At 66.8% G+C, this 56,935-nt stretch carries 53 protein-coding genes and 1 tRNA gene; 40 read left to right on the top strand and 14 right to left on the bottom strand.

Annotated features, from left to right (window positions below):
- The first annotated feature begins 51 nt into the window (after positions 1 to 51).
- On the top strand, positions 52 to 276 hold the full coding sequence (locus VDQ18_RS01630; protein WP_323019275.1) for a hypothetical protein: 225 nt from the start codon (positions 52 to 54) through the stop codon (positions 274 to 276).
- A gap of 54 nt (positions 277 to 330) precedes the next feature.
- Here VDQ18_RS01630 and VDQ18_RS01625 read toward each other — a convergent pair whose 3' ends face one another.
- Both VDQ18_RS01625 and VDQ18_RS01620 read right to left on the bottom strand, forming a co-directional pair.
- Positions 331 to 903 (bottom strand): DUF3489 domain-containing protein, encoded by a 573-nt coding sequence (locus VDQ18_RS01625; RefSeq protein WP_323019274.1) that lies wholly within the window; start codon positions 901 to 903, stop codon positions 331 to 333.
- A gap of 95 nt (positions 904 to 998) precedes the next feature.
- Entirely contained in the window at positions 999 to 1,307 is a 309-nt protein-coding gene (locus tag VDQ18_RS01620; protein WP_323019273.1) for a hypothetical protein, read from the bottom strand.
- Positions 1,308 to 1,420: 113 nt separating this feature from the next.
- Here VDQ18_RS01620 and VDQ18_RS01615 point away from each other — a divergent pair, with 113 nt between their 5' ends.
- From VDQ18_RS01615 to VDQ18_RS01510, 22 genes are all read left to right on the top strand, one after another.
- Positions 1,421 to 2,017: a hypothetical protein gene (locus VDQ18_RS01615; protein WP_323019272.1), complete on the top strand. Its 597-nt coding sequence runs from the start codon at positions 1,421 to 1,423 to the stop codon at positions 2,015 to 2,017.
- Entirely contained in the window at positions 1,965 to 3,968 is a 2,004-nt protein-coding gene (locus VDQ18_RS01610; protein WP_323019271.1) for a phage terminase large subunit family protein, read from the top strand. Before VDQ18_RS01615 ends, VDQ18_RS01610 begins: the two co-directional genes overlap by 53 nt.
- 86 nt (positions 3,969 to 4,054) lie before the next feature.
- A complete protein-coding gene (locus VDQ18_RS01605; protein WP_036751162.1) occupies positions 4,055 to 4,261 on the top strand; it encodes a phage head-tail joining protein in 207 nt (68 codons plus the stop codon).
- Positions 4,261 to 5,781, top strand: a complete 1,521-nt coding sequence (locus tag VDQ18_RS01600) for a phage portal protein (protein ID WP_323019270.1) — start codon at positions 4,261 to 4,263, stop codon at positions 5,779 to 5,781. The genes VDQ18_RS01605 and VDQ18_RS01600 overlap by 1 nt, the downstream gene beginning before the upstream one ends.
- Positions 5,782 to 5,784: 3 nt before the next feature.
- Entirely contained in the window at positions 5,785 to 7,839 is a 2,055-nt protein-coding gene (locus VDQ18_RS01595) for a prohead protease/major capsid protein fusion protein (protein WP_323019269.1), read from the top strand.
- 74 nt (positions 7,840 to 7,913) lie between these two features.
- A complete protein-coding gene (locus VDQ18_RS01590; protein WP_323019268.1) occupies positions 7,914 to 8,249 on the top strand; it encodes a DUF2190 family protein in 336 nt (111 codons plus the stop codon).
- Positions 8,249 to 8,560 carry a head-tail joining protein gene (locus tag VDQ18_RS01585; protein ID WP_323019267.1) on the top strand — a complete coding sequence of 104 codons (312 nt, stop codon included), beginning with the start codon at positions 8,249 to 8,251 and terminating at the stop codon, positions 8,558 to 8,560. Before VDQ18_RS01590 ends, VDQ18_RS01585 begins: the two co-directional genes overlap by 1 nt.
- Positions 8,557 to 9,189, top strand: coding sequence for a DUF6441 family protein (locus VDQ18_RS01580; protein WP_323019266.1), 633 nt, complete (start codon positions 8,557 to 8,559; stop codon positions 9,187 to 9,189). Before VDQ18_RS01585 ends, VDQ18_RS01580 begins: the two co-directional genes overlap by 4 nt.
- 87 nt (positions 9,190 to 9,276) lie before the next feature.
- Positions 9,277 to 10,227: a hypothetical protein gene (locus tag VDQ18_RS01575; RefSeq protein WP_323019265.1), complete on the top strand. Its 951-nt coding sequence runs from the start codon at positions 9,277 to 9,279 to the stop codon at positions 10,225 to 10,227.
- 16 nt (positions 10,228 to 10,243) lie between these two features.
- Positions 10,244 to 10,663: an acyl-CoA transferase gene (locus VDQ18_RS01570; RefSeq protein WP_323019264.1), complete on the top strand. Its 420-nt coding sequence runs from the start codon at positions 10,244 to 10,246 to the stop codon at positions 10,661 to 10,663.
- Between the two features lie 25 nt (positions 10,664 to 10,688).
- Positions 10,689 to 11,630: a phage tail tube protein gene (locus tag VDQ18_RS01565; protein WP_323019263.1), complete on the top strand. Its 942-nt coding sequence runs from the start codon at positions 10,689 to 10,691 to the stop codon at positions 11,628 to 11,630.
- Complete coding sequence (locus tag VDQ18_RS01560; RefSeq protein WP_083548835.1) at positions 11,630 to 12,067, top strand: hypothetical protein; 438 nt, start codon at positions 11,630 to 11,632, stop codon at positions 12,065 to 12,067. The genes VDQ18_RS01565 and VDQ18_RS01560 overlap by 1 nt, the downstream gene beginning before the upstream one ends.
- Before the next feature lie 62 nt (positions 12,068 to 12,129).
- Positions 12,130 to 12,294, top strand: a complete 165-nt coding sequence (locus VDQ18_RS01555; protein ID WP_163464830.1) for a hypothetical protein — start codon at positions 12,130 to 12,132, stop codon at positions 12,292 to 12,294.
- Positions 12,287 to 14,704, top strand: a complete 2,418-nt coding sequence (locus VDQ18_RS01550; RefSeq protein ID WP_093359546.1) for a phage tail tape measure C-terminal domain-containing protein — start codon at positions 12,287 to 12,289, stop codon at positions 14,702 to 14,704. The genes VDQ18_RS01555 and VDQ18_RS01550 overlap by 8 nt, the downstream gene beginning before the upstream one ends.
- On the top strand, positions 14,704 to 15,330 hold the full coding sequence (locus VDQ18_RS01545) for a DUF2460 domain-containing protein (RefSeq protein WP_323019262.1): 627 nt from the start codon (positions 14,704 to 14,706) through the stop codon (positions 15,328 to 15,330). The genes VDQ18_RS01550 and VDQ18_RS01545 overlap by 1 nt, the downstream gene beginning before the upstream one ends.
- A complete protein-coding gene (locus VDQ18_RS01540; RefSeq protein WP_093359545.1) occupies positions 15,327 to 16,211 on the top strand; it encodes a DUF2163 domain-containing protein in 885 nt (294 codons plus the stop codon). The genes VDQ18_RS01545 and VDQ18_RS01540 overlap by 4 nt, the downstream gene beginning before the upstream one ends.
- On the top strand, positions 16,208 to 16,654 hold the full coding sequence (locus VDQ18_RS01535; RefSeq protein ID WP_093359544.1) for an NlpC/P60 family protein: 447 nt from the start codon (positions 16,208 to 16,210) through the stop codon (positions 16,652 to 16,654). Before VDQ18_RS01540 ends, VDQ18_RS01535 begins: the two co-directional genes overlap by 4 nt.
- Positions 16,655 to 16,663: 9 nt before the next feature.
- Positions 16,664 to 20,629, top strand: a complete 3,966-nt coding sequence (locus tag VDQ18_RS01530) for a baseplate multidomain protein megatron (protein ID WP_323019261.1) — start codon at positions 16,664 to 16,666, stop codon at positions 20,627 to 20,629.
- Positions 20,630 to 20,639: 10 nt separating this feature from the next.
- Entirely contained in the window at positions 20,640 to 21,716 is a 1,077-nt protein-coding gene (locus VDQ18_RS01525) for a DUF2793 domain-containing protein (protein WP_093359542.1), read from the top strand.
- A 19-nt stretch (positions 21,717 to 21,735) separates the two neighbouring features.
- Entirely contained in the window at positions 21,736 to 22,023 is a 288-nt protein-coding gene (locus VDQ18_RS01520; protein ID WP_075784372.1) for a DUF6127 family protein, read from the top strand.
- A gap of 75 nt (positions 22,024 to 22,098) precedes the next feature.
- Positions 22,099 to 22,773: a YcbK family protein gene (locus VDQ18_RS01515; protein ID WP_062563563.1), complete on the top strand. Its 675-nt coding sequence runs from the start codon at positions 22,099 to 22,101 to the stop codon at positions 22,771 to 22,773.
- Positions 22,773 to 23,027: a hypothetical protein gene (locus VDQ18_RS01510; protein ID WP_203561091.1), complete on the top strand. Its 255-nt coding sequence runs from the start codon at positions 22,773 to 22,775 to the stop codon at positions 23,025 to 23,027. The genes VDQ18_RS01515 and VDQ18_RS01510 overlap by 1 nt, the downstream gene beginning before the upstream one ends.
- A 192-nt stretch (positions 23,028 to 23,219) precedes the next feature.
- Here the strand turns inward: VDQ18_RS01510 and VDQ18_RS01505 are convergent, their stop codons facing one another.
- The 8 genes from VDQ18_RS01505 to VDQ18_RS01470 all read right to left on the bottom strand — a co-directional run bounded on the left by VDQ18_RS01505 (position 23,220) and on the right by VDQ18_RS01470 (position 30,799).
- Entirely contained in the window at positions 23,220 to 23,699 is a 480-nt protein-coding gene (locus tag VDQ18_RS01505) for a DUF411 domain-containing protein (protein ID WP_323019260.1), read from the bottom strand.
- Between the two features lie 39 nt (positions 23,700 to 23,738).
- Positions 23,739 to 26,072, bottom strand: coding sequence for a heavy metal translocating P-type ATPase (locus VDQ18_RS01500; RefSeq protein ID WP_323019259.1), 2,334 nt, complete (start codon positions 26,070 to 26,072; stop codon positions 23,739 to 23,741).
- Between the two features lie 67 nt (positions 26,073 to 26,139).
- Complete coding sequence (locus VDQ18_RS01495) at positions 26,140 to 27,450, bottom strand: APC family permease (protein WP_209056289.1); 1,311 nt, start codon at positions 27,448 to 27,450, stop codon at positions 26,140 to 26,142.
- Positions 27,447 to 28,121 carry a TVP38/TMEM64 family protein gene (locus VDQ18_RS01490; RefSeq protein ID WP_323019258.1) on the bottom strand — a complete coding sequence of 225 codons (675 nt, stop codon included), beginning with the start codon at positions 28,119 to 28,121 and terminating at the stop codon, positions 27,447 to 27,449. The genes VDQ18_RS01495 and VDQ18_RS01490 overlap by 4 nt, the downstream gene beginning before the upstream one ends.
- Position 28,122: 1 nt before the next feature.
- A complete protein-coding gene (locus tag VDQ18_RS01485) occupies positions 28,123 to 28,509 on the bottom strand; it encodes a DUF302 domain-containing protein (protein ID WP_045681285.1) in 387 nt (128 codons plus the stop codon).
- 16 nt (positions 28,510 to 28,525) lie between these two features.
- Positions 28,526 to 28,654: a hypothetical protein gene (locus VDQ18_RS01480; protein ID WP_264224588.1), complete on the bottom strand. Its 129-nt coding sequence runs from the start codon at positions 28,652 to 28,654 to the stop codon at positions 28,526 to 28,528.
- Between the two features lie 120 nt (positions 28,655 to 28,774).
- A complete protein-coding gene (locus VDQ18_RS01475; protein WP_323019257.1) occupies positions 28,775 to 30,328 on the bottom strand; it encodes a multicopper oxidase family protein in 1,554 nt (517 codons plus the stop codon).
- Positions 30,329 to 30,400: 72 nt separating this feature from the next.
- Positions 30,401 to 30,799, bottom strand: a complete 399-nt coding sequence (locus VDQ18_RS01470; RefSeq protein ID WP_045681279.1) for a hypothetical protein — start codon at positions 30,797 to 30,799, stop codon at positions 30,401 to 30,403.
- A 108-nt stretch (positions 30,800 to 30,907) separates the two neighbouring features.
- Between VDQ18_RS01470 and VDQ18_RS01465 the strand changes: the two genes are divergently transcribed.
- Positions 30,908 to 31,342, top strand: a complete 435-nt coding sequence (locus VDQ18_RS01465) for a c-type cytochrome (protein WP_123193412.1) — start codon at positions 30,908 to 30,910, stop codon at positions 31,340 to 31,342.
- A 53-nt stretch (positions 31,343 to 31,395) separates the two neighbouring features.
- On the opposite strand, the gene VDQ18_RS01460 is transcribed toward VDQ18_RS01465, so the two are convergent.
- Positions 31,396 to 31,752, bottom strand: coding sequence for an ion channel (locus tag VDQ18_RS01460; RefSeq protein ID WP_208990406.1), 357 nt, complete (start codon positions 31,750 to 31,752; stop codon positions 31,396 to 31,398).
- A 140-nt stretch (positions 31,753 to 31,892) separates the two neighbouring features.
- A complete protein-coding gene (locus VDQ18_RS01455) occupies positions 31,893 to 34,124 on the bottom strand; it encodes a heavy metal translocating P-type ATPase (protein ID WP_323019256.1) in 2,232 nt (743 codons plus the stop codon).
- 92 nt (positions 34,125 to 34,216) lie between these two features.
- On the opposite strand from VDQ18_RS01455, the gene VDQ18_RS01450 reads away from it, so the two are divergent.
- On the top strand, positions 34,217 to 34,657 hold the full coding sequence (locus VDQ18_RS01450) for a MerR family transcriptional regulator (protein WP_045681275.1): 441 nt from the start codon (positions 34,217 to 34,219) through the stop codon (positions 34,655 to 34,657).
- Complete coding sequence (locus VDQ18_RS01445; protein ID WP_140197623.1) at positions 34,654 to 34,995, top strand: YnfA family protein; 342 nt, start codon at positions 34,654 to 34,656, stop codon at positions 34,993 to 34,995. Before VDQ18_RS01450 ends, VDQ18_RS01445 begins: the two co-directional genes overlap by 4 nt.
- A gap of 297 nt (positions 34,996 to 35,292) precedes the next feature.
- On the opposite strand, the gene VDQ18_RS01440 is transcribed toward VDQ18_RS01445, so the two are convergent.
- On the bottom strand, positions 35,293 to 37,260 hold the full coding sequence (locus tag VDQ18_RS01440; RefSeq protein WP_323019255.1) for a lytic transglycosylase domain-containing protein: 1,968 nt from the start codon (positions 37,258 to 37,260) through the stop codon (positions 35,293 to 35,295).
- Positions 37,261 to 37,371: 111 nt separating this feature from the next.
- On the opposite strand from VDQ18_RS01440, the gene dapA reads away from it, so the two are divergent.
- From dapA to VDQ18_RS01385, 11 genes are all read left to right on the top strand, one after another.
- Positions 37,372 to 38,247: a 4-hydroxy-tetrahydrodipicolinate synthase gene (gene dapA, locus VDQ18_RS01435; RefSeq protein WP_323019254.1), complete on the top strand. Its 876-nt coding sequence runs from the start codon at positions 37,372 to 37,374 to the stop codon at positions 38,245 to 38,247.
- A gap of 835 nt (positions 38,248 to 39,082) precedes the next feature.
- A tRNA-Trp gene (locus tag VDQ18_RS01430) sits at positions 39,083 to 39,158 on the top strand.
- A 172-nt stretch (positions 39,159 to 39,330) separates the two neighbouring features.
- The gene (secE, locus tag VDQ18_RS01425) at positions 39,331 to 39,528 is read left to right on the top strand and encodes a preprotein translocase subunit SecE (RefSeq protein WP_157958050.1); all 198 of its coding nucleotides are present in this window, start codon (positions 39,331 to 39,333) and stop codon (positions 39,526 to 39,528) included.
- Positions 39,529 to 39,737: 209 nt separating this feature from the next.
- Entirely contained in the window at positions 39,738 to 40,271 is a 534-nt protein-coding gene (nusG, locus tag VDQ18_RS01420) for a transcription termination/antitermination protein NusG (RefSeq protein ID WP_107753035.1), read from the top strand.
- A gap of 87 nt (positions 40,272 to 40,358) precedes the next feature.
- Positions 40,359 to 40,811 (top strand): 50S ribosomal protein L11, encoded by a 453-nt coding sequence (gene rplK, locus VDQ18_RS01415; protein WP_323019253.1) that lies wholly within the window; start codon positions 40,359 to 40,361, stop codon positions 40,809 to 40,811.
- A 3-nt stretch (positions 40,812 to 40,814) separates the two neighbouring features.
- Complete coding sequence (gene rplA / locus VDQ18_RS01410) at positions 40,815 to 41,513, top strand: 50S ribosomal protein L1 (protein WP_323019252.1); 699 nt, start codon at positions 40,815 to 40,817, stop codon at positions 41,511 to 41,513.
- A 316-nt stretch (positions 41,514 to 41,829) separates the two neighbouring features.
- A complete protein-coding gene (gene rplJ, locus VDQ18_RS01405) occupies positions 41,830 to 42,345 on the top strand; it encodes a 50S ribosomal protein L10 (RefSeq protein WP_107753029.1) in 516 nt (171 codons plus the stop codon).
- Positions 42,346 to 42,414: 69 nt separating this feature from the next.
- A complete protein-coding gene (gene rplL, locus VDQ18_RS01400; RefSeq protein WP_107753027.1) occupies positions 42,415 to 42,792 on the top strand; it encodes a 50S ribosomal protein L7/L12 in 378 nt (125 codons plus the stop codon).
- A gap of 257 nt (positions 42,793 to 43,049) precedes the next feature.
- Positions 43,050 to 47,186: a DNA-directed RNA polymerase subunit beta gene (gene rpoB, locus VDQ18_RS01395; RefSeq protein ID WP_323019251.1), complete on the top strand. Its 4,137-nt coding sequence runs from the start codon at positions 43,050 to 43,052 to the stop codon at positions 47,184 to 47,186.
- A gap of 71 nt (positions 47,187 to 47,257) precedes the next feature.
- A complete protein-coding gene (gene rpoC / locus VDQ18_RS01390; protein WP_323019250.1) occupies positions 47,258 to 51,478 on the top strand; it encodes a DNA-directed RNA polymerase subunit beta' in 4,221 nt (1,406 codons plus the stop codon).
- Positions 51,479 to 51,768: 290 nt separating this feature from the next.
- Positions 51,769 to 52,659 (top strand): DMT family transporter, encoded by an 891-nt coding sequence (locus VDQ18_RS01385; protein ID WP_323019249.1) that lies wholly within the window; start codon positions 51,769 to 51,771, stop codon positions 52,657 to 52,659.
- On the opposite strand, the gene VDQ18_RS01380 is transcribed toward VDQ18_RS01385, so the two are convergent.
- The gene (locus VDQ18_RS01380) at positions 52,622 to 53,461 is read right to left on the bottom strand and encodes a glycosyltransferase (RefSeq protein ID WP_323019248.1); all 840 of its coding nucleotides are present in this window, start codon (positions 53,459 to 53,461) and stop codon (positions 52,622 to 52,624) included. The genes VDQ18_RS01385 and VDQ18_RS01380 overlap by 38 nt on opposite strands.
- Positions 53,462 to 53,815: 354 nt before the next feature.
- On the opposite strand from VDQ18_RS01380, the gene rpsL reads away from it, so the two are divergent.
- From rpsL to fusA, 3 genes are read left to right on the top strand one after another with little or no spacing between them, the layout of a single operon-like run.
- Entirely contained in the window at positions 53,816 to 54,187 is a 372-nt protein-coding gene (rpsL, locus tag VDQ18_RS01375; RefSeq protein WP_107753017.1) for a 30S ribosomal protein S12, read from the top strand.
- 12 nt (positions 54,188 to 54,199) lie between these two features.
- Entirely contained in the window at positions 54,200 to 54,670 is a 471-nt protein-coding gene (rpsG, locus tag VDQ18_RS01370) for a 30S ribosomal protein S7 (protein WP_107753015.1), read from the top strand.
- Between the two features lie 12 nt (positions 54,671 to 54,682).
- A complete protein-coding gene (gene fusA / locus VDQ18_RS01365) occupies positions 54,683 to 56,806 on the top strand; it encodes an elongation factor G (RefSeq protein ID WP_323019247.1) in 2,124 nt (707 codons plus the stop codon).
- The last annotated feature ends 129 nt before the right edge of the window (positions 56,807 to 56,935 follow it).

Below are 56,935 nucleotides of genomic sequence, written 5' to 3'. Positions count from 1 at the left end.
GCGCTCCGAACTCTCGCAGCGCAACTGCTGACCGATGTATGAGGGGGTGCGATGAAGCAGAGCCGGGCCATGTCGCTGGTGGAGTCAGTCGCCAACGTGGCGGTGGGCTACGGCGTCGCGGTCGTTACGCAGATCCTGGTCTTCCCGGTCTTCGGGATACATACGACGCTGGCGCAGAACCTGAAAATGGGCGCGGTGTTCACGGTGGTGAGCATTGCGAGGTCCTTCGCCCTGCGGCGGCTGTTCGAGGCGATCCGGGTGCGCGGAGCACGATGAGATACCGCCGCCCCATGGGGGACGGCGGTAGTGTTACCGACTTGGCATGGGGTGTCAGTCGCTCGGCAGGCTGTATACCCGACCGCGGCCCTCGACCTTCTCAGAGGTGACTTCGAGCCCGAGCGTCTTCTTGAGCGCGCCAGAGAAAGCGCCCCGGACCGTATGTGGCTGCCAGCCTGTGGCTTCGACGATCTCGTCGATGGTCGCGCCGCCCTCATCGCGGAGCATCTCGATCAGCTTCGCCTGCTTGGTCCCTGTGCGCGGTGTGCGCGCCTTTGGCGCCGCCTCGAGTCCACTGGGGGTGTCCGGCGCTGCCTCCTCGGTCGGCGCGTCCGTCGCGCCCGCAGGCGCGGTGTTCGCGTCCTCGAGCTCTATGCCGATGGCGGCGAGGCCTGCGTCGGTGGCGACCAGCGTCACGCCGTGGCCATCGCCGGTCTCACGCCACATGGGCTCGCCCTTGCGCGTGTCCGCGTCGACCTCCTGCAGGAGGCCCTTGGCGAGCATCGCGCCGACCACCTTGGCGGCGGCGCCACCCCGCAGGCTCTCAGGCAGCGGCAGCGCGATGCGGTCATCGCGCTGTGCAGCGGCGCTGAGGATGATGGCTTGGGTATCGGAAATCTTGGTCATCTGGCGTCTCCTTGTTCGAGGCCCGCGTCATGCGGCGCGTTCTACGACCCCGAGCCGCGCAGGGCGCGCGGCGGGAGTTCCTGCGTTGCAGGAGATCAGCGGGCGTGTTCGCCCTCGCCGAAGGCGCTGTCGGTGATGCGCTTCAGGAGGCTGGCGTAGTGTTCGAGGGTGCCGACCATCGCCCAGCCCGCCTCGTCGGGGGCGCAGTTGAAATGGTCGTCGCTGAGCGCCTGCAGACGGGCGAGCATCTCGTCGATCTCGGCCTTCTTGCCGATAAAGGCGGCGAGTGCGTTCGCCCGGTTCCTCGAACCGGTGGCGGAACCGGTCTCACCCTTGTTTCGGCGCGCCTTCTCGGCGCGGAGTTCGTGGCGCGGGGTGGTGATCGGGTTCAGGCGGCTGGTCATCGTGGTGGCTCCTTGGGTCGAGTTGCATCGTCTTTCTGGAGACACGTTCCCTCTCTCCGCCGCGCTTATCAACTCGATAAGCGCATGACTCTGAATGATAATCGGAGCCGTCAATGCAGGGCATGAGCGAGCGCCAGTACGCCGCCCATGTCGGTCTGTCGCGGGGCGCGATCCAGAAGGCGAAGACGGCCGACCGGCTGGTTCTCTATCCCGACGGCAGCATCAACGCGGCCGCCAGCGACGCGCGGCGCGCCGAGACGACGGACCCGTCGAAGACGAGGAAGACGCCCGCGCCGAAGCTGAAGCATGTCCCCGAGGCGGCCGTGGCCGCTGTCGGCGACACCTTGCGCGAACAGGGGCTGGCGGTCCCGGCGGTCGGCGGCGGCACGACCTTCCTGCAGGCCAAGACGGCGAACGAGGTGCTGAAGGCGCAGGAGCGGCGCATCCGGCTCCAGAAGCTGAAGGGGGAGTTGATCGAGCGGGCGCGCGCGCTGGCGCTGGTGTTCCGGCTGGCGCGGGAGGAACGGGACGCGTGGGTGAACTGGCCCGCGCGCGCGGCGGCGCTGATGGCGGCCGAGCTCTCGGCCTCGTGCCGCGACGCGACGGGCCAGCAGATCACCGTGGAGCCCGCCGCGATGCAGAAGGTCCTGGAGAAACATGTACGCGCCCACCTCGACGAACTCGCCGAGGTCCGGCCCGACTTCCGGTGACGATGATGGCCTGACGGACTTTGACGGCGCGGGCGAGATCCTGCGCGCCTGGGGCAACGGGCTGCGGCCTGACCCGGACCTGACCGTCTCGGAATGGGCGGACCGGCACCGGATGCTGTCGGGCCGCGCCTCGGCCGAGCCCGGGCGGTATCGCACGGTGCGCACGCCCTACATGCGCGAGATCATGGACCGCCTGAGCCCCGGCGATCCCACGCAGCGGATCGTGTTCATGAAGGCCGCACAGGTCGGCGCGACCGAGGCGGGCAACAACTGGATCGGGTTCGCCATCCACCAGGCGCCGGGCCCGATGCTGGCCGTCCAGCCCACGGTCGAGCTGGCCAAGCGCAACTCGCGCCAGCGGATCGACCCGCTGATCGACGAAAGCCCGGAACTGCGGGAGCGGGTCAAACCGGCGCGATCCCGCGATGCGGGCAACACCATGCTGTCCAAGGAATTCGCGGGCGGCATCCTGATCATGACGGGCGCGAACTCGGCGGTCGGGCTTCGGTCCACCCCGGCGCGCTACATCTTCCTCGACGAGGTCGACGCCTATCCCGCCTCGGCCGACGAGGAAGGCGATCCGGTCACGCTCGCCGAGGCGCGCTCCCTGACCTTCGCCCACCGGCGCAAGGTGCTGCTGGTCTCGACGCCCACGATCCGGGGGCTGTCGCGCATCGAGCGCGAGTACGAGGCCAGCGACCAGCGTCGGTTCTTCGTGCCGTGCCCACAATGCGGCCACGCACAATGGCTGAAGTTCGACCGGCTGCGCTGGCAAAAGGGCCGCCCGGAGACGGCCGAGTATCACTGCGAGGGCTGCGACGCGGCAATCGCGGAACACCACAAGACGGCGATGCTGGAGGGTGGCGAATGGCGGGCGACCGCCACGGCCGCCGATCCGACCACAGTCGGGTATCACCTCTCGGCGCTCTACTCGCCGATCGGCTGGCTGAGCTGGGAGCGGATCGTGCGGGCCTGGGACGCGGCCCAAGGGTCGGACGAGGCGATCAAGGCGTTCCGCAACACGATCCTCGGCGAGACCTGGGTCGAGACCGGGGAAGCGCCCGACTGGCAGCGGCTCTACGACCGGCGCGAGCGCTGGACATCCGGCACGGTGCCTGCGGGCGGGTTGTTCCTGACCGCCGGGGCCGACGTGCAGAAGGACCGCATCGAGGTCGATGTCTGGGCCTGGGGTCGTGGTCTGGAAAGCTGGCTCGTCGATCACGTCGTGATCGAGGGTGGGCCCGACCGGCACGATGCCTGGTCGGAACTGACGAAGCTGCTCGACCGGTCCTGGCCCCATGAACGCGGCGCGCATCTCAGGATCGCGCGACTCGCCATCGACACGGGCTACGAGGCTCCGGCGGTCTATTCCTGGTCGCGGGCGCAAGGCGCTGCGCAGGTGTCGCCCGTGAAGGGCGTCGAGGGGTTCAACCGCTCGAGCCCGGTGTCGGGGCCGACCTTCGTCGACGCGACCGAAGGCGGTAAGCGGCTGCGGCGTGGCGCGCGGCTCTGGACCGTGGCGGTCTCGACCTTCAAGGCCGAGACCTACCGCTTCCTGCGGCTGGCGCGGCCGACCGAGGAGGAGATGGCCGATGGTGCGGCGTTCCCGCCCGGCTCGGTGCATCTGCCGCACTGGGTCGAGAACGAATGGCTGAAGCAGTTCGTCGCCGAGCAGCTGGTGACGGTGCGCACGAAGCGCGGCTTCGCCCGGCTGGAATGGCAGAAGCTGCGCGAGCGGAACGAGGCGCTGGATTGCCGGGTCTATGCCCGCGCTGCCGCCTGGATTGCGGGTGCGGATCGCTGGCCGGACGAGAAATGGCGCGACCTCGAGGATCAGCTCGGGGCGGCGCCGACCGACAGCGATCCCGCCGGGCAGATCAACCGACAGGGACAGGCCCCGCAGGGCAAGCGCCGCTCCGACTGGCTCGGGCGGCGCGGAGGATGGTTCTGACATGGTGAGGACCGGTCCGCGAAGCGGATGCGAGGCTCCAGTGGAGCGTCGCGAGGGAACGAACGCACTGAGCGGGAGCGAAGGGCATGGACTGGACGGAAACCGAGCTCTCGGCGCTGCGCCGCGCCTATGCCAGCGGCACGACCCGGGTCAGCTATGACGGCAAGTCGGTGGATTACGGCTCGGCCGAGGATCTGCTCGCCCGCATCCGCACCATCGAACGCGCCATCGCGGGCACGACCCGGCCGTTGCCGGTGGCCGGGCTCGCCGGCTTCAGCCGCGGGGATCGCTGATGCCTGCAAACTGGTTCGATCACGCCATCGCGTCGGTGGCGCCGCGCATGGCGGCCCGCCGCGTCATGGCGCGTCAGGCATTCGAGACCCTGACGCGGGGCTATGACGGCGCCGCGCGCGGGCGGCGGACGGACGGCTGGCGGGTGCCCGGATCCTCGGCCGATACCGAGATCGGCGTCGCCGGGGCGCTTTTGCGCGACCGGATGCGCGATCTCGTGCGCAACAACCCGCACGCGGCCAAGGCCGTCGCGGTGCTGGTCAACAACATCATCGGCGCGGGGATCATGCCGCGCGCCGCGAGTGGTAACGAGGCGTTGGACCGCAAGGTCGACACGCTCTTCGAACGCTGGACGGCGGACTGCGACGCCGACGGCCAACTCGACTTCTATGGGCTCCAGACCCTGATCTGCCGTGAGATGGTCGAGGCGGGCGAGGTCCTGGTGCGCCGCAGGCTGCGGCGATCCTCGGACGGCCTGCCCGTGCCGCTGCAATTGCAGGTGCTGGAGGCCGACTTCCTCGACGCCTCGAAATCCGGCGCCATCGGCGCGGGCCGCCTCGTCCAGGGGATCGAGTTCGATCCGGTCGGCAAGCGCCGAGCTTACTGGCTCCATGCCGAGCACCCCGGCGATGCCTATGGGGCTTTGCAGAACGGCCTGCAAAGCCGCCCGGTCCCGGCGACCGAGATCGCCCATGTCTACGAGAAGCAGCGCACGCAGGCGCGCGGCGTTCCCTGGGGCGCGCCGGTGATCCGCAGCTTGCGCGATCTCGACGACTACGAAGTGGCAGAACTGGTGCGCAAGAAGACCGAGGCCTGTGTCACCGCCATCGTGTTCGGCGACGACGAGGCGCAGCAGGGCATCGCGCCCGCGGTGGTCGATGCCGATGGCAACCGGGTCGAGCAGTTCGAGCCGGGGCTGATCGCCTATGCGCGGGGCGGCAAGGACATCCGGTTCAACCAGCCCGCTGCCACCGGCGGCTATGGCGAATACAAGCGGGCCAGCCTGCACACGATCTCGGCCGGGTTCCGGGTGCCCTACGAGTTGCTCACCGGGGACCTCTCCCAGGTCAACTATTCCTCGATCCGGGCGGGGCTGGTCGAATTCCGCCGCCAGATCGACGCGGTGCAGTGGCAACTGTTCATCCCGATGTTCTGCGCCCCGGTCTGGCGCTGGTTCACCGAAGCGGCGTGGGCCGCGGGTCAGATCCCGTCGCCGACCGTGCCGGTCGAATGGCAGCCGCCGAAGTTCGAAGCGGTCGATCCGCAGAAGGATGCAATGGCGGACCTTCTGGCCATCCGCTCGGGCACCATGACGCTGGCGCAGGCCATCGCCCGGCAGGGCCGCAACCCCGACGCCGTGCTGGCCGAGATCGCCGCGACCAACGCGAAGCTCGACGAACTCGGCCTCGTGCTCGACAGCGACCCGCGCCGCGTCACCAAGACCGGCAGCGCCCAGGCGGGCGACCCGACAGCCCCCGCCGATCCGGAAACCACCCCGGCGCAGGCCGACCAACAGGATTGACCCATGGACACGATGATCGAACTACCGGCCCTGCGCCGGTCGGCGGAACTTGCGCCGAACAGCGTCGACAATGACGCGCGCACCGTCGAGGTGATCTGGTCGGCGGGCGCCCGCGTCCGTCGCGCCAGCTTCTTCGGCGAGCCCTATGACGAGGAGCTGAGCCTCGATCCCGCCCATGTCCGGCTCGACCGGCTGAACGCGGGCGCGCCGTTCCTGAAGGTCCATGAGATCGACACGCTCGACGCCGTCATCGGCTCGGTCGTGCCGGGTTCGGCGCGGATCGAGAACGGCCGCGGCATCGCCTTGGTCCGGATCAGCGAGCGTGCCGATGTCGAGCCGATCTGGCGCGACATCCAGGCGGGGCACATCCGCGCCGTCTCCATCGGCTACCAGGTCCACCGGTTTGATATCTCGAAGCCTGATGGCGCCCGCGAGCTCTGGCGCGCGGTGGACTGGACGCCCTTCGAGGTCTCCGCCGTCGCGGTCGGAGCCGACCCAGCAGCGGGCTTCCGCGCCCAGCACCCCCTTCACGACTGCGTCCTCCACCGCCGGGACGCCCCTTCCACCACGAAAGGACCGATCCCGATGACGGACACGACCCAGACCCCGGCGAGCGACGCCGCAACCCCCGCCAACACCCAGCCGACCGCGCCGGTCGAAACCGAGGACACCCCCATGACCGAGCCGAAACCGGCTGCGCCCGACCCGAAGGTCGCGGCCAGCGAGACGCGCAGCCAGAAGACGCAGGTAACTCCCGCGCCCGATACCGAAGTGGTCGCCACCCGCGCCCGCGAGGCCGAGCGCGACCGCGTCTCCACCATTTACGATCTGGCCGGGCGGCTGAACCTCGAGCGCGGCTTCGCCGAGGATCTGGTCAAGCGCGGCGTCAGCATCGACGAGTCCCGCCGACTGATCCTCGACCAGGTCGCCGCGAAATCCGACGAGACCCGGAACTTCCCCCATGTCTCCGTCCCGCTCGGCGGCCGAGACGAGTGCATCACCCGCCGTGACGCGGTGGCGAACGCACTGCTGCACCGCTACAGCCCAACGCTGTTCCAGCTCGAGGACGCCGCGCGCCAGTATCGCGGCATGACGCTGCTGGAGCTCGCCCGCGAAAGCCTCGGCAATGCCGGGGTCAACACGCGCGGCCTGTCGCGTGACGAGGTGGCGACGCGCGCGCTGCACTCGACCTCGGACTTCCCCGAGATCCTGTCGGCCGTCACCAACAAGACGCTGCGGCAGGCCTACGAGGCCTATCCCCGCACCTTCATGCTGTTCTGTCGCCAGGTGCTGGCGACCGACTTCAAGGCGATGCATCGCGTCCAGCTCGGCGAAGCCCCGCAGCTGCTCGAGGTCGGCGAAAGCGGCGAGTTCAAGCGCGGCACGCTGGGCGAGAGCAAGGAGAGCTACAAGGTCAAGACCTATGGCCGGGTGGTCGCCATCACCCGTCAGACGCTGATCAACGACGATCTCGACGCCTTCACCCGCATCCCGGCGATGTACGGCAACTCCATCGCCCAGCTGGAGTCGGACGTGGTCTGGGGCATCATCACCGCCAACCCGGCGATGGCCGACGGCAATGCGCTCTTCCACACCACCCACAAGAACCTGGCAGGCACCGGCGCGGCGCTCGATGTCAGCAGCGTCGGAGCGGCGCGCGCGGCGATGGCCAAGCAGACCGGCCTCGACAAGAAGACGGTGCTGAACGTCCGGCCTGCCTTCCTGATCGTGCCGGCCTCACTGGAACTGAAAGCCGAACAGCTGGTGGCCCAGAACCTCGTGCCCGCCGCGACGTCCAGCGTGGTGCCGCAGTCGATCAGGACGCTGGCGCCGATCAGCGAGCCCCGGCTCGACGCCGCCAGCGAGACCGCCTGGTATCTGGCGGCCAGCCCGAACCAGATCGACACCATCGAGTACGCCTATCTCGAGGGCCAGCAGGGCGCCTATATCGAGACGCGCAACGGCTTCGACGTCGACGGGGTCGAGATCAAGTGCCGCCTCGACTTCGGAGCCAAGGCCATCGACTGGCGCGGCCTCTACAAGAACCCGGGCGCGTAAGGCGCGCTTCCTGAACCCTGACACACGGGCGGTCCTGACGGGCCGCCCTTCGTCTTTCCACGAGGATCCCCATCATGAAAACCTACGTCCAGCCCGGCAACACCATCACCCTGACCGCGCCCTATGCCGTCGCCTCCGGCGATGGCCTGCTCGTCGGCTCGATCTTCGGCATCGCCAGTGGCACCGCCGCCCTCGGCGAGAGCGTCGAGACCGCGCTCGTCGGCGTCTTCGACATCACCAAGGTCGGCTCGCAGGCCTGGACCGCAGGTGCCAGGATCTACTGGGATGACACCAATAAACGCACCACCAACGTGGCCACCTCGAATACGCTGATCGGTGTCGCCACCGAGGCGGTCGCGGGCGGGGCCGGAGACACAATCGGTCGGGTGCGGTTGAACGGCTCGTTCTGATGAGCGCTTTCGCCGCCGCCGTGGGTGCGCTCTTCGCCGATCCGAATATCGGCAGGGACGCGGTCTACACGCCCGAGGGCGGCGCGCCCGTTCTGGTGCGCATCGTCGCCCGGCGTGCGGATGCGGTCACGGATTTCGGCGATGCCCGGCTCTGGTCCGAGACCACCCGGATCGACCTCCGCGTGGCCGAGGTTCCATCCCCGCGCCCAGGCGATCGCATCGAGATCGACGGGGACGCTTTCCTGATCCAGGGCGAACCCGTCCGCGACCACGAGCGGCTGGTCTGGACCGTCGATCTGAGGCCCGCGTGAAACTGAAGCTCGACATCGATCCCGACATCGTCGCGATGGTGCAGGCCGAGGTGGCAGCGGGGGAGCGCGCCGTGACGGCCGCCATGCGCGAGGCCGGGACCGGGCTGAAGGCCGCGTGGCGCTTGCAGGTCACCGGCGCAGGGCTCGGCACACGCCTCGCCAACACGATCCGCAGCCAGACGTTTCCGAAGGCAGGCGAGAGCCTGGACGCCGCCGCGCTCGTCTGGTCCCAGGCGCCGGTCATCATCGGCGCGCATGACTCGGGCCCGCTGATCCGTTCCAAGGATGGGTTCTGGCTCGCGATCCCGCTGCCTGCCGCAGGCAAGTCGCTGCGCGGCGGCCGGATCACGCCCGGCGAATGGGAGCGCCGCCGTGGCCTCCGCCTGCGGTTCGTCTATCGCCGGACAGGTCCAAGCTTGCTGGTGGCGGAGGGCCGGCTGAACACGAGGGGTCAGGCGGTGGTGTCGCGCTCGAAGACCGGGCGCGGAAAGGTCACCGCGCCGATCTTCCTGCTGGTCCCACAGGTCAAGCTGCCGAAGCGGTTAAACTTGGGAAGGGATGCCGAGCGTGCGCACGAAGCCCTGCCAGGGCTAATCGTGGCAAACTGGTTGGACGGACAGCTCCGATGAGAAATGCGTACCTCTGCATTCAGGACGGAGGTTGAGTTTCGGCAGCACTTCTGGTCATCCTCTGGGCGTCTAAAGAAAGTACTCGACATGGCAGTGGATAGCATTCGGAAGCGTACATCATTCGCGCCGCAAAAGAAGATTGAATGGCGCGATCATCAGGGCGAGGGAATTCAAAATTGGATTCATCAAACTGAAAAGGCCGAGGAGAAGTGGATCGAAGAAACCACGAAAACAATCGGCGTCTGGCGTGACATTTCTCGAAGCGTTTACCTCCGGTGGGCGATAACGATAAACGCAATGCACGTTTCGGCAAGACATTACGCTAGTCTGCCTGCAGATCGACGCCTCAAGACTGAAACCATTCGCTCGCTGGACGGCAATGCGGTAAAGGTGCCGCTCGCGGTTTGGACCGGGGCCGAAGCATCCGAAAGGTATGGGGAGTCTCAAGAACTAATCGCTGCCTATGGCTTCGCAGACATGTATGGCGTAATCGAAGATCTAGTCTTCGATGCCCATGAAATCTTCAGGCGTCATCAACCGGGTGACTTGATCAAAGGTTCTGAGTTCAAAGATCTCCGCCGCCTTTACGCCAAACAGGGTGAAAATCCAGATGCGTGGGCGTCCGCCTGGTCCAAACGCTTTGAGGATTGGCGCAGAAAGAAACTATACGATGGACTTCCGCGAGTTGCCCTCTCGTATTGGACCGGATGCGGCCTGAAAGAGCCATCCACATACAAGTACACGAATGTTTCTGATTGGATGGACACAATCAAAATGTTTTCTGTCCTTCGTAACCACATTACACACAGCGCGCCAACTGTTACTCAAGAACTTGAGGAATCGTGCAAAATAAAGGGAAACATGGGTTTCAATTTCTCGGCAGGCGCCGAGTTGAAGGTTGAGCTCTTTCACCTGATGGCTATCGAGTGTTTCATTGATCAGTACCTGACTGCCCTGAATATGTCGCTCCTCGAGCTTGTGTACGGCAAGGGCCATTGGGCCAAGCTAGCCAGAAAATTTGAGCAAAACCCCAGCTGAATTCTTTCAGGTACAGATGCCCACCCCCCGCGAAACCATCCTCGCTGCGCTGCACACGCGGCTCTCCGCGCTGCCAGCGGCCGCCCTGCGCGGTGAGGTGCTGCCCGAACGCGTCCCGGCCGAGGGCCTGCTGATCCTGCGCGACGGCGAGCCGGGGGAGCCGGAGGTCACGCTCTCGCCGCTCGCTTACCACTATCAGCATCGCGCCGAGATCGAGGCGGTCGTGCAGGGCGCCGACCGTGACGCTGCCTTCGACACGCTGACCGCGAGCATCGGCACGGCGCTCGCCGCCGACCGCACGCTGGGCGGGCTCTGCGACTGGGTCGAGGCGGAAGCGCCGCGCCCGGTCGATCTGCCGGTCGAGGGCGCGGCCAGCCTGAAGGCCGCCGTGATCCCGGTGGTCCTGCACTACACCACGGCCGACCTGCTCGGCTGATCCAACCGACAACAGGAGTTGAGACATGGCACGAGCCCAAGGGGCGCGGGCGCAGATGGCGCTTGCGTTCGAGACGACCTACGGCACGTCGCCCGCAGGCGGCTTCACGAAAATGCCGTTTGCCAGCACAACGCTCGGTGCGGAGCAGCCGCTCCTCAACTCTGAACTTCTCGGTTATGGCCGCGATCCGCTGGCGCCGATCAAGGACGCGGTGACGGCTGACGGCGATGTCGTCGTGCCGCTCGACGCCGAGGCCTTCGGCTTCTGGCTGAAGGCGGCCTTCGGCGCGCCCACGACCACGGGCGCGGAAGCGCCCTACACCCACGAGTTCCAGTCCGGGTCCTGGACGCTGCCCTCGATGTCGATCGAGACCGGCATGCCGGAGGTGCCGCGCTACGCGATGTATTCCGGCTGCGTGCTCGACCAGATCACCTGGCAGATGCAGCGCTCCGGCCTGCTGACCGCGACGGCCCGTCTGGTGGCGCAGGGCGAGACGGTGGGTACGACCACCAGCGTTGGAACGCCGGCCGCGCTGGAGCTGAAGCGATTCGGGCATTTCAACGGGTCGATCACGCGGAACGGGACAGCGCTCGGCAACGTGGTCTCGACCGAGATCACCTACGCGAACAATCTCGACCGGATCGAGACCATCCGCTCGGACGGCCGTATCGACGGCGCGGACACAAGCATTGCGGCGCTCACTGGCCGGATCGAAGTGCGTTTTGCCGACCAGACGCTGGTGACGCAGGCGATCAACGGCGAGGCCTGCGAGATGGAATTCGCCTACGTCCTGCCTTCAGGCGAAAGCTTCTCCTTCACCGTGCACGCCGTCTACCTGCCGCGTCCACGGATCGAGATTTCCGGGCCGCAGGGCGTCCAGGCGACATTCGACTGGCAGGCCGCGCGCGACAGCGTCGTCGGCCGGATGTGCACCGCCACCCTCGTGAATGACGTGGAGACGTATTGATGCTGACGCTCGACCTGACCAACGCGCCGCGCTGGCATGACCTCGCCCCCGGCGTCCGGGTGCAACTGCGCCCGCTGACGACCGCCCTGATGGTCGCGACGCGCAGCGACCCCGCCGTCGAGGCGGTGCCCGAGGAGGCGTCCGACGAGGAGCGCGCCGTCGCCTTCGCCAAGGCGCTGGCGCGACGGGCTGTGCTCGGCTGGGAGGGCATCGGCGATGCCGACGGCAACCCGATCGATCCCACCCCCGAGGCCATCGACGCGCTGCTCGACGTCTGGCCGATCTTCGAGGCCTTCCAATTGACCTACGTGTCCAAAGGCCTGCTGCTGGAACAGGAAAAAAACGCCTCCGCGCTCTCGCCGAGTGGTCCTTCGGCGGGGGCGAGCGCTACTGCGAAGCCTGCGCGCAAGCGTGCGAAGACTGCCCGACGCGCCTGAACCGGCCGCTTACCCATGAGGGCTGGCAGGTCTGGGATCTCGTCGGCCGCCTCGGCGGTCAGTTGCGCGTGCTGCCCGGCGCGGTGGTCGGCTGGGACCTGTCCGCGGCCCTCGCTCTGGGAAATGCGCTCGGCGTCCCGCCCGCTGCTGCGGGTGAACTCTTGCCCGTCATCGAAGCGGTGATGGTGGCCAAGCTCAACGAAAAGATGGATCATTCCCATGGCTGAGAAGAGGGTCAGCGTCCGCCTCGCGGCCGTGGGCGGACGGCAGGTGCGCGCCGAACTCGAAGGCGTGGGCGAGGCCGGGTCGCGCGGCTTCGGACGGCTGAGCCGGGAGATGGAAGCCGCGAACGCCCGGCTCGCGGCCTTCTCGCGGCGGGTGCGGGTCGCGGCTGCCGCTGCCGTGGCCGCCGCAGCCGCTGCTGGCGTGGCGATGATCCGGTCCAGCCTGCAGACGGTCGATGCGCAGGCGAAGCTGGCGCAGTCGCTCGGCACCACCGTCGCCTCGATCCAGACGCTGGAGCGCGCGGGCGATCTGGCGGGCGTCTCCATGTCCGGCATCGAGCAGGCCACCAAGGATCTGACGCGCCGTCTCAGTCAGGCGGCCGCCGGGACCGGCCCTGCTGCCGACGCGCTCGACCGGCTGGGGCTTTCAGCAAATGAGCTGATCGCCTTGCCGCTGGACCAGCGCGTGGGCGCGATCAACGCGGCGATCGAGAGCTTCGTGCCTGCCGCCGAGCGCGCGGCGGTCGCGGGCCAGCTCTTCGGCGAGGAAGGCTCCATCGCGATGAGCCGGATCGACACCGCGACGCTGCGCCAGGCGACAGAGGACGTCCTCGCCTTCGGGGTTGTCGTCTCCGAGCAGGACGCCGACCAGATCGAGCGGACGAACGACGCCATCTCGCGGCTCGGGTTGGTCTGGCGCGGGCTCTCGAACCAGTTGGCGGTCGCAGCGGCACCTGCGCTGGAAGCCGTCGCCGATGCCATGGCGGCGGTGGCCAGCCGCACCGGGCCGCTCGGCATCGCGATCCGCGGTCTCTTGGACAACATCGGCCGCCTGACCACCTATGCCGCCACCTTCGCGGCGTTCCTCGCGGGACGTTGGGTCGCCGGCATGGCGGCTGCGGCGCTCTCGGTCCGGGGCCTCGCCACGGCGCTCGTTGTCCTGCGCGGGGCGCTGATCCGCACCGGCATCGGCGCGCTGATCGTCGGCGCGGGCGAGCTCGTCTACCAGTTCACCCGGCTCGTCTCCGGCGCCGGCGGTTTCGGAGAAGCGATGTCGCTCCTGAAGGACCTCGCGGTCGAGGTCTGGGAACGCATCAGTATGGGCGCGGCGGCGGCGGGCGCGGCCGCCACGGCGATGTTCTTCGACCTGAAGGCGGATGCCGCATCGGGCATGCAGAGCGCCATCGAGAGCGTGGTGGGCTTCGGCAACACGGCCGCGAACACCTTCGAAGGCGCCTACGAGGCGATCAAGGCGATCTGGGGCCTGCTGCCCGCCGCCATCGGCGATCTCGCGTTCCAGGCGGCCAACAGCCTGGTCGATGGCGTCGAGGCGATGCTGAACGGGGTGGTCTCGCGGATCAACGGCTTTATCGGCGGCATCAACCAGGGGCTCGAAGCGCTCGGGTCGGAGCGGCGCATATCGCTGGTTCCGGACCTCGACCTCGGCGAGATCGAGAACCGCTTCGAGGGAGCGGCGACTGCCGCAACCACGGCAGCTCAGGCGGCCTTCGATCGGGCCTTCGAGGACAATCCGCTCTCCGCGCCCGATCTCGGTCTGACCGAGGCGGCGAACAGGGCGCTCGAGTCCGCCAACCTTTACCGCGGCGCGGCGCGCGACCTGGCGGAGGGGGCCCGTGCGCCCCTCGAAAGCTGGCAGGCGCTGCGCGATGCCGTACGCGGCACCGACGAGGACGGCGCCGACGCACTGGCCGAGACCACCGCTGCGGCGGAGCGCCTGGAGACGTCCCTCGGCGACGCCGGGCGCGCCGCAACAGATGCAGGTGTGGCGGCCGGAGCTGCTGCTGCGGTAGCGGAGCCCGCGACCGACGCGGCCGTCACCGGCTGGCGGGCGGTCACCGCCGCGCTCTCCGACTACGCCAGCAAGGCCCGCGAGATCGGTGGCGACATCGGCCAGAGCCTCGTCGGCGCCTTCCAGTCGGCCGAGAACGCGGTGGGCCAGTTCGTGAAGACCGGCAAGCTCGACTTCCGCGATCTGGTGACGTCGCTGCTGGCCGATCTCGCCCAACTGGCGGCGCGGCGGTTCATCCTCGGGCCGATCGCCAATGCGCTCTCCGGCGTCTTCTCCGGGGCGGGCGGCATCTTCGCCAACGTCCTGCATGCGGGCGGGATGGTCGGATCGGCTGGACCCTCGCGGATGGTCCCGGCCATGGCCTTCGCCGCCGCGCCGCGGATGCATGGTGGCGGCATGGCCGGGCTTCGTCACGACGAGGTGCCCGCGATCCTGCAGCGCGGGGAACGCGTGCTGTCGCGGCGGGAGGCACAGAGCTACGGCGCGGGCGGCGGGGTCAACGTGACCATCATGGCCCGCGACGCCGAGAGCTTCCGGCAATCGCGAACGCAGGTCGCCGCGGATATCGCCCGCGCCGTGTCGCTCGGTCGGAGGGGCATGTGATGGCGTTTCACGAGGTCCGGTTTCCCGACAACATCAGCCGAGGTGCGCGGGGCGGACCGGAGCGGCGCACGCAGATCGTCGAGCTCGCCTCGGGCGACGAGGAGCGCAACGCCAGCTGGGCCAATTCGCGCCGCCGCTACGATGTCGCCTATGGCATCCGCCGCGCCGACGATCTGGCCGCCGTCGTCGCCTTCTTCGAGGCGCGCAATGGCCGCCTGCATGGCTTCCGGTTCAAGGACTGGGGTGACCACAAGTCCTGCCTGCCTTCGGGCACGCCGTCGCCCACCGATCAGTCTATCGGCACGGGCGACGGCGCGACGACCGCCTTCCAGCTGGTCAAGCGCTACGCCTCGGGTGCGCAATCCTGGACGCGCGCCGTCGCGAAGCCGGTGACCGGAACCGCGCGCATCGCGCTCGGCGGGGTCGAGCAGCTGTCCGGCTGGTCGGTCGACACCGCCACCGGCGTCGTCACCTTCAGCACCGCGCCGGGCGCTGGCGCCGCCATCACCGCGGGCTTCGAGTTCGACGTGCCGGTCCGTTTCGACACCGACGCGCTCGACGTGACGCTCGACCTCGAGCGGCTCGGCTCGATCACCTCCATCCCGCTTCTGGAACTGCGCCGATGAAGTCCCTCGACCCCGACCTGCAGGCCCATCTCGACGAGGGAACGACGACGCTCGCCTGGTGCTGGCGGATCGTGCGCGCCGACGGCACGAGTTTCGGCTTCACCGACCACGATCGGACGCTCAGCTTCGAGGGGACGGATTTCGAGCCCGAGAGCGGGCTGACGGCCTCCGAGGTCCGTTCCGGCTCGGACCTCTCGGTCGATGCGCAGGACGCCGAGGGCGTGCTGACCTCGGACCGGATTACCGAGACCGACATCCTCGACGGCCGCTGGGATAACGCCGAGGTCGAAGTCTGGCGGGTGAACTGGGCCGACACGAACCAGCGCGTGCTGATGCGGCGCGGGGCCATCGGCCAGATCCGGCGCGGGCGGCTGGCCTTCGTCGCCGAAGTCCGCTCGCTCGCGCATGTGCTTGGCCAGACGATCGGGCGGACGTTCCAGGCGACCTGCGATGCCGCGCTCGGCGATGCGCGCTGCGGCGTCGATCTGGAGAACCCGGCGTTCAAGGGCACGAGCGTCGTGATCGACCTTCTACGCGACCGCGCCTTCACCGCTTCGGGCCTCGGCGGCTTCGCCTCCGGCTGGTTCACCTTCGGGACCATCGAATGGACCAGTGGCTCCAACGCGGGGCGTCGGGCCGAGGTTCTCGGCCATGATGTGACGGACGGCATCGCCGTGCTGACCCTTCTCGAGGCGCCGGTGCGCGAGATCTCCGAGGGCAATGCCTTCACCATCCGTGCGGGCTGCGATAAGCGGATCGAGACCTGCGGCGCCAGGTTCGCCAACACGGCCAACTTCCGGGGGTTCCCGCACATCCCCGGCCAGGATGCCGTGCTGCGCTACGCCACCAAGGATGGCGGCCACGAGGGAGGCGTGCTGTGACGCAACCTCTCGCATCGGCCGACCCCGCGCGTGTCGTCGCCGTCGCACGCTCCTGGCTCGGCACGCCGTACCACGACCAGGCCAGCCTGCGCGGCGTCGGTTGCGATTGCCTCGGGCTCGCGCGGGGGGTCTGGCGCGACGTGGTGGGGCCGGAGCCGTTCCCGATTCTGCCTTACAGCCGCGACTGGGGCGAGACCGGCCCGCGCGAGGTTCTGGCCGAAGGCGCGCGGCGCATGATGATCGAGGTGTCGCCTGCCGAGGCCGGTCCCGGCGCGCTGGTCCTCTTCTGCATGAGGCCCCGCGCCATCGCCAAGCATGTCGGGATCCTCACCGGTCCTGCCACCTTCCTCCACGCCTATGAGCGGCTCGGCGTGATCGAGGAACCGCTCACCAATGCCTGGCGGCGGCGCATCGCCTTCGCCTTCCTCTTCCCGCAACGCTGAGACCCCGACATGGCAACGCTTGTTCTCGGTGCAGCCGGCGCCGCCATCGGCGGTTCGATCGGCGGGGCGATCCTCGGCGTGAGCGCCGCGACCATCGGCGGCTTCATCGGCTCGAGCATCGGCTCGGTCGTCGACAGCTGGATCATCTCGTCGCTGGCGCCGACCCAGCGCATCGAGGGCGCGCGGCTCGACACGCTGCGCATCACCTCGGCCACCGAGGGCGCGGTGATCCCGCGGCTCTATGGCCGGATGCGGATGGGCGGCAACATCATCTGGGCGACCGATTTCAGCGAGGAGACGAAGACCACGACGCAGGGCGGCGGCAAGGGCGGCGGGGGCGGCAAGGTCAAGACCACCGAGTATCTGTACTACGCCAGCTTCGCGGTGGCCTTGTGTGAAGGCCCGATCACCGGCATTGGCCGGATCTGGGCCGACGGCAAGCCGATGGACCTCTCCGGCGTCACCTGGCGCTGGTATCCCGGCGACGAGGCGCAGACGGCGGACCCGTTCATTGCGGGGAAGATGGGCGCAGCCAACACGCCCGCCTATCGCGGCACCGCCTATGTCGTCTTCGAGGAACTGGCGCTTTCGACCTACGGCAACCGCCTGCCGCAGCTGTCCTTCGAAGTCTTCCGGCCGCTCGCCGATCCCGACACCGCCGAGGGGCTGACCCGCGCCGTCACCATGATCCCGGCCTCGGGCGAGTTCACATATGCCACGCAGGCCATCCGCAAGACCGATGGCGGCGCGACGATGCCCGAGAACCTGAACGCGCTGGCCGACTCCACCGACATGGTGGAGGCGCTCGACCGGCTGCAAGCGATGGCGCCTGCGGTCGAGAGCGTCAGCCTCGTCGTGGCCTGGTTCGGCGACGACCTGCGCGCGGGCTCCTGCAAGGTGCGGCCGGGCGTCGAGGTCTCGGCCAAGTCGACCACGCCCGCCAGTTGGTCGGTGAACGGCGTGAGCCGTGCCAACGCCTTCCTGGTCAGCCGCGACGACCAGGACCGCCCGGTCTATGGCGGCACGCCGTCCGACTTCGCCGTGGTGCAGGCGATCCAGGAGATGAAGGCGCGCGGGCTGCGCGTGACATTCTACCCATTCATCCTGATGGACGTGCCGCCCGGCAACACCCTGCCGAACCCCTATTCCGACAACGCCGCCGAGACCGGCCAGCCCGCTTTCCCCTGGCGGGGCCGGATCACCTGTTCTCCAGCGGCAGGCTACGCGGGATCGGTCGACAAGACTGCCACGGCCGCAAGCCAGGTCGCGGCGCTGTTTGGCGCGGCGACACCTGCGAGCTTCAGCGTGGCGGGTCAATCGGTTTCGTGGACAGGCACGCCCGGCGACTGGGGCCTGCGCCGCATGGTGCTGCACTATGCCCATCTCTGCGCGGCGGCGGGCGGGGTCGATGCCTTCCTGATCGGCACCGAGATGCCGGGGCTGACGACGGTCCGCTCGGGCGCGGCCACCTATCCGGCGGTGCAGGGCTATCGGGACCTCCTTGCCGATGTGCGGTCCATTCTCGGGGCCGGGACGAAGATCGGCTACGCCGCCGACTGGTCGGAATACTTCGGGCACCAGCCGGGCGACGGCTCGGGCGACGTGTTCTTCCACCTCGATCCGCTCTGGGCGGACCCGGAGATCGATTTCGTCGGCATCGACAATTACATGCCGCTGTCGGACTGGCGCGACGGGTTCGAGCACGCGGATGCGCAGGCGGGCTGGCCTGCGATCTACGACCGGGCCTATCTGCAGGGGAACATTGCGGGCGGGGAAGGCTTCGACTGGTTCTATGCCAGTGCGGCTGATCGGGTGGCACAGGTGCGCACCCCGATCAGCGATGGCGCGGCGGGCAAGCCATGGGTTTTCCGCTACAAGGATCTTCGCGCCTGGTGGTCGAACGCGCATTACGACCGCCCGGGCGGGGTGGAGAGCGGCACGCTGACGGCGTGGGCGCCGGAGTCGAAGCCGATCTGGTTCACCGAGCTCGGCTGTCCCGCCATCGACCGGGGCACGAACCAGCCGAACGTCTTCTTCGACCCGAAGTCGTCCGAGAGCTTCACGCCGCATTTCTCGCGGGGCTGGCGCGACGACGCGATCCAGCGCGCCTATCTCGAGGCGACGTACCTCTGGTGGGGCGTCCCGGCGAACAACCCGGTGTCATCGGTCTACGGCGGCCGGATGGTGCATGTGCCGGAATGCGCCGCCTGGACCTGGGACGCGCGGCCGTACCCGTTCTTTCCGGCGCTGACCGATGTCTGGACGGACGGGGCGAACTGGCGGCTGGGGCACTGGCTGACCGGACGGCTTGGCGCGGTGTCGCTGGCGGCGCTCGTGCGGCACCTCTGCCTGCGCGCCGGGCTGCCCGAGTCCCGGATCGACGTCACCGGCCTCTGGGGCGCGGTCGAAGGCTACGCCATCACGGCGCTGGAAAGCCCACGCGCCTCGATCACAACGCTGTCGCGGCATTTCGGCTTCGACGCCGTCGAGACAGAGGGGGGGATCCGCTTTGTCATGCGCGGCCGGGCCTCCGTCGCCACCCTCGCGCCCGACGATCTGGTGGCCACCCGCGAGGGCGATGTGCTGGAACTGACGCGCGAGCAGGAGACCGAACTGCCGCAGGCCCTGAAATGGCAGGTCGCCCGCGCCGACGAGGATTACGACGCGGCCCTCGTCGAGGCCCGGCGCATCACCGTGGACACGACCCGGATCGCGTCCGAGTCCTTTCCAATGGCGGTGCCGCCCGAGGAGGCCGAGAGGCGCTGCCGCCGCGCGCTGATGGAGGCGTGGGTGGGCCGCGAGACGGCGGCGTTCCGTTTGCCACCCTCGCGCCTCGCGTTCGATCCGGCCGATGCGATCCGGCTCGCGCATGACGGGCGTCTGGTCGATCTGCGGCTCGTCTCCATCGCCGACGCGGCAGCGCGCGGCATCGAGGCGGTGCGGCAGGACCGTGCGACTTACGATCTGCCGCCCGGCGATCCCCGCGCGGCGTCGCTGACGCGGGCCGTGGTGTTCGGCGCGCCGGACGCGGTGCTGATGGACCTGCCGCAGCTGACCGAGGACCAGCCCGCGCATCGACCGTTTGTCGCGGCGCACGCTCTTCCCTGGCCGGGCGAGATGGCGGTGTTCCGCAGCCCCTCGACGGACGGGTTCGAGTTGCTGACCACGTTCGGCAGCCGCGCCCGGATCGGAGCGCTGGTCTCGGACTTCTATCCGGGCCCCACCTCACGCTTCGACCACGGCAATGCGCTTGTGGTCGATCTGCTCACCGGCACGCTGGAGAGCGTCACCGACCTGACGCTGTTGGGCGGCGCCAATGCGCTGGCTATCGAGAGCGCGCCCGGCACCTGGGAGATCGTGCAGGCGGGCGCGGCCGAACTGCTGGCGCCGGGTCGATACCGGCTGACCCGGCTCCTGCGCGGCCAGCGCGGCACCGAGGGCGCGATGGGCAATCCGGCGCCCGCTGGCGCTCTTGTCGTGGTGCTGGACGCGTCGCTGGCGTCCCTGCCGATTGCCGAGGCCGATCTCGGATTGCCGTGGAACTGGCGCATCGGTCCGGCGAGCCGCCCCGTCAGCGACGAGACCTATGTGGCGCAATCCTTCACGCCCGCGGGCGTCGGGCTGCGGCCGTTCTCCGGCGCCCATGTCGAGCAGCCGTGGCGCAGGCCGCGCACGCCCGGCGATCTGACGATCCGCTGGACGCGCCGGTCCCGAGCTCTCGCGGCCGACAGCTGGGGCGGGCTAGAAGTGCCGCTCGGAGAAGAGCTCGAAGCCTACGAGGTCGAGATCCTTGATGGCGCGACCGTTAAGCGGGTGCTGAGCACCGCCACCACCAGCGCGGTCTACACCGCCGCAGACCAGACCGCCGATTGGGGCGCGCCGCTCGGCCCCGGTGACACGCTCGACAGCCGCATCTACCAGCTCTCCGCCCTCGTCGGGCGGGGCGCGCCCAAGACCCTCACGCTGATACTCTGAAGGCCATCCCATGTCCGACGCCACGACCCATCTCCTGCTGCCCTACATCCTGGCGGCGCAGGCCCAGAAGCACGTCACCCACAACGAGGCGCTGCGGCTGCTCGACGGGCTCGTGCAGCTCTCCGTGCTCGACCGCGATCTGACAGCGCCGCCCGGCAGTCCCGCCGATGGCGATCGCTACATCGTCGCCTCGGGCGCGACGGGCGAATGGTCCGGATGGGACCTGAACGTCGCGCTCTGGACCGATGGCGCCTGGCTGCGACTTCCCCCGCGGATCGGCTGGCGCGCATGGGTCGAGGACGAGGGCCTGCTGCTGGTCTACGATGGCGCGGGCTGGCTCGGGACCACACCGGCGGCGCTGCAGAACATGGCGCTCCTCGGGGTTGGCACCACGGCGGATGCATCGAACCCGTTCTCGGCCAAGCTCAACGCCGCGCTCTGGACGGCGAGGACCGTGGCCGAGGGCGGCACCGGCGACCTGTTCTACACCATGAACAAGGAGGCGGCCGGCGACGATCTCGGTTTGACCCTCCAGACCGGCTTCGTGACCAAGGCGCTGGTGGGGCTGTTCGGGTCGGACCGCTTCCGGCTCGCGGTCTCCGCCGACGGCAGCACCTTCTTCGACGGGCTGAGCGTCGACAACGCCACCGGCATTGTCGATCAGCCCCGGCTGCCGCGGTTCAAGGCTTACACGAACTACGACAACTACGTCGGCGTCGGCACCTGGACCAAGATCGGCCTTAACAACACCGACTACAACGATCAGGGCGCGTTCGACGCCGTGAACAACCACTTCGTCGCCCCCGTGGACGGCACCTACCTCTTCGGCGCGACTCTGCTGTACAAGATCAACGCCAGCGCCACCGCCCGCATGCGCGGGCGGCTCGTCCTGAACGGCACGACCGAAATCCGCGGCTCCCTCGGCGAAATCTCCGCCACTCATGTCTCGCTCGCTACCGCGATCTGGCTTCAGACCATGGTGCCGCTGACGGCAGGCGATACCGTCGAGCTGCAGGGGTATTTCCGGGTCGCGGACGGCTACTTCGCCGCCGACCACACGTCCTTCTGGGGCTGCAAGGTCGGCTGAGCGGCGGAAGGAGGATCCGATGAACCCACCCCGATCCGAGGGCTTCGTGCGCATGCCCGACGCCGAGTTCGAGGCGATCTTGACCCGGGCGGCGGAGGAAGGCGCCAAGCGTGCGCTGGCCGATGTCGGCCTCGACGGCGACGAGGCCGCGCTCGACATCCGCGATCTGCGCTCCCTGGTCGACTGCATCCGGCTGGTCCGCCGCACCGCGATGCAGACCGCCGTCCGCATGATCACCACCGGCGTCATGCTGGCGCTGCTCGCGGGTATAGCGATCAAGCTGAAGATCTTCGGCGGCGGCCCGTAGCCGCTCAACACCCCCGTTCACCAGCCCAACCGCACCCGCCCTCGAGGCGGTTTTTTTTCGTTTCGGAGGACCCTCATGACCACGACCTTCCACCGCCATTGGCGTGATGTGCCGGAGAGCGCCTGGCGCTGGCCGAATTTCTCGCCCGCCGAGATTGCATGCCGGGGCACCGGCAAGCTGCTCGTGAACGAAACCGCGCTCGACAAGCTGCAGGCGCTGCGCGACCGGCTGGGCAAGCCGCTGATCGTCCGCTCCGCCTACCGCAGCCCAGAGCACAACCGTGCCGTGGGGGGCGCGGGCCGGTCGAAGCATCTCGACGGCGCCGCCTTCGACATCGCCATGGCGAACCACGATCCGGTGGCCTTCGAGGCTGCGGCGCGCGAGGTCGGATTCCTCGGCTTCGGCTTCTACCCGCGATCGGGGTTCATCCATGTCGATCTCGGGCCCGCGCGGCAGTGGGGCGAGCGGTTCCCGGTCCGGGCGACGGCATTTGCAGCCGAGACGCCGCCCGCGCGCGAGGTGCTGGCTGACAGCCGCACCATGAAGGGCGGCGGGGCAGCCGGTGTGGCGACGCTGGGCGCGGCGGGCGTCGAGGTGGCGCAGCAGGTGCTGGCCGAGACCCAGACCGCGATCTTGCCGCTTGTGCCGTATCTCGACACGTTGCGTTGGGTATTCATCGCCGTGGCGCTTGGCGGCATCGCGGTCACGATCTACGCGCGTCTCGATGACTGGCGCCGAGGGCAGCGGTGATGGCCCCGCTCCTGATCGGGTTCGCCGCCAGCCCATGGATGCGGGCCGCTTTGCGCTACGGCGCCATCATCCTCGCCCTGCTCCTGTTCCTGCTTTCGCTTCGGCGGTCCGGCGAGCGAGCGGGACGCCTCGCTGAACGCCTTCAGACCACGGAGAAAGCCAATGATGTCCAACGCCAGATGCTCGAGGCGACGGCTCGTCGTCCTAGGTCTCGCGACGAGCTTGCTGAGCGGCTGCGCAACGGTCGGTTCTGAGCCCGGCATCGCGACCGTCTGCCCGCCCGTGGTAGAGTACAGCCGCGAGTTCCAGGCGCGCGCAGCCGAGGAGCTCGCGCGGCTGCCGCACGGGTCGGCCATCGCCGAGATGCTGAGCGACTACGCCGTGATCCGGGATCAGGTCCGTATGTGTTCTCGCCCCTGATCAAGAGCCGAATTGGAGCCTCAAGGTCAGGCAGCAGCGTAGCTGGTAAAGACCTCGTTCGATCCGTCGCGCCGGATCAGAAACACGTCGTAGGCCTCGCGCTGGCTTTCCGGTCCCATCCCGGGCGAGCCGTAGGGCATGCCTGGCACTGCGAGGCCGACCGCGTCGGGGCGTTCCAGCAGGAGACGGCGAATGTCGGCAACAGGGACGTGACCCTCGATAATGTAACCATCCACACGACCCGTATGGCAGGAGACCATCTCCTGCGGGATGCCGTTGTCCAGCTTGTAGCGCATCAGAAGCGTTCCGGCGCTCGCCTCGGTCGTGACGACAAAGCCGTCGTTTTCGAGGATCTCGATCCAGGCCGAGCAGCAGCCGCAGTTTGGGTCCTTCATCACGTGGATCGCCGGTCCGGCGCCTTGCCCCAGAGCCCTCAGGGGCGACGCAGCCGCCAGCGCAGCTGCGCCAATCAGGAGCTTGCGGCGGGAAAACATGTCTTGGGTCATCTGATGTTCCTTTCGAGGTTGGATGTGTGGGCTGGCAGATCAGAGGTCGACCCGCCTGAGCCGCAGGGCGTTGGTGATCACCGAGACCGACGACAGGCTCATCGCCGCCGCCGCGATCATCGGCGAGAGCAGAAGTCCGGTGACAGGGTAAAGCAGCCCGGCGGCGATGGGGACGCCAAGCGCGTTGTAGGCGAAGGCGAAGAACAGGTTCTGCTTGATGTTCCGCAGGGTGGCGCGGGCGAGCTTGCGCGCCCGCACGATGCCCATCAGGTCGCCGCCCAGCAGGGTGATGCCTGCGCTTTCCATCGCAACATCGGCCCCGGTGCCCATGGCGATGCCGACATCGGCGGCGGCGAGCGCGGGGGCGTCGTTCACCCCGTCGCCCGCCATGGCGATCTTGTGGCCGTCGCGGCGCAACTGGTCGATCAGGTCCTTCTTGGCCTCGGGCAGGATGCCTGCGCGCACCTCGTCGATGCCGAGCTTGCCCGCCACCGCCTGCGCCGTGCGTTCGTTGTCGCCCGTCGCCATGATCACCCTTAGCCCTTGGGCATGAAGTTCCCGAATGGCCTGCGCGGTACTCTCCTTGATCGGGTCGGCGACCGCCACGATGCCGACGAGCGCGCCGTCAAGCGCGACGAACATCGCCGTCTTGCCCTCGGCGCGCAGGGTGTCGGCCTTTGACTCGGCCTGCGCGGTGTCGAGCCCCATCTCCCGCATCATCGCCGCGTTGCCTAGCGCCACCGCGCGCCCACCGACCCGGCCCTGTACGCCCTTGCCAGTGACGGCGTCGAAGTCCGTGGCCTCCTGACGCGGCGCACCCTGCGCCTCGGCTCCCTCGACAATCGCCTCAGCCAGCGGGTGTTCCGAGCCACGCTCCAGCGCTGCGGCCAGCGACAACAGGTCGGTCTCGGTGACGTCCCCGAGCGCAACCGTATCGGTCAGCTTCGGCTTGCCCATGGTCAGCGTGCCGGTCTTGTCGACGATGAGCGTATCGACTCCTGCCATTCGCTCCAGCGCCTCGGCGTCCTTGATCAGCACGCCCGCCTGTGCGCCGCGCCCCGCCGCCGTGGTGATGGAGATCGGTGTCGCCAGCCCCAGCGCGCAGGGGCAGGCGATGATGAGGACCGACACGGCCGAGGCGATTGCGAAGACCAGCGCGGGCTCCGGGCCGAAGATCAGCCAGACCACGAAGGCGACGATGGCGATGACCACCACCGTCGGCACGAATATCGCCGACACCCGGTCGGCCAGCCCCTGGATCGGCGCACGGGACCGCCGCGCGTTCGACACCATCGCCACGATCTGCGCCAGCACGGTATCGGACCCGACCTTGCCTGCCTCCATGACCAGAGAGCCGTTCTTGTTGATCGTGGCGCCCGTCACCTCATCCCCCGGCCCCTTTTCCACCGGCATTGACTCGCCGGTCAGCATGCTTTCGTCCAGCGACGAGCGGCCCTCGATCACCGTGCCGTCGACCGGAATGGCGTCGCCGGGACGGACCCGCAGCCGGTCGCCCTCCATGATGTTCTCCAGCGGCGCATCGTATTCAGTGCCGTCCGGCAGGATGCGCCGCGCGGTCTTCGGCGCCAGATCCAGAAGCGCGCGGATCGCATCCCCGGTGCGTTCTCGCGCTCGGAGTTCCAGCACCTGGCCCACGAAGACCAACGCGACGATCACCACCGCCGCCTCGAAATAGGTGCCGACGCCGTGGCCCATCCGGTACTGTTCCGGAAACACCCCCGGCAGGAACGTCGCGACGAGCGAGTAAAGGTAGGCCGCCGCCACGCCGAGGCTGATCAGCGTCCACATGTTTGGGCTGCGGTTCACAATGGAGTCCCAGCCGCGCCGGAAGAAAGGCAAGGCGGCCCAGAGGATGATCGGCGTTGCCAGCACGAACTCGAGATAACTTGCGGTCTGATGCCCGATCCAGTCGCGCACTGGCAGCGCGACCAGTTCACCCATCGTCAGGATGATGAGCGGCACCGCCGCCGCCGCCGAAATCCACATCCGACGCGTGAAGTCGGTCAGCTCCTCGCTGGGCTCATCCGACGGCACCATCGGTTCCAGCGCCATGCCGCAGATCGGGCAGGACCCCGGCGCATCGCGGACGATCTCGGGATGCATCGGACAGGTGTACTGGACGTTGGCCGGAGCAGCCTTCTTCTGTCCGGCGGCCCGGCCCGAGGCGTAGAACCACGGATCCGCCTTGAACTTCGACTGGCATTTCTCCGAACAGAAATGAAAGGTCTCTCCCTGGAACTCGGCGTGACGCCCGTCCGGCTTGACCGCGACCGTCATCCCGCAGACCGGGTCCTTTGCGGTATTCGCCCCCGCCGGAATGTCGGGCGCCGCGTGATGGTGATCGTGCTCCATAGTCTGCCAGCCTTTCGATCTCTTGTTTCAGCTTGCCGCTTCCAGCCGTTGGAAGCTCAAGCTCTTTTCAATGGTGGTCGTGAGCGCCTTCCAGGGCGGGATTCCGTGCGAGGAAGATTCCGACGAACAGGAACACCAGCGCCATGCCGATCGCACCCAGGACGACGATCAAGGGGTCGGACTGCCATTTCATCGCGGCGAAGGCGGCCAGCACCACGGCATCAAGTGCGATTGCCGTCAGCAACACCCAGCCCCGAGCGCCGATTTCTTCGCGCAGATGCCGGAACACGCCAAAGTGGATGATCATGTCCATCACCAGATAGAAGAAGGCCCCGAGCGAGGCGATGCGGCTGAGATCGAAGAAGACCGTCAGGAAGCCTGCGATCACGACGGTGTAGACGAGTGTGTGGTCCTTGATCGTGCCTGGCATCCCGAAATGGCTGTGCGGGATCATCTTCATGTCCGTCAGCATCGCCAGCATCCGCGAGACGGCAAACACGCTGGCGATCAGGCCCGAGGCAGTTGCCACCAGCGCAAGCGCCACCGTCAGGTAGAAGCCGGTTTGCCCGAGGGCTGGTTGGGCCGCTTCAGCCAGCGCGTAGTCCTTCGCCGCCACGATGCGATCGAGCGGCAGGCTGGAGCCGACCGCGAATGCGACCAGCAGGTAGACGACGACGCAGATGGCGATGGACAGGACTATGGCCCGGCCCACGTTCCGATGCGGATTGGTCACCTCGGCGCCGCTGTTGGTGATGGTCGTGAACCCCTTGAAGGCGAGAATGGACAGCGCGACCGACGCCACGAACCCACCCGCACGAAAATCTCCGCCCGACGCTTCGAACGAAATGCCGCTGGCCCACAGACCGGCCGCCCCGAACAGCGCAATGCCGCCCACCTTGAGAATGGCCATGATAATGGACAGCAGCCCGACCGACCGGTTGCCAGAGACGTTCACGAGATAGGCGAAGACGATCAGCCCCACGCCGAGGACCGGCACGAGAATGCTGTCCGGATCGCCGCCGAAGGCTCGCAGGGTGTAGGTTCCGAAGGTGCGAGCGACGAGGCTTTCGTTGATGACCATCGACAGCGCCATCAGGAGAGCTGCGCCCGCCGCGACCGTCGTCGGTCCGTAGGCTTTCTTCAGGATCATCCCGATGCCGCCCGCAGACGGGTATGCGTTCGACATCTTGATATAGGTGTAGGCGCTGAAGGCGGTCACGATGGCGCCGACGACGAACGAGAGCGGGAAGAGAGGCCCGGCGAGTTCGGCGATCTGGCCGGTCAGCGCGAAGATGCCCGCGCCGATCATCACGCCGGTGCCCATGGCTACCGCACCAGGAAGGGTGATGCTGTTCTTCTGGTACTCGCTTCCGGTCATGGATTTCCCTTTTCAGGCTTTTGCCGCATGGCTACCCAAAGCAGTGGCAGGCCCGTCAAGAGGCCGAGGCCAAGTACTGCCCATGTCGCCCGGCCCAGATCTCCGCTCACCGCCTCGCCGCCGAAATGGGCCAGCAGGAAGCTTGCCGGAATGATCCCCGCCAGTGTTGCCAAGGCGAAACGCCAGGCGTGCAATCGGCTCAGTCCGGCCGCGTAGCTGATCATGTCGAAGGACACGAAGGGCATCAGGCGGCTGGCAAGAACCGTCGCCGTCAACGCGGTCTGCGAGCCGAGAAGCCCGGCATCGACGCGATCACCGAACACCCGCCGCAAGACATCATGCCCCAGAACCCGCGCGAGACCGAAGGCGATCAGCGCCCCGAGCTCGGCGCCGATGACGACCTGCACGGTCCCCCAGAGATGTCCGTAGGCCGCTCCGGCCGCCAGTGCGATGGGTGCACTCGGGATTGGGCTGGCCACGACCGCGATGGTCATAAGCGTGACGATCAGGACCGGCCCCCAGAGACCCGCACGCGCCACCAGCGTTTCCAGACGCTCGGGCTCCAGGAGGCTGCGCGCCTCGGCGAACACCGAAGGCGCGAACTGCCAGACAGCGAGCAGTCCGATGCCGAGGATCGCAAGGCCCGCGAGAATGGTGACGCGCAGGCTCATCTCAGACCGCCGCGACGGCCTTCGCCAGGAGGTCGCGCACCTCGCCCGCCACGGCCGTCAGTTCGGCGTTCTCAATCGCCTGCATCGACGCCACAGGATCGATGGCGCTGACTTCCACGCCACCGTCGACCTCGCGCAGGATGACGTTGCATGGCAGCATCGCACCGACGCGCGGTTCGATCCCGATGGCCTGATGCGCCATCTTGGGGTTGCAGGCGCCGAGGATGCGGTAGGCGGGCATCTCGACATCTAGCTTCTTCTTCATCGTCGCCTTGACGTCGATCTCGGTCAGGATGCCGAAGCCGTGGTCGGTGAGGGCCTTCCGCGCGCGAGCGTCGACGTCGTCGATACCGGCGTCGGGGAACATTCGATTGATCGTGTAGGTCATTGCCAACTCCTTTTTTCTATTTCCGAAGATACTTGATCAGCGCTGCTATGGCCAAAACCAGCAGCACGAGGATCAGCAGGCCGAAGAGCCAGCCAAACCCCATTCCGAAACCCATTCCGGGGCCCATGTCGTTCCAGTTCATCATCTCATCCTCCTGATTTTTACCCGCAGGGTGCGTCTTTTGGCCGGCCCTCACGACAACATGGGGCAGGACAGACCAGGATCGGTGCCGGGCGGGGCGCCATGTCCGGACGACCCGCTGGGATCAGACGGACGCCGTGACCGCGAATTCGGTCATCATCCCCGTCGTAAGGTGCGGCATGTGGTGGCAATGCAGCATCCATCGGGCGGCCTCACCGACATCGAGGGCGACATCGACCATCGACATCGGTGGCACGTGAACCGTGTCGCGTAGTGCACCGGCGACCCGACGCCCGTTCAGCCCGACGACCTGGAACACATGGCCGTGCAGATGCATCGGGTGCGCCATCATCGACATGTTGTGGAACGACAGCACGACCCGCTCACCGCTGCGTGCGGTGATCGGCTGGTGCTGGCCCCAGACTGCCCCGTTTATCGTCCAGACGTACGGCTGCATCGAACCGCCCAGCATCAGCATCTGGCTGCGGTCCACGGGTCGATCCGGCAGAGCGTCCAGCGCGATGAGGCGCGCCTCCTGCGCCAGATCGGTGTCGAACGCGGGCGCTTCGGCATCCGCCATTGCATCGAGACGCCGCACTTCGGCACCCTGCGTGGCGAGGATCAGGCCGGTGCGCTCGCGCGCGCCTTCGCGCAGGGCGAGGATCGGCCAGGCGCCGCCTTCGTGCGGCAGGTCGATCTCGATGTCCAGACGCTGGCCCATTGCCAGACCGAACCGCGTGCCGGCGAGAGGTTCGACCGCGTGCCCATCTACCGCGACCAGCCGCGCCTCGGCACCGCCGGTCTCGATCCAGAATACCGTCGCCGCAGCGGCGTTGATGACCCGAAGCCGGATACGGCCACCGCGCTCGACCTGGACCACCTCCGGGTCCGACAGGGTCCGGTCATTGGCGAGATAGGCGTCCCAGTCATAGTCGTTCAGGTCCATGGCCATGCCGCCCATCTGGCCGCCCATACCCATCATCCCGCCCATTCGGGGCATGTTGCCCATCGGCATGCCGCCCGTGGCGCCATGGCCCATGGCCCCGTGATCCATGCCCTGCATCGCCCCCATGCCTCCCATGGGAGCGCCCTGATCGGGCAATGCACCGGCACCATGGCCCGCGCCGTGCCCGCCGCCATGACCTGCGCCGATCTCGGCCAGAACCTCCTCGGGGGCCTTGAAGGAGAAGTCATGAAGGAACATCACGACGTCTTGCCGGTCGGCAGCAACGTCCTCGGCCGAGCGCACGATCAGCGGCGCGGCGAGCAGCTGCATCTCCTGGGTGGGCACATGGCTGTGCATCCAGTGCGTGCCGGGCCGTGCCTCGAAGTCGTAGGATCGGGTTTCACCCGGTGCGAGGAGGGGCATCGGCATGTCCGGCACACCGTCCTGCGCGTTGGGCGGGATCTGTCCGTGCCAGTGGATGATGGTACCGACGTCCAGGTCGTTGGTCAGATCGACCCGGAACCTCTGGCCGGGGTCGAGGATCAGTCCCTGACCGCGGGGGCCGGCAAGCCCGAAGACCGTGGCAGCGCGACCGTCGATGTCGAGCGTGCGCGTCGCAGCGGAGAGGCTGATCGGCGCCACCCCTTGCGCGAAGGCGATGCGGGGCAAGTGTGCAGCGCCAATGGCGGCCGCACTTGCGGCAAGAAAGCCGCGTCGAGAAAGCATGTTCATGGTCGTCTCCTCGGGACTTCCGTCCCGTTCATCAATACCGATGGGGCGCCTCGGGCGTCTGCCCGGGCGCGCTCAGAGGAGACGGAGCTTGGGAGGTCGTTCGTTCAGTCCCGGCGCACGGCTGACGTGGATTGCCGCGGACGGGACGTCATGACTGGCGGCGCCGTAGGCGTGCCCGGCTTCCTCGCCTGCCGACGTCAGGAAGGCAGAGAGGCCTGCGCATACGAACTCGCACATCTCGGCATCGGCCGATCCACAGTGCTCTCCAGCGTCACAGTCGAAGCCCGAAATGACCGGAGAGTGCATCATGTCGGCGACATGCATCGCGTGATCCACACCGGAATTCATGCTCATGCGTGTCGCATGCGCGGAGGTCACCGTCGTCACCACGGTGATCGCGAGTATGGCAAGCATGGTGACGACACGTTCGAGCATGCTGCAAAGATAGGCATTGCTCACGAGAATGTCCATTGTCGCAGGCGCCTCGCCGCTGGCACAACGTGGTCTCGACCAAACGCGAATGTTATTCCGCAGTGATCGGCGATAGACGTCTTGAAAAAAGCTCTCCGAAATACTGTCGTGATCGGTCTGGTCGTCGGAGGTGTGATCCTCGCGGTCTTTGCTGGCTGGCGTTATGCCGGTACCGCATCCACCGCCGTGGCGTCGGCGGACATCATCGCGCAAGGACGCCAGATCTATGCGGATCAGTGCGCCGCCTGCCACGGCGCGGAACTGGAGGGCCAGCCGGGCTGGCGCTCGCCGCTTCCGTCCGGCCGGTTGCCGGCGCCACCCCACGACGCCAGCGGCCACACCTGGCACCATCCTGACGATGTCCTGTTCCGCATCGTTAGGGAAGGCACCGCCGCCGTGGTCGGCGGCGGATACGAGAGCGACATGCCCGGCTTCGCAGACGTGCTGAGCGACGCGGACATCCGCGCCGTTCTCGACTACATCAAGAGCACATGGCCAGAGCGCGAGCGCCGATACCAAGAGAGGGTGTCGGAGGCAAACTGACATTCCCCATGGTCGTCGGCTGCTACTCGCGCCAGGCCAGTTCGCAGACCGAGTTAGAGGAACGTCGCCGACCAGGTCAGCACCATGAAGCCGCCGAGCGACTGCATCATGTTGACCATCCGTATCGGCCCGGTTGCCTCGATCTGCGTGTACCCGAGCGTGGCGAAGTTGACGCCGGAGAAGTAGATCAGGCCGCTCCAGCATGGGTCGTAGCTGCCGTCGAAGCCTCCCACGCCCCAGCCCTGCAGCGCCCTGTAGACTGCGGCGAAAGCCAGGATTTCAATCGTGTGGAGCGCGAGCAGCCCGACGAACGCCACCATGATCGCCGCCTGCGGTCTCTCTTTCGAGTTCGGCTTCACGCCCCGGACGGCCAATAGCCCCGTAGTGGTGCGCGACCAGATGGCGGCCACCAGCGCGAAACCGAGCAGAAGCCCGATTCCAGTTGCAGCATGTTGAGCACTCGCGGCGGAACAGTACCCCGAGGTTTATGTTCTCAGCGCTCGGCCCTGCGGCATGGCAGCGGAACCATCGCCCTGCCGATGATCTGATCTCAGGCCTCACGTTCCGGATCAAACGCAAGAAGCCGCAGCGCGTTCAGTGTGACGAGCACCGTCGCGCCGGTATCTGCAAGGATCGCGATCCACAGCCCGGTAGTGCCGAGGATCGTCGTCACCAGAAACACCGCCTTAAGGCCGAGCGCGATCGCCACATTTTGCCTGATGTTCGCCATGGCTGCGCGAGCAAGGCGAATCTTGCCGGCCACATCGGTCACGCGATTGCGCAGGATCGCGGCGTCGGCGGTTTCAAGCGCGACGTCCGTTCCGGAGCCCATGGCAACTCCGATGTGGGCGGTGGCGAGCGCAGGGGCATCGTTGATGCCGTCGCCCACCATCATCACGCGGTCTCTGGCGGTCATCTCACGGATCGCGGCGACCTTGCCTTCGGGCATCAATTCGGCGCGATGGTCAATGCCCAGCCCAGCGGAAATGGCTGCTGCCGTGCGCCGGTTGTCGCCGGTCAGCATCACAGACGCGATGCCAAGCGCCTTGAGTTGCTGCACCGCGCGGGCGGCATCCTCTCGGGGTTCGTCCCGGAGCGCTACGAGTCCGACCAACTGGCTCCGGCGGAAGACCGCGACGACTGTCTTGCCTTCATCTTCCATGCCGACCACCGCCCGGAGCGCGTGGTCGTCCAACACACCGCGCTCCCCGGCGAACCGTGGAGAGCCCACCCAGGCGGTTTCACCCTCAACGACTGCTTCGGCCCCTTTGCCCGGAAGCGCTTTGGCGGCGGTCGCGGCCAGGAACGGCGCTCCCGCAGCTTCCGCGCGGGACAGGATCGCCTCCGCCAGAGGATGGCTCGACCCCGCTTCGACGGCGGCAGCCAGCGCCAGCACCTCTGTCTCCGATCCCGAGATCGGCACCACGTCCGTGACGCGCGGCCGTCCGTGGGTCAGGGTTCCGGTCTTGTCGAATGCGACATGCGTGGTGGCCGCCGCGGCCTCGATCACGGCGCCTCCTTTCATCAGCAGCCCGCGACGCGCGCCTGAAGAAAGCGCAGAGGCGATGGAAGCCGGTACCGAGATCACCAGCGCGCAGGGGCATCCGATCAGGAGAAGCGCGAGCGCCCGGTAGATCCACGTATCCCAGCCTTGCCCGAACGCGAGGGGCGGGACGATGGCCACCAGCACCGCAACTCCGACGACGGCCGGCATGTAGATGCGGCTGAAACGGTCGATGAAGCGCTCGGTCGGGGCCCGGGCGCTTTCCGCTTCCTCGACCAGCCGGATGATACGGGCAATGGTGTTGTCCTCGGCCGACTTGGTGACCCGAACACGCAGCGCCGCCTCGGAATTGATGGAGCCGGCAAAGACGGAGGCACCGGGTTCCTTCAGCTTCGGCACACTCTCGCCCGTGACGGCGCTCTCATCGACGCCCGAGGTGCCCTCGATAACTTCGCCATCTGCCGGGACCCGGTCTCCCGGGCGCACCAGAACGATCTGGTCCACCTGCAGCTGGTCGGCTGGTATCACCCGAGTCCGGCCGCCGATCTCCAGGATCGCGGTCTTCGGTACCAGACGAGCGAGCGCCCGGATCCCGTCGCGGGCCTTGTTCGCCGCAACACCTTCGAGAACCTCCCCGACGGCGAAGAGGAAGACGACGAGCGCCGCTTCCTCGGCGGCGTCGATGACGAGCGCGCCGCTGGCGGCGATTGTCATCAGCATCTCGATCGTGAACGGCATCCCCGCTCTGGCGGACGCGACGGCGCGGCGTGCGATAGGGGCGACACCAATGAGCGTCGCGAGGATGAATGCCCACGTTGCCACATCCTGGGAGGCGAGCAGTTTCACGGCCCATGCCGCCGCGAGGAGGAGACCGGTGCCGATCACCAGTCTGCCCTTCGCGGTCTGATACCAACGCGAACCGGGCCCGGGACCGCTCTCGGGCCCTGTCGATCCAGCGTTGGGCTCGAGTCCTGCGGCATCTCGCGAGCCGTCCGCACGGGACGCTTGCTCATCGTCCGGCAGCACGAAGCCTTTCCGATCGGGGCTCGATCCTTTCGCCGCGATCCCGTAGCCGAGCCGCTTGACGATTGCTTCGATCTGGTTGCGAGGGGTCTGCCCTTCATCCAGAGTCAGCCGAAGCCGCTCGGTCATCAGCGCCACATCGACGTCGCTCACGCCAGGCAGGCGTTCGACCGCACCCCGGACCTTGCCGGCGCACGACGCACAGTCCATCCCGGAAACCGTCCATTCGTAGGTTGCACTGTCGTTCGCCGTCATCACGCCCTTCCAACCCGCCCAGCGGGCAACATTGTATTTGCTGAGTCGGGAACCTAAGGTCTCTAGTAGCTATAGCTTCAAGAGGAAATCTGATGCTCACCATCGGAAAATTGGGCGAAGCGGCCGGCGTGAAGGTTCCGACGATCCGCTACTACGAGCAGATCGGGCTCCTGCCGGAGCCAGATCGCAGTGCCGGGAACCAGCGGCTCTATGGGCAGTCGGCACTGGATCGGCTAGCCTTCATCCGCCATGCGCGGGAGCTCGGTTTTCCGCTGGACGCTATCCGAGACCTTCTGAGTCTCTCTGACAGACCCGATCAATCCTGCGCAGCCGCCGATGTCATCGCCAGGGCGCAGCTGGCCGAGGTTGAAAGCCGCCTTGCGCGCCTGACTGCGCTGAAAGGCGAACTTGAGCGCATGGTCGTGCAATGTGCAGGCGGTCGGATTGCCGATTGCCGGGTCATTGAAGTTCTGGGCGACCATTCGCTATGCGCAACCGATCACCAGCATCCGGAGAGCGAGGCGGCATCGTGAACGCACCCGGCACCCTCGCCATCTACATCGGTGCCGCTCTGGCCGAGATTGCGGGCTGCTTTGCGGTCTGGGCATGGATGCGGCAAGGCGCGAGCGCGCTCTGGCTGGTCCCCGGCCTCCTGAGCCTGGCCGTCTTCGCTTGGCTCCTGACCCTTGCCCCCTCCGATTTTGCGGGGCGGGCCTACGCAGCTTATGGCGGGGTCTATATCGCAGCCTCGCTCCTCTGGCTGTGGCTCATCGAGAAGCAGCGCCCGGACACTTGGGACCTGACAGGTGCCGCAATCTGCCTCGCCGGTGCGGCCGTCATCCTGTTGGCGCCGAGGGCGGCTGGTGGATGATCGGGGGTGCTCTCCAAGATCAAGGCAGCCGACTGCCGCTCATCGTTGCCGACATCACGATAGAGCCAACCTTTGCGGACGGACTCCCGCTCTTCCAGCGTAGCAGCTGTGCGCATCAAATAAAATCAATGACTTATACTGGAGAAGGTTGGACGTCAGACCCATCCCCTCCGCCACCTTCCCCTGATTGCAGCGCGATAGGGCGTCCGCCGGGCGAGGGCCTTGTCCGTTGCTTCAGCCCGATGGTCGGATCGGCCCGGCCGAGACGGCCGCCGTCCCGCCGCAGGCCCGCCCCTGTCACCCCTCGCCGCGCAAGAGGGCGGTCAGGCGGATCGGGCTGCTTTGGCCGGACAGCAGTGCACGGTAGATGATGACCGATTCGGTGACGCGCATGACGTAGTTGCGGGTCTCGCTGAAGGGGATCATCTCGACCCAATCCACCGGGTCCACGCCCGGGTCGCGCGGGTCGCCATAATCCTGCGCCCAGCGGCGGGGGCGGCCGGGGCCGGCGTTGTAGGCGGCGCTGACCATCGACAGGGTGCCGCCGAACAGATCCGACATCTCCTGCAGATAGCCCGCGCCCAGCGTCGCGTTATAGGACGGGTCCGAGGTCAGCCGCCCCTCGTCGAAGGGCAGGCCCAGCCGCTGCGCCGTGTGCCGCCCGGTCGCAGGCATGACCTGCATCAGACCGCGGGCATCGGCATGGCTGGTGACGCGCGGGTCGAATTCGCTTTCCCGCCGGGCGATGGCCAGGGTCAGATCGGGCGGCACCAGCAGGTCGGCCTGCGCCAGTTCCGTCACCGGGAAATAGGCGTTGGGCAGCAGGATGCCGCGGCCGATTGCCTCCTTGGCGATGCGCAGGGCAAAATTCGGCTCGCCCCGGTCGAGCCAGAGCTGGGCCAGCGCGCCGAGTTGGGCCTCGTCGGACAGGTTCTCGGCCAGTTGCAGGGTGAAGCGCCGCGCCTCGTACCATTGGCCCGCGTCGTGCAGGAGGAGCGCGGCCCGCAGCAGATCCGAGGAGACCAGCGGCGTGTCGTGCCAGTCGGGGTAGTCGGGCGGCGCGATCAGGGCGGGGTCGAGGTCCATCCCCAGCCGTTCCGCCGCCAGCTGGCCATAGAACGCCGTCTGATATTGCGCGCCAAAGGCGAAGGCCTCGCGCGCCGCCTCGGCATTGCCCAGGGCCTCCTGCGCGCGGCCTTCCCAATAACCGGCGCGGCCCAGCGTGATCGGGCTGACCGAGCGGTTCCTGAGCGTCTGGAAATGCGCAAGCGCCTCGGCGGGTCGGTCGAGGAACCGGAGCGCCACATAGCCCGCCAGCCATTCGAGGTCGGCCATGCTGGTGCCGTTGTCGGTGAGCCCGTGGCGCGCGGCCAGGGCGAAGGCGGTCTCGTACTCGCCCGCCTCCATCGCCCGCCGCGCCAGCCGCGCACGCTGGGCGGCCCATTTCTCGGGGCGGCCGAGGTTGTCGGGCGAGACCGAAAGCATCAGCTCGGCCGCCTCGTCCTGAAGCCCGCGGTTGAGACGCCAGTAGAAACGGTCATAGGCCAGCCCCGGGTCCCCGGCGCGCGCCGCGGGCACGGCATCGATCAGCGCGTTGACCCCGTCGGCCCGGGCCTGCAACGCCAGCCGGGCGCGGGCCAGCGCCGCATCGGCAGCGCCGACGCGGGGGATCATCCGCTCGCTGGCGTTGCGCTCGCCCTCCCAGAGCATCGCATCCAGCCTCTCGGCGGCGAGCGGGCGCAGCTGGTCGCCGAAGCGGGTCAGCAGATCCGTCTCGATTGCTTCGGTCAGTGGATAGCCCAGCCAGAGCGCGCGCAGCGTCTCGGTCGGGTCGCGGTCCAGCGCCACCTCGGCCCTGAGCCGGGCGAGATACCCTTCCGAGGTGCGGGGCGGATGCAGGCTGAGCCAGCTCAGCACCGCCTCGGGCGGCTCCCCGGCCAGACGGGCCTCGGCACGGGTATAGAGCAGGTCCATCCCCGGCCAGTCCTGGTGATGGGTGGCGAAGGCGGCATAGGTCGAGAGGTCCCCGGCGATCCCCTCGCGCAGGATCCGCCAGGTGGCGATGCGCACGCCGATCGGCCCTGCCGCCTCGCGCAGGATCTGGAAGCGGTCGACGTCGCCGAGCCGGACGGCGCTGACCAGCGCGCCGATGGCGCCGCCCGCGCGGGGCGGCGGCGCTCCCTCCCAGGCCAGGGAGGGCCGGGCAAGGGGGACTTGGGCCGCGACGAGGGTTGCGGCGGTCATCAGGGTCTTCAGCAGGCGCATGGATGCTCTTGAAAAGGGGCGCCCAAGAGTCTAGTCGCACAGGATGCCTGCGCAACACACAAAGGGGTCAGGAGACTGGCACCGGCGGCAGGCTGCCAAGAGGAGCAAGAGATGATCCGGGGTTCGCTTCCCGCACTGGTCACGCCGTTCACGAACGGTGCGGTCGATTACGAGGCGCTCGAATCGTTGGTCGAATGGCAGATCGCCGAAGGGTCGCACGGGCTGGTTCCCGTGGGCACCACCGGCGAGAGCCCGACGCTGACGCATGACGAGCATGAAGAGGTCGTGGCCTTCGTCGTCAAGGTTGCCAAGGGCCGCGTGCCCGTGGTGGCCGGTGCCGGCTCGAACAACACGGCCGAGGCGATCCGTCTGCTCAAACACGCCGAGAAGGTCGGCGCCGATGCGGCGCTGGTTGTGACCCCCTATTACAACAAGCCGACCCAGGCCGGGCTGATCGCGCATTTCACCGCGTTGGCGCAGGCCTCGGCGCTGCCGATCATCATCTACAACATCCCCGGTCGTTCGGTCGTCGACATGATGCCCGAAACGATGGGCGAGCTGGCCAAGCTGCCGTCGATCATCGGCGTCAAGGACGCGACCGGCAAGATCGAGCGCGTCTCGATGCAGCGCGCCAGCTGCGGGGCGGATTTCGTCCAGGTCTCGGGCGAGGACGCGACGGCGCTGGGCTTCAACGCCCATGGCGGCGTCGGCTGCATCTCGGTCACCGCGAACGTGGCGCCGAAGCTCTGCGCCGAATTCCAGGAGGCGACGCTGGCCGGCGATTACGCCCGCGCGCTGGAGTATCAGGACCGCCTGATGCCGCTGCATACGGCGATCTTCCTGGAGCCGGGGCTGGCGGGGGCGAAATACGGCCTGTCGCGGCTGGGCCGCTGCTCGACCGAGGTACGGTTGCCGCTCCTGGGCGTGACCGAGAAGACCGCCGAGGCGATCGACGCGGCGATGCGCCACGCGGGCATCCTGAACTGAGATTGTCCCTTTGGGGGCTGGCAGGGGCGGCTTCGGCCGCCCTTTTGCTTTGCGCCCTTGCCGGGATCGCGGTTCGGGTGGCGACCCCGGGAGGGTTTTCCACCCTCCCGGACCCTCCCGAGGATATTTTCAGAACAAAGATGGGCGCGGTAACGGGCAGTTAAGGTTAATGCGGGGCGCCTGTGCTGTGGCCGAGGGGGCTAACGCCGGTTCGGCAAGATTCCTGTAGGACGAGGGCTCCGGTCGGGGCCGGCCCGGGCTCGCGGCGTGGGACGCCATGCCGCGCGGGGCGTGACCGGCGAGCGGGGCCTGACACGCAAGAAGAGGGCCCGGCGTCGAATGCGCCGCGCCCTCGAGTGCCGCAGGCGCGGACCGAGGCCAGCCAGCCCGCCCGCCCGCCATCGCGCCCGCGCCTCGAATTAAGGTTAACACCTCCCTGCGCCTTCTTTGCGCGGCAAATATCCTCGGGGGATCCAAGGGGGTGGAAAACCCCCTTGGCCCCGGTCGCCATCGGGACCCAGGTCCATCAGACGCGGGCCGCCGCCGCGCCGAGACGGGCGCCGCCTTGGTTGCAGAGGGTGTCCTCTCACGATCTGTTCGCGGGTAAGGGGCAGGGCAACCGACTCGGGGGGGCTCCCCGGCATCAAGACGTTGGCAGATTGTCTTGGGCCTGCACCCCCTTGCGAGTCAGTCGGGTCCGGCGAATCACGGGGAGTTGACGACGGGCCTGGGGAGGCGGGCAAGGCGCCTGCGCCCTTGGCCGGGAAAGCTGTCCGCAACCGCCAATTCGCCCCTTGATTTCCCCGGCCCGGTGCCGTAACCCCCGGCGCAGGATAGGGGTATAGCTCAGCCGGTAGAGCGACGGTCTCCAAAACCGTAGGTCGCGGGTTCGAACCCTGCTGCCCCTGCCACCTCCCTCCCGACATCGCTGTGTTGCAGAAACGTCAACATCGGCGGCTTCGTGCCCGCGGAATGGGCGCCAGCGGCCCCGGTGGGTTGAAAGGCGCGCCCCTCCGGCGTATCTCGGCGCCAACCGCCGCGTCGCTGCCCCGCGCGGCCCTTCGATCCCGCAAAGGTGTGACCATGGCCCGGACCAATCCGTTGACCTTCCTCCAGCAGGTGCGTTCGGAAACCGCCAAGGTCTCGTGGCCGACCCGCCGCGAAGTCGGCGTGAGCACCGTGATGGTGCTGGCGCTGACCGGCCTGACGGCGGTGTTCTTCTTCCTCGTCGACCTCCTGATCCGCACCGGTCTCGGCGCGCTTCTGGGGCTGGTGAGCTGAGGCCGCGCAGGACGCGAAATCCGGCCCGGGCCCTTGAAACTTGCGGCCGGGAACGATAAAGGCACCAGCAATACCCGGCACGATGGCGCGCACCGATTCGGTGCGCACATTTTTTGTCTGCCGGAGTTTTGCGATCTGGTCGGGCGCAAGCCTTTGACATGAAACGGAAATACGCGTCGGCTGAAAGCTGGTGCAGACGGGGAAATGGCATGGCCAAGCGGTGGTATTCGGTGAGCGTCCTCTCGAACTTCGAGAAGAAGGTCGCCGAAGCAATTCGCCAGGCTGCCGCCGAGGCGGGGCTTGAGGACGAGGTCGAAGAGGTGCTCGTGCCGACCGAGGAGGTCATCGAGGTCCGCCGCGGCAAGAAGGTGACGTCCGAGCGGCGCTTCATGCCCGGCTATGTGCTGGTGCGCATGGAGATGTCGAACCGGACCTACCATCTGGTCACCTCGATCAACCGGGTCACCGGCTTCCTGGGTCAGCCCGGCAAGCCCAGCCCGATGCGCGACGATGAGGTCAACCTGATTCTCAACCGCGTCGAGGAAGGTCAGGAGGCGCCGCGCAACCTGATCCGCTTCGAGATCGGCGAGCAGGTGAAAGTGTCCGACGGGCCCTTCGACGGCTTCTCGGGCATGGTCGAGGAAGTGGACGACGACAATGGCCGCCTGAAGGTCATGGTCTCGATCTTCGGCCGGCCGACGCCGGTCGAATTGGAATTCACCCAGGTCACCAAGGGGGCCTGAGTGTTCGCGTGGGAGGCGGGGCCAAGGCCCCAGCCGAACCACTAAGCAGGTCCCGGTCCGGGGCCGTGTGAGAGAAGGAGCGGCCAGATGGCCAAGAAGATTATCGGGCAGCTGAAGCTGCAAGTGAAGGCGGGTCAAGCCAACCCGTCCCCGCCCGTCGGCCCGGCTCTGGGTCAGCGCGGCATCAACATCATGCAGTTCTGCAAGGACTTCAACGCGCGGACTGCGGACATGGAGCCCGGCTCGCCGGTTCCGGTCGTGATCACCTACTACCAGGACAAGTCGTTCAGCATGGAGCTGAAGACCCCGCCTGCGTCGTGGTTCCTGAAGAAAGCCGCCGGCCTGAAGCCCGTCGGCAAGCGCAACCGCGCCAAGGGCTCGACGAAGCCCGGCCGCGAGGTCGCCGGCTCCGTGACCGTCAAGCAGGTCCGCGAGATCGCCGAAGCGAAGATGAAGGATCTCAACGCCACCGACATCGAAGGCGCGATGCAGATCATCCTCGGCTCGGCCAAGAGCTGCGGTATCGAGGTGAAGGGGTAAGTCATGGCCAAGATCGGTAAACGGACGGCCAAGGCTCGCGAAGCCTTCGGGACCCAGACCAACCTCTCGGTCGAAGATGCGGTGAGCCTGGTCAAGGGCGCTGCCTCGGCCAAATTCGACGAGACCGTCGAAGTGGCGATCAACCTCGGCGTGGACCCGCGTCACGCCGACCAGATGGTCCGCGGCGTCGTGTCGCTGCCCAACGGCACCGGCAAGACCGTGCGCGTGGCGGTTTTCGCCCGTGGTGCCAAGGCTGAAGAAGCCCAGGCCGCCGGTGCGGATATCGTCGGCGCCGAAGAGCTGATGCAGTCCATCCAGGGCGGCACCATCGACTTCGACCGTTGCATCGCCACCCCGGACATGATGCCGCTGGTCGGCCGTCTGGGTAAGATCCTCGGCCCGCGCAACCTGATGCCGAACCCGAAAGTGGGCACGGTGACCATGGATGTCGCGCAGGCGGTCAAGGACGCCAAGGGCGGTCAGGTCCAGTTCAAGGTCGAGAAGGCGGGGATCATCCACGCCGGCGTCGGCAAAGTGTCGTTCGCGCCCGAGAAGCTGGCCGAGAACGTCCGCGCCATCGTCGACGCGGTGTCGAAGGCGAAGCCTTCGGGCGCCAAGGGTGCCTACCTGAAGAAAGTCTCGCTCAGCTCGACCATGGGTCCGGGCGTGAGCGTCGACCTGGCGTCGGCCACGGCGCAGTGAATGCCTGTAGGATGGGCAATATTGCCCATCCTACGACGAATTCCCCGGGTTTCGGCCCGTGGGATGGCGGGGCGGCGACGCCCTGTCCTGTCCGAGACGGTGGGTGCCTTGCATCGGACCCGAAAGGGTTTAGGTAAGGCTTAATTTCCTGCCTGAGATGGGAACGAGACGCATTTCTACCGGGGGTCCCTTCGGGCATTCCTCGGGCGGTTTTGGCCTCGGTTCCTTTCGGACCCGACGCCCGGCCTCAGGGAGCGATCCCGCCGGTCCGGGCAGACTTGAGCCGGGGGGCAACCCCCAAACTTGGAGCATACCTGTGGATAGAGCCCAAAAAGAAGCGTTGGTCGAGGAACTCGGCCAGATCTTCGAAAGCTCTGGCGTGGTCGTGGTTGCACACTACGCGGGTCTGACGGTTGCCGAGATGCAGGATCTGCGGGCGCGCATGCGTGCCGCCGGCGGTTCCGTGCGCGTTGCCAAGAACAAGCTCGCCAAGATCGCCCTTGAAGGAAAGCCCTGCGCAAGCATCGGTGACCTTCTGACGGGCATGACCGTGCTTTCCTATTCCGAAGACCCCGTCGCTGCGGCGAAGGTGGCGATCGGCTACGCCAAGGATAACAAGAAATTCGAGATCCTTGGCGGCTCGATGGGTGGCACGGCGCTCAATCCGGATGGTGTCAAGGCCGTCTCCGAACTGCCGTCGCGCGAGGAGCTCATCGCTTCCGTCGTGGCGTGCATCGGGGCCCCGGCTTCCAGCATCGCCGGTGCGATTGGCGCGCCTGCTTCGAACATCGCGGGCATCCTCTCCACCCTGGAGGAGCGGGAAGCCGCTTGAGCAATCCTTGGCCCGCGTGGCGGTTAACCCCCTCATGTCGGCAAACCCCTGTTAGAATGGAACCTGAAAATGGCTGATCTGAAAGCTCTCGCCGAGCAAATCGTGAACCTGACCCTGCTGCAGGCTCAGGAACTGAAGCAAATCCTGAAGGACGAGTACGGCATCGAGCCCGCCGCTGGCGGCGCTGTGATGATGGCTGCCGGTCCGGCCGCGGCTGCTGAAGCCGTGGAAGAAAAGACCGAGTTCGACGTGATCCTCGTCGACGCCGGCGCCAACAAGATCAACGTGATCAAAGAAGTGCGCGGCATCACCGGTCTGGGCCTGAAAGAAGCCAAAGACCTGGTCGAAGCCGGCGGCAAAGCCGTGAAAGAGCAAGCTTCGAAGTCGGAAGCCGAAGAGCTGAAGAAGAAGCTCGAAGCGGCTGGTGCCAAGGTCGAGCTGAAGTAATCCGGTGGGGTGCCCAGCACCCTGACGGCACGAACAGGCTGGGTCCGGCATCGTCCGGGCCCGGCCCAAACTGTTTCTGAGGCAGCTTCCGGCAGCGGGTTTCGCGAAACCCCCTTCCCGAAGCAGCCGAGGCTCGGGAGCGGTCCTTTGGGACGGACCGCAGGAATGGAGCCTCCGCTTCTGATTCGCATGGGGTGCAGCCCGGCCGAGGCCCGACGGCAGGCGCATCCGCGAACGAATGAAAGGTGATACCGAGCATGGCTCAGTCCTATGTTGGCCAGAAGCGCATCCGCCGGATGTTCGGCAAGATCCGTGAAGTCCTGGAGATGCCGAACCTGATCGAGGTGCAGAAGTCGTCCTACGACCTGTTCCTGCGCTCGGGTGACAGCGACAAGCCGCTGGATGGCGAAGGCCTGATGGGCACGTTCCAGTCCGTCTTCCCGATCAAGGACTTCAACGAGACCGCGGTTCTGGAATTCGTCAAGTACGAGCTGGAAAAGCCGAAGTACGACATCGACGAATGCCAGCAGCGCGACATGACCTATTCGGCGCCGCTGAAGGTCACGCTGCGCCTGATCGTGTTCGATGTGGACCCCGATACCGGCGCGCGTTCGGTCAAGGACATCAAGGAACAGGAAGTCTTCATGGGCGACATGCCCCTGATGACGCCGGTCGGCACCTTCATCGTCAACGGCACCGAGCGTGTCGTCGTGTCGCAGATGCACCGTAGCCCGGGCGTCTTCTTCGACCATGACAAGGGCAAGACCCACAGCTCGGGCAAGCTGCTGTTCCAGTGCCGCATCATTCCCTACCGCGGTTCGTGGCTGGACTTCGAATTCGACCCCAAGGATCTGGTGTTCGCCCGGATCGACCGTCGCCGCAAACTGCCGGTGACGACGCTGCTCTATGCCCTGGGGCTGGATCAGGACGGCATCATGGATGCCTATTACGACAAGGTCTCGTACCGTCTGGAAAAGAACCGCGGCTGGGTCACCCGCTTCTTCCCCGAGCGCGTGCGCGGCACCCGTCCGACCATGGACCTCGTGGACGCCGCCACCGGCGAGGTGATCCTCAAGGCCGGCGACAAGGCGACCCCGCGTCTGGTCAAGAAATGGATCGACGAGGGCAAGATCACCGAACTGCTGGTACCCTTCGAGCATATCCTCGGCCGGTTCGCGGCGCAGGACGTGGTCGATGACGAGACCGGCGCGATCTGGATCGAGGCCGGCGACGAGCTGACCTGGGAGACCGACAAGGACGGCGACGTCAAGGGCGGCTCGCTGAAGACGCTGCTGGATCAGGGCATCACCGAGATCTCGGTGCTCGACATCGACAACGTCAACGTCGGCGCCTACATCCGCAACACGATGGCCGCGGACAAGAACATGAACCGCGATCAGGCGCTCATGGACATCTACCGGGTCATGCGCCCGGGCGAGCCGCCGACCGTCGATGCCGCCGTGACCCTCTTCGACACGCTGTTCTTCGATTCCGAGCGCTACGATCTCTCGGCCGTGGGCCGGGTGAAGATGAACATGCGCCTCGACCTCGACGCGCCGGACACCCAGCGCACGCTGCGCCGCGAAGACATCATCGCCTGCATCAAGGCGCTGGTGGAACTGCGTGACGGCAAGGGCGAGATCGACGACATCGATCACCTCGGCAACCGCCGGGTGCGCTCGGTCGGCGAGCTGATGGAGAACCAGTACCGTCTGGGCCTCCTGCGCATGGAGCGGGCGATCCGCGAGCGCATGTCGTCGGTGGATATCGACACCGTCATGCCGCAGGACCTGATCAACGCGAAGCCCGCAGCGGCCGCGGTGCGCGAGTTCTTCGGCTCGTCGCAGCTGTCGCAGTTCATGGACCAGACCAACCCGCTGTCGGAAGTCACCCACAAACGCCGTCTCTCGGCGCTTGGCCCGGGCGGTCTGACGCGCGAACGCGCGGGCTTCGAGGTCCGCGACGTTCACCCGACCCACTACGGCCGGATGTGCCCGATCGAGACGCCGGAAGGTCAGAACATCGGTCTGATCAACTCGCTGGCCACCTATGCCCGCGTGAACAAATACGGCTTCATCGAGACCCCCTACCGCAAGGTCATCGACGGCAAGGTCACGGACGAGGTCCAGTACCTCTCGGCCACCGAGGAGCAGCGCCACGTCATCGCCCAGGCGAACGCGACGCTGACCGAGGACGGCGAGTTCGTGAACGACCTGGTGTCGACCCGCAAGGGCGGCGACTTCATGCTGAACCCGCGCGACGTGATCGATATGATCGACGTGTCGCCGAAACAGCTGGTGTCGGTCGCGGCCTCGCTCATTCCCTTCCTTGAGAATGACGACGCCAACCGCGCGCTGATGGGCTCGAACATGATGCGGCAGGCCGTGCCGCTGCTGCAATCGGATGCGCCGCTGGTCGGCACCGGGATCGAGGGCATCGTCGCCCGCGACTCGGGGGCTGCGATCATGGCTCGCCGCGCCGGTATCGTCGATCAGGTCGACGCGCAGCGGATCGTTATCCGCGCGACCGAGATGCTGGAAGCCGGTGAGCCGGGCGTGGACATCTACCGTCTGCGCAAGTTCAAGCGCTCGAACCAATCGTCCTGCATCAACCAGCGTCCGCTGGTGAAGGTGGGCGACGTGGTCGACCGCAACGCGGTCGTGGCCGACGGTCCCTGCACCGACATGGGCGAACTGGCCGTGGGCCGGAACGTCGTCGTCGCGTTCATGCCGTGGAACGGATACAACTACGAGGACTCGATCCTGATCTCCGAGCGGATCCTGAAGGATGACGTCTATACCTCGATCCACATCGAGGAATACGAAGTCGCCGCGCGGGATACCAAGCTCGGCCCGGAAGAGATCACCCGCGACATCCCGAACGTCGGCGAGGAAGCCCTGCGCAACCTCGACGAAGCCGGTATCGTCTATATCGGGGCCGAAGTTCAGGCTGGCGACATCCTGGTTGGCAAGATCACCCCGAAAGGCGAAAGCCCGATGACGCCCGAGGAGAAACTCCTCCGCGCCATCTTCGGTGAAAAGGCCTCGGACGTGCGGGATACCTCGCTGCGTCTGCCCCCGGGTGCCTACGGCACGGTGGTGGAAGTCCGCGTCTTCAACCGTCACGGTGTCGACAAGGACGAGCGGGCGCTGCAGATCGAGCGCGAAGAGATCGAACGCCTGTCGCGCGACCGCGACGACGAGCAGGCGATCCTCGAGCGCAACATCTACTCGCGTCTGAAGCAGCTGATCCTCGGCAAGGTCGCGGTGAAGGGGCCCAAGGGCGTGCGCCCTAACTCGGAAATCACCGAGGAGCTGCTGGACTCGCTGTCGCGTGGCCAGTGGTGGCAGCTGGCGCTGGCCGAAGAGGCCGAGGCGCAGGAAGTCGAGGCGCTCAACGCCCTCTTCGACCAGCAGAAGCGCCAGCTCACGCACCGCTTCGACGACAAGGTCGAGAAGGTGCGCCGCGGCGACGACCTGCCTCCGGGCGTGATGAAGATGGTCAAGGTGTTCCTGGCGGTGAAGCGCAAGCTGCAGCCCGGGGACAAGATGGCCGGTCGTCACGGCAACAAGGGCGTGGTCTCGAAAGTGGTGCCCGAGGAGGATATGCCCTTCCTCGCCGATGGCACGACCGTGGACCTGGTGCTGAACCCGCTGGGCGTGCCCTCGCGGATGAACGTCGGTCAGATCCTCGAGACGCACATGGGCTGGGCCCTGCGCGGCCTCGGCATTCAGATCGACGAGGCGCTGCAGGAATATCGTCGCTCGGGTGACCTGACCCCGGTGCGCGAGGCGCTGGTGCATGGCTATGGCCAGCAGGTCTATGACGACGCCTTCTCCGGCATGGAGGAAGAGGCGCTGGTCGAGGCCGCGGGCTCGGTGACCAAGGGCGTGCCGATCGGCACCCCGGTGTTCAACGGCGCCAAGGAAGCGGATGTGAACGACGCGCTGATGCGGGCGGGCTTCGACAAGTCCGGCCAGTCGGTGGTCTATGACGGGCGTTCGGGCGAGAAATTCGCGCGTCCCGTCACGGTCGGCGTCAAGTACATGCTGAAGCTGCACCACCTGGTCGACGACAAGCTGCACGCGCGTTCCACGGGTCCGTACTCGCTGGTCACGCAGCAGCCGCTGGGCGGCAAGGCCCAGTTCGGCGGTCAGCGTCTGGGGGAGATGGAGGTCTGGGCCCTCGAGGCTTACGGCGCCGCCTATACCCTGCAGGAGATGCTGACGGTGAAGTCGGACGACGTCGCGGGCCGGACCAAGGTCTACGAGAGCATCGTCAAGGGCGAGGACAATTTCGAGGCCGGTGTGCCCGAATCCTTCAACGTTCTGGTGAAGGAAGTCCGCGGCCTCGGCCTGAACATGGAACTCCTGGATTCGGAGGAGGAGGAGTGAGGCAGCTCGCTCCGTAGGATGGGCAATATTGCCCATCCTACCCTTCCCGTACCCCCTTCAAGGACGTTGAGATGAACCAGGAACTCACCACCAACCCGTTCAACCCGCTGACCCCGGCCAAGCAGTTCGACGAGATCAAGATCTCGCTGGCCTCGCCCGAGCGGATCCTCTCGTGGTCCTACGGCGAGATCAAGAAGCCCGAGACGATCAACTACCGGACCTTCAAGCCCGAGCGCGACGGCCTGTTCTGCGCCCGCATCTTCGGGCCGATCAAGGATTACGAATGCCTCTGCGGCAAGTACAAGCGCATGAAGTATCGCGGCGTCGTCTGCGAGAAATGCGGCGTGGAAGTCACGCTGCAGAAGGTGCGTCGCGAACGCATGGGCCATATCGAGCTGGCCTCGCCGGTCGCCCATATCTGGTTCCTGAAGTCGCTGCCCTCGCGCATCGGCCTCATGCTGGACGTGACGCTGCGTGACCTCGAGCGCATCCTCTACTTCGAAAACTACGTCGTCATCGAGCCCGGCCTGACCGAGCTTTCCTACGGGCAGCTGCTGACCGAAGAGGAATACCTCGACGCGCAGGACAATTTCGGCTCGGACAGCTTCACCGCCGGTATCGGCGCCGAGGCGATCCGCGAGATGCTGTCGAACATCGACCTGCAGGCCGAAGCCGACAAGCTGCGCGAAGAGCTGAAGGAAGCCACCGGCGAGCTGAAGCCGAAGAAGATCATCAAGCGGCTGAAGGTCGTCGAGTCGTTCCTCGAGTCGGGCAACCGGCCCGAGTGGATGATCCTGACCGTCCTGCCGGTGATCCCGCCGGAACTGCGCCCGCTGGTGCCGCTGGACGGTGGCCGTTTCGCGACCTCGGACCTCAACGACCTCTACCGCCGGGTCATCAACCGGAACAACCGCCTGAAGCGCCTGATCGAGCTTCGTGCGCCCGATATCATCGTGCGCAACGAAAAGCGGATGCTGCAGGAATCGGTCGATGCCCTGTTCGACAACGGCCGTCGCGGCCGGGTCATCACCGGCAACAACAAGCGTCCGCTGAAGTCGCTCAGCGACATGCTGAAGGGCAAGCAGGGCCGCTTCCGTCAGAACCTTCTGGGCAAGCGCGTCGACTTCTCGGGTCGTTCGGTCATCGTGACCGGCCCGGAACTCAAGCTGCACCAGTGCGGTCTGCCGAAGAAGATGGCGCTCGAACTCTTCAAGCCCTTCATCTACTCGCGCCTTGAAGCCAAGGGGCTGTCGAGCACGGTGAAACAGGCGAAGAAGCTGGTCGAGAAAGAGCGTCCCGAAGTCTGGGATATCCTCGACGAGGTGATCCGCGAGCACCCGGTTCTGCTGAACCGCGCGCCGACGCTGCACCGTCTGGGCATCCAGGCCTTCGAGCCGATGCTGATCGAGGGCAAGGCGATCCAGCTGCACCCGCTGGTCTGCTCGGCCTTCAACGCCGACTTCGACGGCGACCAGATGGCCGTGCACGTTCCCCTCTCGCTGGAAGCCCAGCTTGAGGCCCGCGTGCTGATGATGTCCACCAACAACGTGCTGTCGCCCGCCAACGGCGCGCCGATCATCGTTCCGTCGCAGGACATGGTGCTGGGTCTCTACTACACGACCATGGCGCGCGACGGGATGAAGGGCGAGGGCATGGTCTTCGCCGATATCGAGGAAGTCGAGCACGCGCTCGCCTCGGGCGAGGTGCACCTGCACGCCAAGGTGCAGGGCCGCATCCTGCAGATCGACGAGAACGGCAACGAGGTCGTCAAGCGCTACGAAACCACCCCGGGCCGTCTGCGTCTGGGTGGCCTCCTGCCCTTGAACGCCAAGGCGCCCTTCGAGCTGGTCAACCGCCTGCTGCGGAAAAAGGACGTGCAGAACGTCATCGACACCGTCTACCGCTATTGCGGTCAGAAGGAATCGGTCATCTTCTGCGACCAGATCATGGGTCTGGGCTTCCGCGAGGCGTTCAAGGCCGGCATCTCTTTCGGCAAGGACGACATGCTGATCCCCGAGACCAAGTGGGAGCTGGTCAACCAGACCCGCGATCAGGTCAAGGAATTCGAACAGCAGTACCTCGACGGCCTGATCACCCAGGGCGAGAAGTACAACAAGGTCGTGGACGCCTGGTCGAAGGCCTCGGACGCGGTGGCTGCGGCCATGATGGCGGAAATCTCGGCCGTGCGCCGGGACGATGCCGGCCGTGAGCTGGAGCCGAACTCGGTCTACATGATGTCGCACTCCGGGGCCCGGGGTTCGCCCGCCCAGATGAAGCAGCTGGGCGGCATGCGCGGCCTCATGGCCAAGCCGTCGGGCGAGATCATCGAAACGCCGATCATCTCGAACTTCAAGGAAGGTCTGACCGTTCTTGAATACTTCAACTCGACCCACGGCGCCCGGAAGGGTCTGGCCGATACCGCGCTGAAGACGGCGAACTCGGGCTACCTGACCCGCCGTCTGGTGGACGTGGCGCAGGATTGCATCGTGCGCTCGGACGATTGCGGCACCGAACGCTTCATCACCGCCTCGGCGGCGATCAACGACGGTGAAATCGTCGCCTCGCTGGCCGAGCGCGTGCTGGGCCGTGTCGCGGCCGAGGACGTGGTGCATCCGGCGACGGGCGAGGTCCTGGTGGTCAAGAACCACCTGATCGACGAACGCGACGCCGATCTGATCGAGACCGGCGGCCTTGCCACGGTCAAGATCCGCTCGCCGCTGACCTGTGACGCGGAAGAGGGCGTCTGCTCGAAATGCTACGGGCGCGACCTCGCGCGCGGCACGCTGGTCAACAAAGGCGAAGCGGTGGGCATCATCGCCGCGCAGTCGATCGGTGAGCCGGGCACCCAGCTGACGATGCGGACCTTCCACATCGGCGGCATCGCGCAGGGCGGTTCGCAATCGTTCCAGGAATCGGGCTCGGCCGGTAAGGTCGAATTCCGCAACACCAACGTGCTCGAGAATGCCTCGGCCGAGCTGGTGGTCCTGGGCCGGAACATGCAGATCGCCATCATCGACGAGAACGGCATCGAACGGGCGGCCCACAAGCTGACCTATGGTGCCAAACTCTTCGTGCGCGACGGTCAGGATGTGAAGCGGGGCGACAAGCTCTACGAATGGGACCCCTACACGCTGCCGATCATCGCCGAGCGTGCGGGTACCGCGAAATTCGTGGACCTAGTCGCCGGTCTGTCGGTGCGCGAGGACACGGACGATGCGACGGGCATGTCGCAGAAGATCGTGACCGACTGGCGTTCGGTTCCGCGGGGTGGCGATCTCAAGCCCGAGATCATCATCATGAACAAGGAAACCGGCGAGCCGATGCGCAACGACGCGGGCAACCCGATCACCTATCAGATGTCGGTGGATGCCATTCTGTCGATCGAAGATGGGCAGGATGTGTGGCAGGGTGACGTCGTTGCCCGGATCCCGCGCGAGGGTGCCAAGACCAAGGACATCACCGGGGGTCTGCCCCGCGTGGCGGAATTGTTCGAGGCCCGTCGTCCGAAAGATCACGCCATCATCTGTGAGATCGACGGCTACGTGCGCTTCGCGAAGGACTACAAGAACAAGCGCCGCATCACCATCGAGCCCGTGGACGAGAATGTCGACGCGGTGGAATACCTGGTGCCGAAGGGCAAGCACATCCCCGTGCAGGAGGGCGATTTCGTCCAGCGCGGCGACTACATCATGGATGGCAACCCCGCGCCGCATGACATCCTGCGGATCCTCGGCATCGAGGCGCTGGCGAACTACCTGATCGACGAAGTGCAGGACGTCTACCGCCTGCAGGGCGTGAAGATCAACGACAAGCACATCGAGGTCATCGTCCGTCAGATGCTGCAGAAGCTGGAGATCCTCGACAGCGGGGATACGACGCTGCTGAAAGGCGAGACGGTCGACAAGTTCGAGTTCGACGAGGCCAACGACAAGGTCACCGCCATGGGCCTGCGCCCGGCGCGGGGCGAGCCGATCCTTCTGGGGATCACCAAGGCCTCGCTGCAGACCCGGTCGTTCATCTCGGCCGCCTCGTTCCAGGAGACCACGCGCGTGCTGACCGAGGCCTCGGTCATCGGCAAGCGCGACAAGCTGGTCGGTCTGAAGGAGAACGTCATCGTCGGTCGCCTGATCCCGGCCGGGACGGGTGGCGTGGCCACGGCGACCCGCAAGATCGCCACGGATCGCGACGATGTGGTCATCGAACAGCGCCGCGCCGAGGCCGAAGCGGTCCTGGTGGCGCCGGAGATGGAACCGGTGTTCCGCGACATGCCGGCGGACGACGACGACCGCTGAGGTCTGTGGCCTGACAGACATGACCCCCCGCAGCGCAGGTTGCGGGGGGTTTTTCGTTGTCCTGTGCGTTGTCCGGGCGGGGGAGGGGTTTCGCCCTCGTTGCCCGCTGTCGCGGGCGCCTCGGGCGACGGAAGCGGGGGGCCAGCCCCCCGCACCCCCCGGGATATTTGCAGAACGAAGAGGAGGGGGGCGGGCGCTATCGGCGGGGCCTTCCCCCTTCACCTGTTAAATGATACCGGCGGAGGGGGCGGGTGCCGGAGGAAGGTCCGGTCCCGGGGCGGAGGGGAATCATGCTGACCGACAATGCGCGCGGCGCGCTTCTGATGGTGGTGGGCATGGCGTCGTTCACCCTGTCCGACGCGATCATGAAGCTGCTGTCGACCGAGCTGCCGATGTTCCAGACTCTGGTCTGGCGCGGTCTGGGGGTGAGCCTGGTGCTGGTGGTGCTGGCCTGGCGGAAGGGGGCGTTCCGCGTCACCATCGCCCGGGGCGACCGCTGGCTGGTGCTGGTGCGCACCCTGGCCGACACCGGGGCCACCTGGTTCTTCCTGCAGGCGCTTTATCACACGCCGATCGCCAACCTGACCGCCATCATGCAGGCGCTGCCGCTGACCGTGACGCTGGGGGCTACGCTGTTTCTGGGCGAGAAGGTCGGCTGGCGGCGGATGACGGCGATCGCGGTGGGTTTCCTGGGCGTGCTGCTGATCGTGCGGCCCGAGGCGGGGGGCTTCGACCGCTATGCCGTCTATGCGCTGGTCTGCATCGGCTTCGTCACTACGCGGGATCTGCTGACGCGGCGCATGTCGCGCTCGGTCCCCTCGCTGACCATCGCCCTGGCCAATGCGGTGGGGGTGATGCTCTTCGGCCTGGCGGGCAGCACGACGGAGAGTTTCGTCCTGCCCTCGGGCACCGCGGCGCTGCTGCTGCTGGGGACCTCGGCCTTCATCGTCGGCGGCTATGTCCTGACGGTCAGCGCGGTCCGTACCGGGGAATTGGGCTTCGTCACGCCCTTCCGCTACACCGGGCTGATCTGGGCGCTGGTGCTGGGCTTTGCGCTTTTCGCCGAATGGCCGGATACGCTGACCCAGCTGGGCGCGGCGCTGGTGGTGGGGACCGGGCTTTTCACCTTCTACCGCGAGCGGGCTAGCGCCCGGCGCGCGCGCGCACCCATTCCGCATTGACCCCGAAGGCGCGCTGGAACCGATCCTCCTGCTCGCGGGTCAGGAGTTTCATGTTCTCGCCCAGCCGGTCGCCGGAATCGTTGAAGCTGTTCACCCCGCGGATGAACATGTCGTTGTCGACACGGCTGATGGTCGGCATGTGCTGCCAGACCTGGTGATGGGCGAAGTTCATCACCGTCAGGTCGACATCGGGGCGGAAGACGATGGCCAGCGCCGCCGTCGGGTAATGGGCCTTGGCGGGTTCGGCCAGGATCCCCTCGGGCGTGCCGGTGGCGTGCCAGCCGCGGGTGAAGCTCAGCGCCACATGGCGCGAGCCTTCGAACAGCGGGAAATGCTGGAACAGCATGTTGCGCAGCTTGTGGACATAGCCCACGCCCATGGCGTCGTCGTCGTCGAGGCGGAACTGGATGGAATACTTGCCCGCCTCGCGCACCGAGTTGATGGCGCTGGCCATGACCTCGCGGTGGCGGCCGGGGGGATGGGCCTGGATGACGATCTGCGGAATGTCGGCGGTCAGGGCGCGCAGCTGTTCCTCGCGCTCGGGCGGGAAATCCTCGCCGATGACGATGAGGAAGGTGAAATCGTCATTGGTCTGGGTGCGGATTGAGGGCAGGGTGAACATCTCGAACAGGCGAAACCGCTCGTCCAGACGCTCGGGCGCATAGAGGAAACGGGCGCGTTCCTCGGGGCTGTCGTGCTCGGTCTTGAAGCCACCGATGGCCGGGTAGGAAAAGCGGCATAGGCCGATCACCTGGGCATTCTGCGCCACCCGGCGCCGGGAAAAATAGCCTGGGAGACGCATGCCTCTGCCCCTTCATTTTTCCGCCAGCCTAGCAGCGCGGGGCAGGGCGGGCAACGCGGCGCGACACCGGGGAAAGGGGCCGGCGAGCCATGTTGACAAGGCCCGCGACTCCCCCTATACGGCGGCCACCCGGGGTCGGCATGCGCTGGTTCTGGGGCTTAGAACACAGTTGTGGTCATGATCCGGGCGGTGCAAGCCCCGATCCTCTGAAATTCCACCGCGATGCCAACCCTCGGAATGGGCGCATCGGCGGTTTTGTGCTTTGCGGACGCGCAGGGTGCGAGACGAAGAACTGCCCCCGGATACCTCGCTGACGAGCGGTGGTTGAACGGGCCGCAAGATAAGGCGATGTGAATGCCTACGATCCAACAGCTGATCCGCAAGCCGCGGCAGCCGAAAGTCCAGAAGTCCAAGTCCCAGCACCTGGAGCAATGCCCGCAGAAGCGCGGCGTCTGCACCCGCGTCTACACCACGACCCCGAAAAAGCCGAACTCGGCTATGCGGAAGGTGGCCAAGGTCCGCCTGACCAACGGTTTCGAGGTGATCAGCTACATCCCCGGCGAAAAGCACAACCTACAAGAGCACTCGGTGGTGCTGATCCGCGGCGGCCGGGTGAAGGACCTTCCGGGCGTCCGTTACCACATCCTGCGCGGCGTGCTCGATACGCAGGGCGTCAAAGACCGTCGTCAGCGCCGCTCGAAATACGGCGCGAAGCGTCCGAAGTAAGGAGAGACCCCCATGTCGCGTCGTCACGCTGCTGAAAAGCGCGCTGTCCTGCCGGACGCCAAGTTTGGCGATACCGTGCTGACGAAATTCATGAACAACCTGATGGTCGACGGCAAGAAGTCGGTGGCCGAATCGATCGTCTACAACGCGCTCGACCGCGTTGAGAAGCGCCTGAAGCGCGCCCCGATCGAGGTGTTCCACGAAGCCCTCGACAACATCAAGCCGTCGGTCGAAGTGCGCTCGCGCCGCGTCGGCGGTGCGACCTATCAGGTCCCCGTCGAAGTCCGCACCGAGCGTCGTGAGGCCCTGGCGATCCGCTGGCTGATCACCGCCGCCCGCAAGCGCAACGAGAACACCATGGAAGAGCGCCTCGCCGGCGAGCTTTCGGACGCGGTCAACAACCGCGGCACCGCGGTGAAGAAGCGCGAAGACACCCACAAAATGGCCGACGCGAACAAAGCGTTCAGCCATTATCGCTGGTAAGGAATTCCGATCATGGCCCGCGTATATCCGCTCAAGCGATACCGCAACTTCGGCATCATGGCCCACATCGATGCCGGCAAGACCACCACGACCGAGCGTATCCTCTACTACACCGGCAAGTCCCACAAACTCGGCGAAGTCCACGACGGCGCCGCGACCATGGACTGGATGGAGCAGGAACAGGAACGCGGGATCACCATCACCTCGGCCGCGACGACCACTTTCTGGCAGCGCCAGGAAGATCCGACCGCTGATGGCACCTCGGATACCAAATACCGCTTCAACATCATCGACACCCCCGGCCACGTCGACTTCACCATCGAAGTCGAGCGTTCGCTGGCCGTGCTTGACGGTGCCGTCTGCCTGCTCGACGCCAACGCCGGTGTCGAACCGCAGACCGAAACCGTGTGGCGTCAGGCTGACCGCTACAAGGTTCCGCGGATCGTGTTCGTCAACAAGATGGACAAGATCGGCGCCGACTACTTCAAGTGCGTCGAGATGATCAAGGACCGTACCGGCGGGACCCCCTGCCCGGTCTGTCTGCCGATCGGTGCCGAAGACAAGCTCGAAGGCCAGATCGACCTGATCAAGATGGAAGAATGGGTCTGGAAGGGCGAAGACCTCGGCGCGAGCTGGGTCCGTCAACCGATCCGTGACGAGCTCAAGGACCTGGCCGACGAATGGCGCGCCAAGCTGGTCGAGCTTGCCGTCGAGCAGGACGACGAGGCGATGATGGAATACCTCGAGGGCAACGAGCCCGACGAGGAAACCCTGCGCAAGCTGGTCCGCAAGGGCACGCTGGCCATGGCCTTCTTCCCGGTCTTCGCCGGTTCGGCCTTCAAGAACAAGGGCGTGCAGCCGCTGCTGAACGCGGTGATCGACTTCCTGCCGGGTCCGCTGGACGTTCCGGCCTATGTCGGCTTCGCCCCGGGCGACGAGACGGAAACCCGGAACATCGAGCGTCACGCCAATGACGACGAGCCCTTCTCGGCTCTGGCGTTCAAGATCATGAACGACCCCTTCGTGGGTTCGCTGACCTTCACCCGGATCTATTCGGGCGTCCTGAAAAAGGGCGACTCGATGCTGAACTCGACGAAGGGCAAGCGCGAGCGCGTCGGCCGGATGATGATGATGCACGCCATCAACCGCGAAGAGATCGACGAAGCCTATGCGGGCGACATCATCGCGCTGGCGGGTCTGAAGGAAACCACCACCGGGGACACGCTCTGCGATCCGACGAAACCGGTCGTGCTGGAAACCATGACCTTCCCCGAGCCGGTGATCGAGATCGCCGTGGAACCGAAGTCGAAAGCCGACCAGGAGAAGATGGGCCTCGCCCTCGCTCGCCTCGCGGCCGAAGACCCCTCGTTCCGCGTCGAGACGAACTTCGAATCGGGCCAGACGATCATGAAGGGGATGGGCGAACTCCACCTCGACATCCTCGTCGACCGCATGAAGCGCGAGTTCAAGGTCGAGGCCAACATCGGTGCCCCGCAGGTGGCGTATCGTGAGACCATCAGCCACAAGGCCGAGGTCGACTATACCCACAAGAAGCAGACCGGCGGTACCGGCCAGTTCGCCCGCGTCAAGCTGGTGATCGAACCGACCCAACCGGGCGAGGGCTACTCGTTCTCGAACCAGATCGTCGGCGGCGTGGTTCCGAAGGAATACGTGCCGGGCGTCGAGAAGGGCATCAAGTCGGTGATGGACTCGGGTCCGCTCGCAGGCTTCCCGGTGATCGACTTCAAGGTGGCGCTGATCGACGGTGCCTACCACGACGTCGACTCCTCGGTTCTCGCGTTCGAGATCGCGGCCCGTGCCGGCATGCGCGAAGGTCTGAAAAAGGCCGGCGCCAAGCTGCTCGAGCCGATCATGAAGGTCGAGGTCGTCACGCCGGAAGAATACACCGGTTCGATCATCGGGGACCTGACCAGCCGTCGTGGCATGGTCCAGGGCCAGGACAGCCGCGGCAACGCGAACGTCATCAACGCGATGGTCCCGCTGGCGAACATGTTCGGCTACATCAACAACCTGCGCTCGATGTCCTCGGGCCGCGCGGTGTTCACGATGCAGTTCGACCATTACGACGCCGTGCCGCAGAACATCTCGGACGAGATCCAGAAGAAATACGCTTGACGGTGTGGCGGGGATAACCCCGCCCTACCACCCCCGTAGGGCGGGGCCATCCCCGCCGCCCGTAACACCGACTTAGGAGAAGCCATCATGGCGAAGGCAAAGTTTGAACGGACGAAACCGCACGTTAAC

Source organism: Pararhodobacter sp. (genome assembly GCF_034676075.1).
Classification (GTDB): Bacteria; Pseudomonadota; Alphaproteobacteria; order Rhodobacterales; family Rhodobacteraceae; genus Pararhodobacter.
The sequence above is the reverse complement of the archived record's forward strand: the minus strand, read 5'-3'. Positions and strand labels throughout refer to the sequence as shown.

Excerpts from the sequence above, each read along its gene's own strand:
- rplA (WP_323019252.1), top strand. The coding sequence starts at position 40,815 with ATGGCCAAGATCGGTAAACGGACGGCCAAGGCTCGCGAAGCCTTCGGG.
- secE (WP_157958050.1), top strand. The coding sequence starts at position 39,331 with ATGGCCCGGACCAATCCGTTGACCTTCCTCCAGCAGGTGCGTTCGGAA.
- VDQ18_RS01385 (WP_323019249.1), top strand. The coding sequence starts at position 51,769 with ATGCTGACCGACAATGCGCGCGGCGCGCTTCTGATGGTGGTGGGCATG.
- VDQ18_RS01585 (WP_323019267.1), top strand. The coding sequence starts at position 8,249 with ATGAGCGCTTTCGCCGCCGCCGTGGGTGCGCTCTTCGCCGATCCGAAT.
- VDQ18_RS01380 (WP_323019248.1), bottom strand. The coding sequence starts at position 53,461 with ATGCGTCTCCCAGGCTATTTTTCCCGGCGCCGGGTGGCGCAGAATGCC.
- VDQ18_RS01590 (WP_323019268.1), top strand. The coding sequence starts at position 7,914 with ATGAAAACCTACGTCCAGCCCGGCAACACCATCACCCTGACCGCGCCC.
- VDQ18_RS01530 (WP_323019261.1), top strand. The coding sequence starts at position 16,664 with ATGGCAACGCTTGTTCTCGGTGCAGCCGGCGCCGCCATCGGCGGTTCG.
- VDQ18_RS01500 (WP_323019259.1), bottom strand. The coding sequence starts at position 26,072 with ATGGAGCACGATCACCATCACGCGGCGCCCGACATTCCGGCGGGGGCG.
- VDQ18_RS01565 (WP_323019263.1), top strand. The coding sequence starts at position 10,689 with ATGGCACGAGCCCAAGGGGCGCGGGCGCAGATGGCGCTTGCGTTCGAG.
- VDQ18_RS01630 (WP_323019275.1), top strand. The coding sequence starts at position 52 with ATGAAGCAGAGCCGGGCCATGTCGCTGGTGGAGTCAGTCGCCAACGTG.
- VDQ18_RS01440 (WP_323019255.1), bottom strand. The coding sequence starts at position 37,260 with ATGCGCCTGCTGAAGACCCTGATGACCGCCGCAACCCTCGTCGCGGCC.
- VDQ18_RS01480 (WP_264224588.1), bottom strand. The coding sequence starts at position 28,654 with ATGATGAACTGGAACGACATGGGCCCCGGAATGGGTTTCGGAATGGGG.
- VDQ18_RS01490 (WP_323019258.1), bottom strand. The coding sequence starts at position 28,121 with ATGAGCCTGCGCGTCACCATTCTCGCGGGCCTTGCGATCCTCGGCATC.
- VDQ18_RS01625 (WP_323019274.1), bottom strand. The coding sequence starts at position 903 with ATGACCAAGATTTCCGATACCCAAGCCATCATCCTCAGCGCCGCTGCA.
- VDQ18_RS01550 (WP_093359546.1), top strand. The coding sequence starts at position 12,287 with ATGGCTGAGAAGAGGGTCAGCGTCCGCCTCGCGGCCGTGGGCGGACGG.
- VDQ18_RS01595 (WP_323019269.1), top strand. The coding sequence starts at position 5,785 with ATGGACACGATGATCGAACTACCGGCCCTGCGCCGGTCGGCGGAACTT.
- VDQ18_RS01450 (WP_045681275.1), top strand. The coding sequence starts at position 34,217 with ATGCTCACCATCGGAAAATTGGGCGAAGCGGCCGGCGTGAAGGTTCCG.
- VDQ18_RS01495 (WP_209056289.1), bottom strand. The coding sequence starts at position 27,450 with ATGACCGGAAGCGAGTACCAGAAGAACAGCATCACCCTTCCTGGTGCG.
- VDQ18_RS01600 (WP_323019270.1), top strand. The coding sequence starts at position 4,261 with ATGCCTGCAAACTGGTTCGATCACGCCATCGCGTCGGTGGCGCCGCGC.
- rpsL (WP_107753017.1), top strand. The coding sequence starts at position 53,816 with ATGCCTACGATCCAACAGCTGATCCGCAAGCCGCGGCAGCCGAAAGTC.
- VDQ18_RS01575 (WP_323019265.1), top strand. The coding sequence starts at position 9,277 with ATGGCAGTGGATAGCATTCGGAAGCGTACATCATTCGCGCCGCAAAAG.
- VDQ18_RS01545 (WP_323019262.1), top strand. The coding sequence starts at position 14,704 with ATGGCGTTTCACGAGGTCCGGTTTCCCGACAACATCAGCCGAGGTGCG.
- VDQ18_RS01515 (WP_062563563.1), top strand. The coding sequence starts at position 22,099 with ATGACCACGACCTTCCACCGCCATTGGCGTGATGTGCCGGAGAGCGCC.
- rplL (WP_107753027.1), top strand. The coding sequence starts at position 42,415 with ATGGCTGATCTGAAAGCTCTCGCCGAGCAAATCGTGAACCTGACCCTG.
- VDQ18_RS01475 (WP_323019257.1), bottom strand. The coding sequence starts at position 30,328 with ATGAACATGCTTTCTCGACGCGGCTTTCTTGCCGCAAGTGCGGCCGCC.
- VDQ18_RS01570 (WP_323019264.1), top strand. The coding sequence starts at position 10,244 with ATGCCCACCCCCCGCGAAACCATCCTCGCTGCGCTGCACACGCGGCTC.
- rplK (WP_323019253.1), top strand. The coding sequence starts at position 40,359 with ATGGCCAAGAAGATTATCGGGCAGCTGAAGCTGCAAGTGAAGGCGGGT.
- VDQ18_RS01470 (WP_045681279.1), bottom strand. The coding sequence starts at position 30,799 with ATGGACATTCTCGTGAGCAATGCCTATCTTTGCAGCATGCTCGAACGT.
- rpoB (WP_323019251.1), top strand. The coding sequence starts at position 43,050 with ATGGCTCAGTCCTATGTTGGCCAGAAGCGCATCCGCCGGATGTTCGGC.
- VDQ18_RS01485 (WP_045681285.1), bottom strand. The coding sequence starts at position 28,509 with ATGACCTACACGATCAATCGAATGTTCCCCGACGCCGGTATCGACGAC.
- VDQ18_RS01455 (WP_323019256.1), bottom strand. The coding sequence starts at position 34,124 with ATGACGGCGAACGACAGTGCAACCTACGAATGGACGGTTTCCGGGATG.
- VDQ18_RS01610 (WP_323019271.1), top strand. The coding sequence starts at position 1,965 with ATGTACGCGCCCACCTCGACGAACTCGCCGAGGTCCGGCCCGACTTCC.
- VDQ18_RS01520 (WP_075784372.1), top strand. The coding sequence starts at position 21,736 with ATGAACCCACCCCGATCCGAGGGCTTCGTGCGCATGCCCGACGCCGAG.
- VDQ18_RS01615 (WP_323019272.1), top strand. The coding sequence starts at position 1,421 with ATGCAGGGCATGAGCGAGCGCCAGTACGCCGCCCATGTCGGTCTGTCG.
- VDQ18_RS01620 (WP_323019273.1), bottom strand. The coding sequence starts at position 1,307 with ATGACCAGCCGCCTGAACCCGATCACCACCCCGCGCCACGAACTCCGC.
- nusG (WP_107753035.1), top strand. The coding sequence starts at position 39,738 with ATGGCCAAGCGGTGGTATTCGGTGAGCGTCCTCTCGAACTTCGAGAAG.
- rpoC (WP_323019250.1), top strand. The coding sequence starts at position 47,258 with ATGAACCAGGAACTCACCACCAACCCGTTCAACCCGCTGACCCCGGCC.
- fusA (WP_323019247.1), top strand. The coding sequence starts at position 54,683 with ATGGCCCGCGTATATCCGCTCAAGCGATACCGCAACTTCGGCATCATG.
- VDQ18_RS01525 (WP_093359542.1), top strand. The coding sequence starts at position 20,640 with ATGTCCGACGCCACGACCCATCTCCTGCTGCCCTACATCCTGGCGGCG.
- dapA (WP_323019254.1), top strand. The coding sequence starts at position 37,372 with ATGATCCGGGGTTCGCTTCCCGCACTGGTCACGCCGTTCACGAACGGT.
- VDQ18_RS01605 (WP_036751162.1), top strand. The coding sequence starts at position 4,055 with ATGGACTGGACGGAAACCGAGCTCTCGGCGCTGCGCCGCGCCTATGCC.
- VDQ18_RS01560 (WP_083548835.1), top strand. The coding sequence starts at position 11,630 with ATGCTGACGCTCGACCTGACCAACGCGCCGCGCTGGCATGACCTCGCC.
- VDQ18_RS01510 (WP_203561091.1), top strand. The coding sequence starts at position 22,773 with ATGGCCCCGCTCCTGATCGGGTTCGCCGCCAGCCCATGGATGCGGGCC.
- rpsG (WP_107753015.1), top strand. The coding sequence starts at position 54,200 with ATGTCGCGTCGTCACGCTGCTGAAAAGCGCGCTGTCCTGCCGGACGCC.
- VDQ18_RS01540 (WP_093359545.1), top strand. The coding sequence starts at position 15,327 with ATGAAGTCCCTCGACCCCGACCTGCAGGCCCATCTCGACGAGGGAACG.
- VDQ18_RS01505 (WP_323019260.1), bottom strand. The coding sequence starts at position 23,699 with ATGACCCAAGACATGTTTTCCCGCCGCAAGCTCCTGATTGGCGCAGCT.